General features: G+C 62.3%; 51 protein-coding genes (2 of these 51 cut by a window edge). 26 read left to right on the forward strand and 25 right to left on the reverse strand.

Going from position 1 to position 57,671, the window contains the following annotated elements:
• Positions 1–219, reverse strand: partial view of an IclR family transcriptional regulator C-terminal domain-containing protein gene (locus PW947_RS09890; protein ID WP_299631278.1) — the 5' end (the start) only. 534 nt of this gene lie to the left of the window's left edge; the window shows 219 of its 753 coding nt (coding positions 1–219); the start codon lies at positions 217–219; the stop codon falls past the left edge of the window.
• 211 nt (positions 220–430) lie between these two features.
• Here PW947_RS09890 and PW947_RS09895 point away from each other — a divergent pair, with 211 nt between their 5' ends.
• Both PW947_RS09895 and PW947_RS09900 read left to right on the forward strand, forming a co-directional pair.
• Complete coding sequence (locus tag PW947_RS09895) at positions 431–1,219, forward strand: 3-ketoacyl-ACP reductase (RefSeq protein ID WP_299631279.1); 789 nt, start codon at positions 431–433, stop codon at positions 1,217–1,219.
• A gap of 140 nt (positions 1,220–1,359) precedes the next feature.
• Positions 1,360–2,760, forward strand: coding sequence for an MFS transporter (locus PW947_RS09900; protein WP_299631281.1), 1,401 nt, complete (start codon positions 1,360–1,362; stop codon positions 2,758–2,760).
• Between the two features lie 91 nt (positions 2,761–2,851).
• Here the strand turns inward: PW947_RS09900 and PW947_RS09905 are convergent, their stop codons facing one another.
• From PW947_RS09905 to PW947_RS09920, 4 genes are all read right to left on the reverse strand, one after another.
• Positions 2,852–3,814, reverse strand: a complete 963-nt coding sequence (locus PW947_RS09905; RefSeq protein ID WP_299631282.1) for an AraC family transcriptional regulator — start codon at positions 3,812–3,814, stop codon at positions 2,852–2,854.
• A 59-nt stretch (positions 3,815–3,873) separates the two neighbouring features.
• Positions 3,874–4,977, reverse strand: a complete 1,104-nt coding sequence (locus tag PW947_RS09910; protein WP_299631284.1) for a porin — start codon at positions 4,975–4,977, stop codon at positions 3,874–3,876.
• Positions 4,978–5,293: 316 nt separating this feature from the next.
• Positions 5,294–6,067, reverse strand: a complete 774-nt coding sequence (locus PW947_RS09915) for an IclR family transcriptional regulator (RefSeq protein WP_299631285.1) — start codon at positions 6,065–6,067, stop codon at positions 5,294–5,296.
• A 36-nt stretch (positions 6,068–6,103) separates the two neighbouring features.
• Positions 6,104–7,222: an FAD-dependent monooxygenase gene (locus PW947_RS09920; protein WP_299631286.1), complete on the reverse strand. Its 1,119-nt coding sequence runs from the start codon at positions 7,220–7,222 to the stop codon at positions 6,104–6,106.
• A 294-nt stretch (positions 7,223–7,516) separates the two neighbouring features.
• Between PW947_RS09920 and PW947_RS09925 the strand changes: the two genes are divergently transcribed.
• From PW947_RS09925 to PW947_RS09960, 8 genes are all read left to right on the forward strand, one after another.
• Complete coding sequence (locus PW947_RS09925; RefSeq protein WP_299631287.1) at positions 7,517–8,875, forward strand: aromatic ring-hydroxylating dioxygenase subunit alpha; 1,359 nt, start codon at positions 7,517–7,519, stop codon at positions 8,873–8,875.
• A 36-nt stretch (positions 8,876–8,911) separates the two neighbouring features.
• Entirely contained in the window at positions 8,912–9,904 is a 993-nt protein-coding gene (locus PW947_RS09930; protein ID WP_299631288.1) for a PDR/VanB family oxidoreductase, read from the forward strand.
• Positions 9,905–9,958: 54 nt separating this feature from the next.
• Positions 9,959–11,383: an MFS transporter gene (locus PW947_RS09935; RefSeq protein ID WP_299631290.1), complete on the forward strand. Its 1,425-nt coding sequence runs from the start codon at positions 9,959–9,961 to the stop codon at positions 11,381–11,383.
• Positions 11,384–11,505: 122 nt separating this feature from the next.
• Positions 11,506–13,149 (forward strand): acyl-CoA synthetase, encoded by a 1,644-nt coding sequence (locus PW947_RS09940; protein WP_299631291.1) that lies wholly within the window; start codon positions 11,506–11,508, stop codon positions 13,147–13,149.
• A 7-nt stretch (positions 13,150–13,156) separates the two neighbouring features.
• A complete protein-coding gene (locus PW947_RS09945; RefSeq protein WP_299631292.1) occupies positions 13,157–13,960 on the forward strand; it encodes an enoyl-CoA hydratase in 804 nt (267 codons plus the stop codon).
• A 355-nt stretch (positions 13,961–14,315) separates the two neighbouring features.
• A complete protein-coding gene (locus PW947_RS09950; RefSeq protein WP_299631293.1) occupies positions 14,316–14,903 on the forward strand; it encodes a hypothetical protein in 588 nt (195 codons plus the stop codon).
• Between the two features lie 52 nt (positions 14,904–14,955).
• Entirely contained in the window at positions 14,956–15,393 is a 438-nt protein-coding gene (locus PW947_RS09955; protein WP_299631294.1) for a M23 family metallopeptidase, read from the forward strand.
• A 51-nt stretch (positions 15,394–15,444) separates the two neighbouring features.
• Positions 15,445–16,356 (forward strand): serine hydrolase, encoded by a 912-nt coding sequence (locus tag PW947_RS09960; protein WP_299631295.1) that lies wholly within the window; start codon positions 15,445–15,447, stop codon positions 16,354–16,356.
• Positions 16,357–16,423: 67 nt separating this feature from the next.
• On the opposite strand, the gene PW947_RS09965 is transcribed toward PW947_RS09960, so the two are convergent.
• From PW947_RS09965 to PW947_RS09990, 6 genes are all read right to left on the reverse strand, one after another.
• On the reverse strand, positions 16,424–17,830 hold the full coding sequence (locus PW947_RS09965; RefSeq protein ID WP_299631297.1) for a sugar porter family MFS transporter: 1,407 nt from the start codon (positions 17,828–17,830) through the stop codon (positions 16,424–16,426).
• A 249-nt stretch (positions 17,831–18,079) separates the two neighbouring features.
• Positions 18,080–20,254, reverse strand: a complete 2,175-nt coding sequence (locus PW947_RS09970; RefSeq protein WP_366146106.1) for a TonB-dependent receptor — start codon at positions 20,252–20,254, stop codon at positions 18,080–18,082.
• Between the two features lie 268 nt (positions 20,255–20,522).
• On the reverse strand, positions 20,523–23,474 hold the full coding sequence (locus PW947_RS09975) for an EAL domain-containing protein (RefSeq protein WP_299631300.1): 2,952 nt from the start codon (positions 23,472–23,474) through the stop codon (positions 20,523–20,525).
• Positions 23,471–24,706 (reverse strand): extracellular solute-binding protein, encoded by a 1,236-nt coding sequence (locus PW947_RS09980; RefSeq protein WP_299631599.1) that lies wholly within the window; start codon positions 24,704–24,706, stop codon positions 23,471–23,473. The genes PW947_RS09975 and PW947_RS09980 overlap by 4 nt, the downstream gene beginning before the upstream one ends.
• Positions 24,707–25,144: 438 nt before the next feature.
• Positions 25,145–25,534 (reverse strand): DUF1801 domain-containing protein, encoded by a 390-nt coding sequence (locus PW947_RS09985; RefSeq protein ID WP_299631302.1) that lies wholly within the window; start codon positions 25,532–25,534, stop codon positions 25,145–25,147.
• 99 nt (positions 25,535–25,633) lie between these two features.
• A complete protein-coding gene (locus PW947_RS09990) occupies positions 25,634–26,668 on the reverse strand; it encodes an SGNH/GDSL hydrolase family protein (protein WP_299631304.1) in 1,035 nt (344 codons plus the stop codon).
• 195 nt (positions 26,669–26,863) lie between these two features.
• On the opposite strand from PW947_RS09990, the gene PW947_RS09995 reads away from it, so the two are divergent.
• Together PW947_RS09995 and PW947_RS10000 are read left to right on the forward strand one after the other, a co-directional pair.
• Positions 26,864–27,574, forward strand: coding sequence for a hypothetical protein (locus PW947_RS09995; protein ID WP_299631305.1), 711 nt, complete (start codon positions 26,864–26,866; stop codon positions 27,572–27,574).
• Between the two features lie 70 nt (positions 27,575–27,644).
• Positions 27,645–28,205: an isochorismatase family protein gene (locus PW947_RS10000; RefSeq protein WP_299631307.1), complete on the forward strand. Its 561-nt coding sequence runs from the start codon at positions 27,645–27,647 to the stop codon at positions 28,203–28,205.
• A gap of 21 nt (positions 28,206–28,226) precedes the next feature.
• Here the strand turns inward: PW947_RS10000 and PW947_RS10005 are convergent, their stop codons facing one another.
• The 3 genes from PW947_RS10005 to nikR form a co-directional block, all read right to left on the reverse strand.
• Positions 28,227–28,706 carry a copper chaperone PCu(A)C gene (locus PW947_RS10005; protein ID WP_299631309.1) on the reverse strand — a complete coding sequence of 160 codons (480 nt, stop codon included), beginning with the start codon at positions 28,704–28,706 and terminating at the stop codon, positions 28,227–28,229.
• Positions 28,707–28,914: 208 nt separating this feature from the next.
• Positions 28,915–29,283 (reverse strand): DUF2946 domain-containing protein, encoded by a 369-nt coding sequence (locus PW947_RS10010; protein ID WP_299631310.1) that lies wholly within the window; start codon positions 29,281–29,283, stop codon positions 28,915–28,917.
• A gap of 64 nt (positions 29,284–29,347) precedes the next feature.
• On the reverse strand, positions 29,348–29,806 hold the full coding sequence (gene nikR, locus PW947_RS10015) for a nickel-responsive transcriptional regulator NikR (RefSeq protein ID WP_299631311.1): 459 nt from the start codon (positions 29,804–29,806) through the stop codon (positions 29,348–29,350).
• Between the two features lie 142 nt (positions 29,807–29,948).
• Here nikR and PW947_RS10020 point away from each other — a divergent pair, with 142 nt between their 5' ends.
• On the forward strand, positions 29,949–31,013 hold the full coding sequence (locus PW947_RS10020) for a HoxN/HupN/NixA family nickel/cobalt transporter (RefSeq protein ID WP_299631313.1): 1,065 nt from the start codon (positions 29,949–29,951) through the stop codon (positions 31,011–31,013).
• A 68-nt stretch (positions 31,014–31,081) separates the two neighbouring features.
• Here PW947_RS10020 and PW947_RS10025 read toward each other — a convergent pair whose 3' ends face one another.
• The gene (locus PW947_RS10025) at positions 31,082–31,990 is read right to left on the reverse strand and encodes a LysR family transcriptional regulator (protein ID WP_299631314.1); all 909 of its coding nucleotides are present in this window, start codon (positions 31,988–31,990) and stop codon (positions 31,082–31,084) included.
• Between the two features lie 109 nt (positions 31,991–32,099).
• Here PW947_RS10025 and metE point away from each other — a divergent pair, with 109 nt between their 5' ends.
• Together metE and PW947_RS10035 are read left to right on the forward strand one after the other, a co-directional pair.
• A complete protein-coding gene (gene metE, locus PW947_RS10030) occupies positions 32,100–34,391 on the forward strand; it encodes a 5-methyltetrahydropteroyltriglutamate--homocysteine S-methyltransferase (protein ID WP_299631315.1) in 2,292 nt (763 codons plus the stop codon).
• A 277-nt stretch (positions 34,392–34,668) separates the two neighbouring features.
• Positions 34,669–35,682, forward strand: a complete 1,014-nt coding sequence (locus PW947_RS10035) for an acyltransferase (RefSeq protein WP_299631316.1) — start codon at positions 34,669–34,671, stop codon at positions 35,680–35,682.
• A gap of 665 nt (positions 35,683–36,347) precedes the next feature.
• Here the strand turns inward: PW947_RS10035 and PW947_RS10040 are convergent.
• Positions 36,348–36,839: an Lrp/AsnC family transcriptional regulator gene (locus PW947_RS10040; protein WP_299631317.1), complete on the reverse strand. Its 492-nt coding sequence runs from the start codon at positions 36,837–36,839 to the stop codon at positions 36,348–36,350.
• A gap of 126 nt (positions 36,840–36,965) precedes the next feature.
• Between PW947_RS10040 and PW947_RS10045 the strand changes: the two genes are divergently transcribed.
• From PW947_RS10045 to PW947_RS10055, 3 genes are read left to right on the forward strand one after another with little or no spacing between them, the layout of a single operon-like run.
• Entirely contained in the window at positions 36,966–38,096 is a 1,131-nt protein-coding gene (locus PW947_RS10045) for a branched-chain amino acid ABC transporter substrate-binding protein (RefSeq protein WP_299631318.1), read from the forward strand.
• Positions 38,093–38,638 carry a peptide deformylase gene (locus PW947_RS10050; RefSeq protein ID WP_299631320.1) on the forward strand — a complete coding sequence of 182 codons (546 nt, stop codon included), beginning with the start codon at positions 38,093–38,095 and terminating at the stop codon, positions 38,636–38,638. Before PW947_RS10045 ends, PW947_RS10050 begins: the two co-directional genes overlap by 4 nt.
• 7 nt (positions 38,639–38,645) lie before the next feature.
• On the forward strand, positions 38,646–39,581 hold the full coding sequence (locus PW947_RS10055; protein WP_299631321.1) for an aminotransferase class IV: 936 nt from the start codon (positions 38,646–38,648) through the stop codon (positions 39,579–39,581).
• A 219-nt stretch (positions 39,582–39,800) separates the two neighbouring features.
• On the opposite strand, the gene PW947_RS10060 is transcribed toward PW947_RS10055, so the two are convergent.
• Both PW947_RS10060 and PW947_RS10065 read right to left on the reverse strand, forming a co-directional pair.
• Positions 39,801–40,793 carry an alpha/beta hydrolase gene (locus PW947_RS10060; protein WP_299631322.1) on the reverse strand — a complete coding sequence of 331 codons (993 nt, stop codon included), beginning with the start codon at positions 40,791–40,793 and terminating at the stop codon, positions 39,801–39,803.
• Between the two features lie 61 nt (positions 40,794–40,854).
• Entirely contained in the window at positions 40,855–41,859 is a 1,005-nt protein-coding gene (locus PW947_RS10065) for an alpha/beta hydrolase (protein ID WP_299631323.1), read from the reverse strand.
• Positions 41,860–42,307: 448 nt separating this feature from the next.
• Between PW947_RS10065 and PW947_RS10070 the strand changes: the two genes are divergently transcribed.
• Complete coding sequence (locus PW947_RS10070; protein ID WP_299631324.1) at positions 42,308–43,039, forward strand: GNAT family N-acetyltransferase; 732 nt, start codon at positions 42,308–42,310, stop codon at positions 43,037–43,039.
• 179 nt (positions 43,040–43,218) lie between these two features.
• Here PW947_RS10070 and PW947_RS10075 read toward each other — a convergent pair whose 3' ends face one another.
• Together PW947_RS10075 and PW947_RS10080 are read right to left on the reverse strand one after the other, a co-directional pair.
• Positions 43,219–43,662, reverse strand: coding sequence for a RidA family protein (locus tag PW947_RS10075; protein WP_299631325.1), 444 nt, complete (start codon positions 43,660–43,662; stop codon positions 43,219–43,221).
• Positions 43,663–43,791: 129 nt separating this feature from the next.
• Positions 43,792–44,013 (reverse strand): hypothetical protein, encoded by a 222-nt coding sequence (locus tag PW947_RS10080; RefSeq protein ID WP_299631327.1) that lies wholly within the window; start codon positions 44,011–44,013, stop codon positions 43,792–43,794.
• Positions 44,014–44,111: 98 nt separating this feature from the next.
• Here PW947_RS10080 and PW947_RS10085 point away from each other — a divergent pair, with 98 nt between their 5' ends.
• The 4 genes from PW947_RS10085 to PW947_RS10100 all read left to right on the forward strand — a co-directional run bounded on the left by PW947_RS10085 (position 44,112) and on the right by PW947_RS10100 (position 48,574).
• Positions 44,112–44,927 (forward strand): LuxR C-terminal-related transcriptional regulator, encoded by an 816-nt coding sequence (locus tag PW947_RS10085; protein WP_299631328.1) that lies wholly within the window; start codon positions 44,112–44,114, stop codon positions 44,925–44,927.
• 230 nt (positions 44,928–45,157) lie between these two features.
• Positions 45,158–46,549: an MFS transporter gene (locus tag PW947_RS10090; protein WP_299631330.1), complete on the forward strand. Its 1,392-nt coding sequence runs from the start codon at positions 45,158–45,160 to the stop codon at positions 46,547–46,549.
• 118 nt (positions 46,550–46,667) lie between these two features.
• Positions 46,668–48,365: an FAD-dependent oxidoreductase gene (locus PW947_RS10095; RefSeq protein WP_299631332.1), complete on the forward strand. Its 1,698-nt coding sequence runs from the start codon at positions 46,668–46,670 to the stop codon at positions 48,363–48,365.
• Between the two features lie 29 nt (positions 48,366–48,394).
• Positions 48,395–48,574 (forward strand): hypothetical protein, encoded by a 180-nt coding sequence (locus tag PW947_RS10100; protein ID WP_299631334.1) that lies wholly within the window; start codon positions 48,395–48,397, stop codon positions 48,572–48,574.
• A gap of 565 nt (positions 48,575–49,139) precedes the next feature.
• On the opposite strand, the gene PW947_RS10105 is transcribed toward PW947_RS10100, so the two are convergent.
• The 4 genes from PW947_RS10105 to PW947_RS10120 form a co-directional block, all read right to left on the reverse strand.
• A complete protein-coding gene (locus PW947_RS10105) occupies positions 49,140–50,387 on the reverse strand; it encodes a porin (protein ID WP_299631336.1) in 1,248 nt (415 codons plus the stop codon).
• A gap of 245 nt (positions 50,388–50,632) precedes the next feature.
• Complete coding sequence (locus PW947_RS10110) at positions 50,633–51,082, reverse strand: hypothetical protein (RefSeq protein WP_299631337.1); 450 nt, start codon at positions 51,080–51,082, stop codon at positions 50,633–50,635.
• Positions 51,083–51,313: 231 nt separating this feature from the next.
• Positions 51,314–53,899 carry a bifunctional aconitate hydratase 2/2-methylisocitrate dehydratase gene (gene acnB / locus PW947_RS10115; protein ID WP_299631338.1) on the reverse strand — a complete coding sequence of 862 codons (2,586 nt, stop codon included), beginning with the start codon at positions 53,897–53,899 and terminating at the stop codon, positions 51,314–51,316.
• Positions 53,900–54,159: 260 nt separating this feature from the next.
• The gene (locus PW947_RS10120; protein WP_299631339.1) at positions 54,160–55,122 is read right to left on the reverse strand and encodes a LysR family transcriptional regulator; all 963 of its coding nucleotides are present in this window, start codon (positions 55,120–55,122) and stop codon (positions 54,160–54,162) included.
• 136 nt (positions 55,123–55,258) lie between these two features.
• On the opposite strand from PW947_RS10120, the gene PW947_RS10125 reads away from it, so the two are divergent.
• The 3 genes from PW947_RS10125 (at position 55,259) to PW947_RS10135 (ending at position 57,278) form a co-directional block, all read left to right on the forward strand.
• Entirely contained in the window at positions 55,259–55,519 is a 261-nt protein-coding gene (locus PW947_RS10125) for a DUF2798 domain-containing protein (protein WP_299631341.1), read from the forward strand.
• Between the two features lie 196 nt (positions 55,520–55,715).
• Complete coding sequence (locus PW947_RS10130) at positions 55,716–56,072, forward strand: hypothetical protein (RefSeq protein WP_299631343.1); 357 nt, start codon at positions 55,716–55,718, stop codon at positions 56,070–56,072.
• Between the two features lie 87 nt (positions 56,073–56,159).
• Positions 56,160–57,278, forward strand: coding sequence for an FUSC family protein (locus PW947_RS10135; RefSeq protein WP_299631345.1), 1,119 nt, complete (start codon positions 56,160–56,162; stop codon positions 57,276–57,278).
• Positions 57,279–57,307: 29 nt separating this feature from the next.
• Here PW947_RS10135 and PW947_RS10140 read toward each other — a convergent pair whose 3' ends face one another.
• A protein-coding gene (locus PW947_RS10140; protein WP_299631347.1) for an aminotransferase class I/II-fold pyridoxal phosphate-dependent enzyme crosses the window boundary here: on the reverse strand, positions 57,308–57,671 show its final stretch. Its footprint extends 674 nt past the window's final position; the window shows 364 of its 1,038 coding nt (coding positions 675–1,038); its start codon lies beyond the right edge, outside the window — the gene reads right to left on this strand; it ends in the stop codon at positions 57,308–57,310.

Below are 57,671 nucleotides of genomic sequence, written 5' to 3' on the forward strand. Positions count from 1 at the left end.
GCCGACCCGCAACACGCGCGGCGCGAGCCAGAAGAGCTTGCCGTCGGTTTCCGCGTAGCCGGCCTCGGCGAGCGTCAGCAGATAGCGCCGCGCGGCGGTCCGCGTCAGCCCGGTCAACGCCGCGACGTTGGCGGGATTCAGGCGGGGATGGTCTTCATCGAACGCTTCAATCACGGCCAATGCCTTGGTCGCGCCTGCAATGCGGTCTTTATCGTTCACCTTACTGCTCCGTAAAAACCCGACTTGAGGGCGAAGTTCGCGCACGGTGCGCGAATAGCGCCCATTTTAGGTGAGCACGGATTGTCCCGCATCAAGTGAACGGGTAATTTCAATGCCACGGAACAACGCTGGGTGGATGCGATCCGGCCGCCAGCGTTAGGGATCCTTCGAATAAGGGAAACCCATTAGTGGGTTCTACTGATAGCAGCTTATGAATACGTCACACACGACTGCCAAAGTTGCGCTGGTTACCGGCGCGCTCGGTGGCATCGGCAAGGGAATCGTGCTCGCGCTGGCTCAGCGTGGCTTCGACGTGGTCGCTTCCGATCGCCGTATCGATGCCGATGCCGCCGCGACCTTGCGCGAAGCGATGCCGTCGTCGTCGCGGCTGGCCTGTGTGGAAGGCGATCTCGCGGCGCTCGACGATCATCCGCGCTTCGTCGCCGATGTGTTTGCCGCGTTCGGACGTATCGATGTGCTGGTGAACAATGCGGGCGTGTCGGTGCTGTCACGCGGCGATCTGCTCGACGTGTCGCCGGAAAGCTACGACCTGAATTTTTCGGTCAACACGCGCGGCGCATTTTTCCTGACACAAGCGGTCAGTCGCAGGATGATTGCGGACCAGCCGTCGGGCATCGAAAGTGCGCGTTCGATCATCTTCGTGTCGTCGTCGAATGCGGCGATTGCCGCGCCGGAACGCGGCGAATACGCGATGTCCAAAGCGGCCGTCGCGATGATGTCGAAACTGTATGCGGTGCGGCTGGCGTCGCACGGCATTGCGGTGTACGAAGTGCGGCCGGGCCTGATCCGCACGCCGATGACGCAGGTGGCGCAGGACCGTTTCGATACCTTGCTCGCGGAGGGTTTTACGCCGATCAACCGATGGGGCACGCCGGACGACGTCGGGCGTGCAGTGGCGACGATGGCATCCGGCGATCTGCCGTTCACCACCGGCGCTGCGATTCAGGTCGACGGCGGGATGCATATTCACTATTACTGATTCGACGCAGCACCGAATGACCACACCACGCGCCGGTTTGAGCGGTGAAACCGGCGCGATACATAGCACAGCACCATGCCTCCGGCGGACGTGCGACGCGCATAAGCACCGCGCTTGATTATCTGGAACTGGAGACTGACATGGCTGCTAGCCCCAACGAACACGAGCCGCACGGCACACATCAGACGAAGAAGGCCACCGCCAGCGGTTGGGTCGGTTCGGCGCTGGAGTACTACGACTTCTTCATCTACGCGACCGCCGCATCGCTGATTTTCCCGCAGCTGTTTTTCCCGTCGGGCAATCCGAAAGCGGCGATCGTCGCGTCGCTGGCAACCTATGGCGTCGGCTATGTCGCGCGTCCGATCGGCGCGTTCTTCCTCGGCCACTGGGGCGATACGAAGGGCCGCAAGACAGTGCTGATCCTGTGCATGTTCCTGATGGGCTTTTCGACGATGGCCGTCGGCCTGCTGCCCACGTATCACCAGGTCGGCATGCTCGCACCGGTGCTGCTGGTGATCCTGCGTCTGATCCAGGGCTTTGCGGTGGCGGGTGAAATCTCTGGCGCCAGTTCGATGATTCTCGAACATGCGCCGTTCGGGCGACGCGGCTATTACGCGAGCTTCACGCTGCAAGGCGTGCAGGCCGGTCAGATTCTCGCCGCGGCCGTTTTCCTGCCGCTCGCGCATTACATGCCGGAAGACGCGTTCAATGCGTGGGGCTGGCGCATTCCGTTCCTGCTGAGCGCGGTCGTGCTGATCGCGGGCTACGTGATCCGCCGCGAAGTGAAGGAAACCCCGGCATTCGCCAACGAAGCCACTGAAGGCGAAGTCGCGCATTCGCCGATCGTCGAGGCGTTCAAGTTCAACGGCAAGGAAATGCTGGTGGTGGTGTGCTGCGCGCTGATGAACGTGATTCCCGTCGTCACGACGATTTTCGGTGCGGCCTACGCGGTGCAGCCGTCGTATGGGATCGGCTTCCACAAGAGCGTGTATCTGTGGATTCCGGTGCTCGGCAACATCGTCGCGGTGCTGGTGATTCCGTTCGTCGGCAACCTGTCCGACAAGATCGGCCGTCGTCCGCTGATTATCGGCGGGGCGCTCGGTTCCGGCGTGCTGTCGTTCGGGTATCTGTACGCGATCAGCATCAGCAACGTGCCGCTCGCGATCGCCATGTCGATCCTGATGTGGGGCGTCGTCTATCAAGGTTACAACGCGATCTTCCCGAGCTTCTACCCGGAACTGTTCCCGACGCGTTCGCGTGTCTCGGCGATGGCGATTTCGCAGAACGTCGGCACGACGATCACCGCACTGCTGCCCGCGCTGTTCGCAAGCGTGGCGCCGCCGGGATCGACCAATGTGCCGTTGACCATCGGCGCGATCACGCTCGGCGTGACGATCGTATCGGCGATCGCTGCATACAGCGTGCGTGAGACGTACCGGATCCGGATGAACGATCTCGGCAAGCCGAGCGCCATACCGGTCGACAAGCAGGACTACAACCGTCTGCGTGAACAGACGCTGGCGGACGCGAAAGCCGCCTGAGCGTCGACACCGCTGATAGGAAAACGGCGCCGCCCGAAAGGGCGGCGCCGTTTTTTATTGAAGAACGGACGAGGCGAAAAAACGCCGTCGCTCATTCGGCTTTGGCGACGTGTTGAAGCTCGTGCGGACTGCGTGCGTAGCGTCGCGGCGCCATTCCCGACCAGCGATGAAACGCGCGCGAAAACGCTTTCTCCGACGAATAGCCGACCCGTTCGGCGATTTCGATCAGCTTGCGCTTGCCGTTGGTCAGCTCGCCGCTGGCGAGATACATCCGGTACGCGGTCAGATGACCGATCGGCGTATCGCCGACCAGTTCGACGAAGCGCGCGCTGAATCGCGAGCGCGACATGCCCGCTGCCGCCGCCAGACCCGCGACGCTCCATTCGCGACGCGGATCGCGATGAATCAGCGCCATCGCGCGACCGATCTGCGGATCGGCGAGACCGCGCAACCAGCCGGTGTGATTCGCGGTCGATTGCAGATGCGCACGCAGCAACTGCACGAACAGCACGTCGGCGAGACGCGCGGCGGCAATCGCCCAGCCGGGCTGACACGTCATCGATTCCTGGATGAAACTCTGCAGCGTGCTCACCAGCCACGGCGCGACGGCGGGATCGTTCGCGCGCACGTGGATCAGCGGCGGCAACACCGAAAACAGCGGGCTGCGCACGATGTCGCGATACACGACGATGCCGGTGTACAGATCGCTGGTGTCGCCGCCGCCGCCCGCCGTGAATTCGAGCGGCGTATCGAAACGCGGACGGATACCCTTGTCGGCCATCAGCGAATCGAACGGCACCGGTTGCTCGTCGAGCGACGACGCCATCACATGTTCGTGACCGTGCGGCAACAGCACGAAGTCGCCCGGTTCGACATACACCGGCGCCTCGCCCGCCACCGACAGGTAAAACGGGCTGCCCGACCCCATCCGGAACGGCGCGCCCGACACCGCGGGTTTGCGGATCGCCCACGGCGCGCTCAGCGTGAAACGGCCCGTGACGACCGCGTCCGCGCGTAAATCGGCGAGGATGTCGCTTAGAAGGTCGGTCGCCATCGTGGTGTCCTTGAGTGTCGGTGAGGTGCGCGGGCGTGGATCGCGCCCGCGCCGCTGCGTCAGAAGCGTTGCTGGATGCCCGCCATCACGCCGAGCTGGCTTTGTCCCGTGCCGACCGATCCGCCGGCCGCCACGGCCGCCGCGCCGCGTCCGCTGTTTTCCATGAACCCGACCGAGGTGTACACGGTCGTGCGCTTCGACAGCAGGTAGTTCACGCGCGCGACGTACAGCGTCGAGTCCGAGGTTTCGCGCAACAGATAGCGCAACACCTGTGCATCGAATGATAGCGCCGGGGTCGCGTGATACGTTGCGCCGAGAAAATAGATGTCCGACTGGCTATGCACGGCCGCCGACGTATTGCGCCGGATCCAGCCGCCGCCAATTTTCGTCGGACCGAAGATCGCGTATGCATCGACGATGGTGCGCGTGTCGGTGTACGCCGGATTCGACAGCGGCGCCGATGCGCCCGTGCCGCCGCGCATCACGTCGTACGAAGCCGCCGCGCCGAATTGCGACGCGTCGTACGCGAGCATCATCGTGTATTGACGGCACGCGACGGGATCGCCCGCGACATTACCGCCGCAATTGGTGGCCGACGGTCCGGCCGGGCCCGCCGCGTCGCGGCCGGTGCTGTACGTGCCGCCGACCGTGACGCCGTGGAACTTGCCCAGATAGCCCGCCGCGTTGTCGCTGCGCGCGTTCGGCAGATAGCTGTCGAAGCTCGCCATCGAATGGATCGACGGGCCGATCACATCGGCGTTCAGCAACACGTACATCGACATGTTCATCTGCCGGCCGAGCGTCAGCGTGCCGTACGGCGAACTCACGCCGACGTTCGCCTGGCGGCCGAACAGCCGTCCACCGTAATTCAGCGCGCCGCTGTTCAACGCGAAGCCGTTCTCCAGCACGAAAAACGTCTTGAATCCGCCGCCGAGATCTTCGGTGCCACGCAGCCCGAAGCGCGACGGCACCTCGCCGGTCAGTGTCGGCATCCCCACCACCGATCCGCCGCCCGACGCGTGGTTGTAATACTGCACGCCGGTATCGACGATGCCGTACAGCGTCACGCTGCTTTGCGCGTGCGCGCTGACGGCGGCGAGCGTGGCGGTGGCGCCGATCAGTCCGAGAAGCGCGGTGGAGACAGCCGTTCGTGTGACCTTCATGTTTCACCAAACCTTAAATTCAGACCTGCTTGTCGTTGTGGGTTCGGAGTCAGTCACCAGACCGGCCTCCCCAGAAGCGGCGTGCGGCAAACGGTTCAGGTGCCGTCTTGCACGGTGCGCATAGCCCGTCCGGATTCGCTGGAGTTCGCTGAATCGTCAGCGGAATAGAGCGGAAACGAGTGGGCGAATGGGGTGATTCTTGGTGACGCAAAAAGCGCCGCCAAGGACCGTGGGTCTCTGAAAAGTAGCCGATCGTCCCGTTGTCACATGGCGATCCGCCCGTGGTGAAGCGACGGCGATTCAGGCGGGGAGGGCGTTACAGGCTGGAACGCGACAGTTCACGGGCGGACGCCCTGACACTGGCTTCGACGGTCGCGCGCAGCGTCTCGTCGGCGGTGAAAGCGGTATTCGGACCGGCGACGCTCAACGCCGCGAGCACGTTGCCGCGACTATCGGTGACGGCGGCGGCGCAGGAATCGATGCCTGCTTCGAGGCCCGAAAAGCTCCACGCGCAACCGTTCGCGCGTACCGCATCGAGCGCGGCGTTCAGCGCGTGCCAGTCCGGCGTGTCGTCGTTGGGATGGGCGGCGTAGAGCGCGTCGAGCGCCGGTGCGTCGAGCGTGGCCAGCATCGCCAGACCGGGCGTCGCGCGATGCGCCGGAATCCGGCTGCCGACGCGTATCCGGCTGACGAGCGGGGTATCGGGCGTCTCGCACAGCAGGTAGATCAGTTCGGTGCCTTCGAGCACCGCCAGATACGCGGACAAACCGGTTTTCTCGACCAGACCGGGCAAGGTCTGCCGCGCCCGCGAGGTCAGATCCGACGAACCGAGCGCGCTGGCCGCCAGCGTCAGAAACGGCATGCCGAGCCGATGCGAGCCGCCGGGCGCGACGGGTTCGATCAACCCGGCGGATTTCAGCGAGTCGAGCAGACGCATCACCGTCACGCGATTCACGTTGATCTGCCGCGCGACATCGCTGAGGTTCGCGGTCGAGCCGCCGTCCGCGATAAAGCGCAGCAGACGGAACGCGCGTTCCACTGGCGATGCGGACGCGTCGGCGGTCTTCGAAAGGTCGGATGTGTCTGTCATCTGTACGGTGTGTCGCTCAAGCCTTGTGAGCCGCGATCAGGCCAGCGGCACGGTCCACGCGTCGTAGCCGTAGACCCAGTCGGCATTGCCGCCGGTCTTCAGCCAGTTGTTGCCGCGCGAGCCGATCTGGATTTTCGCGGTGCGTTCCTGACGCGCGTCGGCATAACGCGTCAGCGCCGCGCCGAGTGCGTCCGCTGCGACGCCGTCCAGCGCGCGCGACAGGACGACCGAATCTTCGATCGCCATGCCCGCGCCTTGCGCCATGAACGGCATCATCGGATGGCATGCGTCGCCGAGCAGCGCCATGCGCTCGCCGGTCCACTTCGGCAACGGATCGCGAATATACAGTGCCGACGCGAGAACGGTGTCGCATGCGTCGAGCAACGCGCGCGCTTCCGGATGAAAGTTCGCGTACGCGCGACGCAGCGCATCGGGATCGCCGGGTGCGGTCCACGATTCGTTGGTCCAGTCGGACTGCGATGTGGTCGCGAAGATAAACACGTCGCGGCCGCGATTCAGCGGGAACGTGACGATCTGCAGATCGTCCGTCGGTCCCCACCATTTGACGAACGCGCCGAGGTCGCCGCCGCTCAGACGTTCGGCCGGCACCACCGCCCGATACGACACGATGCCGGTGAACTGCGGACGCTCGTCGCCGAACAGGAACTTGCGTACGCCCGAGTGAATGCCGTCGGCGCCGAGCAGCAGATCGAAGCCGTGCGTCGAGCCATCGGCGAGCGTGACGGTGGCCTGATCGTCCGTCTGCGCGAATTCGACGGTGCGCTTGCCGAGTTGCAATTCGTCCGGTTCGAGCGCCTGTTCGAGCGCGGCCATCACGTCCGCGCGGTGCATCGTCAATTGCGGTGCGCCGTATTTGCGTTCGGCTTCGTCCGACATCGCGAGCCGCGAGGTTTCTTCGCCGGTGTCCCACATCCGGCTGATGCGCGCGTTCGGACGGGCCGCGGTTTCGCGCAACTGCGCGCCGACGCCGAGACCGTCGAGCGCGCGAACCGCGTTCGGCGTCAGGTTGATGTCCGCGCCGACCCGCCCGAAGCGCTCCGCCTGCTCGAACACGGTGACGCGATGCCCCGTCTTGCGCAGCGCGATTGCTGCCGCCAACCCACCAATCCCGCCGCCGATGATCCCGATCTTCATGCTGTCCTCGCGTTGAATCCGTTGCTGAATCGTCTAGATATGTTCAGAAATGAACACATAGAACATAAATGAACAATCATTCTGAGCGCGATTATTTTTGACAGCAAGCAAAAATCGATCGGGTGAAACCCGTGTATCCGGCCCTTGACGCGCTCGAAGCATCGAGACGAACGGCAACCTTTTTGGATTTTGGAGAGGTTGCCGCGCCACGCCGCGTCGCCAAGAATTCGCTCATCGCTCGCCATGCAGCCAGCTTGCAGCGAGCGGCGTTTTCATCATTCGAGGACACAGAACATGTTGAGTCAGGAAAAGAACGCGCTACTCACCGAGGTGGGTCCGGGCACGCCGATGGGCAACTATCTGCGCCGTTACTGGCATCCGGTGGCGGGCGTCGCCGAATTCGACACGAAGGCGGTGCGTCCGATCCGTCTGTTCGGCGAAGACCTCGTGCTGTTCAAGGATCTGAGCGGCAAATTCGGGCTCGTGCAGCGTCGTTGTCCGCATCGCAATGCCGATCTGGCGTTCGGTTTCGTCGAGCAGTGCGGTTTGCGCTGCGCGTATCACGGCTGGGAGTTCGACGCGGGCGGTCAATGCACGCATCAACCGTACGAGGAGATCGTCGATACCGACGCGCGGTTGCGCCGGAAGACGAAGATCACCGCGTACGAAGTACGCGCGAAAGCCGGCATGGTGTGGGCGTATATGGGACCGTCGCCCGCGCCGGAATTGCCGGACTGGGAGCCGTTCAATTACACGAACGGCTTCGCGCAGGTGGTGATGGCCGAGATTCCGTGCAACTGGTTCCAGTGCCAGGAAAACTCGATCGATCCGATCCATTTCGAATGGACTCACAACAACTGGACCGAGCGTCAACAAGATAGTCGCGCGGAACACGTGCCGACCCATCTGAGCACGAAGTACGAAGAGTTCGATTACGGCTTCGTCTACAAGCGGCTGCGCGCGCACGAAACCGAGCAGAACCCGATGTGGACGACCGGCCGCGTGACGCTGTGGCCGAACGCCTTTTACCTCGGGCATCACTTCGAATGGCGCATTCCGATCGACGATGAAAACACGCTGAGTCTGCTGTGGGTCTTCAACAAGGTGCCGAAGGAACAGGAGCCGTACGTGCAGTCGCAGATTCCGGCCTGGTACGGCCCGTTGCACGACGAAAACGGCGACTGGATCACCAGCCATGTCGCGAATCAGGATTTCGCGGCGTGGGTCGGGCAGGGCACGATCACCGACCGTACGCGTGAGACGCTGGGCGCAAGCGATCGCGGCATCGTGATGCTGCGCCGGCGCTTTTTCGAGGAACTCGAAGCGGTGGCGGCCGGTGCGACGCCGAAAGGCCTGATCACCGACAGCGCCGCCAACCACAACGTGTTTCTGCCGTCGGCGTGTCGCGACGCGATGCTCGACGGCATGACGCTCGCCGAGTTGAACGCGCATCCGTTGCTGGGCGCATATCTGCGCGATTTTATCGGCCAGTACGGACAGCCCGACAGCGTGCGCGACGCGTATGAAGCGGCAATTGGCCAGAAGGTGAATCGCGCGCGCTTCTTCTCCGTGCATGGCGCCCGTCACGCGGCCGCGAATGCCGATGAGCATGCCGACGCAAAGCCCGCCGCGCAGGTGGCCGAGTCGTCCTGACGGCGTGTGCCGTCGATCTATCGAGAGTCTGGAAACATGCACGAGCAAACAGGCGGCGAAGTGGTGAGCCGCGTATCGACACGCATCCGCGCGCGGGTCCGGACGATCCGCCACGAAGCGGAACGGGTGTTGAGCGTCGAACTCGTTCCCGCCGACGGCGACACGTTGCCGCGTTTCACGCCCGGCGCGCATATCGATCTGCATCTTCCGAACGGCATCACCCGCAGTTACTCGCTGGTGAATTCGCCGGATGACGTGGACCGCTATGTGATCGCGATCCTCGCCGACGCGAACAGCCGCGGCGGATCGCGTTACGTGCACGAGCAGCTGCGGTGCGGCGCGATCGTGCCGATCGGCGCGCCGCGCAACAATTTCGCGCTCGACGAAGACGCGGCATCGACCGTGCTGGTGGCGGGCGGTATCGGCATTACGCCGATGCTGTGCATGTTCCGCCGCCTGCGCGAAAAAGGCCGCGACGTGCGCTTGATCTACTGCGCACGCGACCGGTCGCAAGCCGCGTTTCTGGACGAACTCGATACGCGACGCGGCGACGTGCATCTGCATTTCGACGCCGAACACGACGGCCGTCCGTTCGATCTCGCCGCGATGCTCGCGCAGCAAGCGCCCGGCGTTCACGCGTACTGCTGCGGCCCGAACCCGATGCTGACTGCGTTCGAAATCGCGTGCGAAAACGCGGGCGTCGGCAACGTGCATATCGAACGCTTCGCGGCGAGCGCACCGCTCGCCGATGCGCAACAGGGCAGCTACACCGTCGAGCTGGCGAAGAGCGGCCGGCGTCTCGCGGTTCCAGCCGGCGCCGCGTTGCTGGACGTGTTGCTCGAAGCAGGCGTCGAGGTCGATTACAGCTGTCGCGAAGGCTTGTGCGGCGCGTGCGAGACGCGCGTGCTGGGCGGCTGTCCGGATCATCGCGACGCCGTGCTGACGCAATCCGATAAAGCCGCGAACACCGTGATGATGATCTGCGTGTCCGGCGCAAAAAGCGGCACGCTGGTGCTGGATCTTGCGTGACCCCTACTTCCCCGCAGTCACCCCTTTGAGGACATGATGGATCTCTCGAGCACAGTGAAACCCTACGACGCCGACACCGTCGCGCGCGCAGGCGAGCTGCACGACACCGCGACGCTCTCCGCGCGCATCGAACGCCTGCCGTTCACGCGCTGGCACGCGCGCGTGTTGAGCGTGGTCGGCTTCGTCCATATGACCGACGCGTTCGACGCGTTGACGATCGCCTACGTGTTACCCGTACTGATCGGTTTGTGGCATCTGTCGCCGGGCGACGCGGGCCTGCTGGTGTCGGGCGGCTACGTCGGGCAGACGATCGGCGCGCTGCTGTTCAGCGCGGCCGCCGAACGCTTCGGACGGCTGCGCGTGTTGCGCTGGCTGCTGGTGATTCTCGCGTTGGGCAGCCTCGCGTCGGCGTATGCGCCGAGCTACGCGATCTTCATCGCATTGCGGTTCTTCCAGGGCATCGGACTGGGCGGCGAGTCGCCGGTGTCGGCCACCTACATGAACGAACTGTGTCCTGCGAAGATTCGCGGCCGCCTGATCTTCATCCTGCAATCGACCTTCGCGGTCGGCAACCTGATCGCCGCCATCGCTGCGCTATGGCTGATTCCGACGTACGGCTGGCAGGTGATGTTTCTTGTCGGCGCATTGCCTGTCGTGCTGGCCGCGATCCTGCCGCGCACCGCGCCGGAGTCGCCGCGCTGGCTCGCGATCAACGGCCGCGCCGCTGAAGCGAACCGGATCGTCGAACAGATCGAGCAGTCGGTGCCGCGCGATCAATACGCGAACCTGCCGCCCGCGCGCATCGTCGAAACGCCGGTGGATCATCGCAAGGAATCGTTCCGGGCACTCTTTCAGCGCGGTTTCGTGACGCGCACGCTGGTGGTCTGGTTGATGGCGTGCTGTGGAAGCCTGACGACTTACGGCATTCTCGTGTGGTTGCCGTCGCTGTACCGGACGGTCTATCACCTGCCGCTCAACGTCGCGCTGCGCTACGGCATGCTGAGCATGATCGCGACGCTGATCGGCACGCTCGTCGGTATCTTCGTGATCGACTGGCTGGGCCGCAGGAAGACCTTCGCGCTGGCGTTTCTCGGCGCGGCGCTGCCGATGCTGTATCTGGCGTTCAGCGGCACGCGCGTACCGGCCGAACAGGTGTCGGTGCTGGCGTCGATCAGCGTGGCGCTGATCGCGATCGTCCAGTGCGGCATCTACGTGTATGCGCCCGAGGTGTATCCGACCCGGATCCGCGCACGCGGGGCCGGTGCGGCGTCGGCGGTGACGCGGGTGTCGTCGGTGATCGGGCCGGTGATCATCGGCGCGTTGCTGACGTATCTGAACGTCGAGGCGGTGTTCGGCTACTTCGCGTTCGTGTCGCTGGCGGGCGCGATCGTGATCGGCGCATTCGCGATGGAAACGCGCGGCCGGACGCTCGACGAGCTTGCGACCGGCACGACCGGCGCGACGGGCGCGCACCGCTGATCGAAGGCTCGCAAGATTCGAGGCGTCGTCTTCCCTGTCACGTGCGTGGGCACGAAAGCCTGGCGTAATATAAGTCTCCACGCATGATCAGCGCCATTCGAAAACGCAGACAGGGGAGACAGATGAGCACACGCTTGTATGACGAAGGACTCGGCAAGACCGCCGCGAATTTTGCGGCGCTGACGCCGCTCATGTTCATCGAACGCACCGCGTCGGTTTATCCGACGCGGCCCGCGATCGTCCACGGCACGCTGCGTCGCAACTGGGCGCAAACCTACGAGCGCGCACGGCGGCTCGCATCGGCGTTGCAGGCGCGCGGCATCGGCGTGGGCGATACGGTGGCGGTGATGCTGCCCAATATTCCCGAAATGGTCGAAGCGCACTTCGGCATTCCGATGCTCGGCGCGGTGCTCAATACGCTCAATACGCGACTCGACGCCAACACGCTGGCGTTCATGCTGAATCACGGCGAAGCGAAAGCGGTGCTGGTGGACCGCGAATTCTCGGCGGTCATGCGCGATGCGCTGAGTAAAGTGGACCACGCGCCGCTCGTGATCGACGTCGATGACAGCCAGTACAACGGACCGGGCGAGCGCATCGGCGAGACCGACTACGAAACGCTGCTCGACGGCGGCGATCCGTCGTTCGCGTGGTCGCCGCCGTCGGACGAATGGAATGCGATCTGCCTGAACTACACGTCGGGCACGACCGGCAATCCGAAAGGCGTCGTCTATCACCATCGCGGCGCGTACACGAATGCGCTCAGCAATATCCTCGAATGGGACATGCCGAAGCACGCGGTGTATCTGTGGACGCTGCCGATGTTCCATTGCAACGGCTGGTGTTTTCCGTGGACGGTGGCGGCGCGCGCGGGCGTCAACGTCTGTCTGCGCAAGGTCGATGCGAAGGCGATTTTCGATCTGATCCGCGATGAGCGCGTCACGCATTATTGCGGCGCGCCGATCGTGCAGAACCTGCTGGTCAACGCCCCGGACGACATCAAGACCGGCATCGCGCATCGTGTGCATGCGATGGTGGCGGGCGCGGCGCCGCCCGCCACGATGATCGAAGGGATGGAGCGGCTGGGCTTCGAGTTGACGCATGTGTACGGGCTCACCGAAGTGTACGGGCCCGCCACCGTCTGCGCGCAGCAGGCCGAGTGGCAGTCGCTCGATATCGGCGAGCGCGCGCGGCTCAATGCGCGTCAGGGCGTGCGCTATCACTTGCAGGACGCGGTGTCGGTGCGCGATCCGCTGACGATGGAACGCGTGCCCGACGACGGCGAGACCATCGGCGAGATCATGTTTCGCGGCAACATCGCGATGAAGGGCTATCTGAAGAACGCCGCGGCGACCGAGGACGCGTTTCGCGGCGGCTGGTTCCATACCGGCGATCTCGCGGTGTCGTATCCGGACGGTTACGTGCGCATCAAGGACCGCAGCAAGGACATCATCATCTCGGGCGGCGAAAACATTTCGAGCATCGAAGTGGAAGACGTGCTGTACCGTCATCCGGCGGTGCTCGCGGTGGCCGTGGTCGCGAAACCGGACGCGCGCTGGGGCGAAACGCCATGCGCGTTCGTCGAGCTGAAAGCGGGCGCGGCCGTCACCGCCGCCGATCTGATCGCGCATTGCAAGACGCATCTGGCGGGCTTCAAGGTGCCGCGCGCGATCGAATTCTGCGAGTTGCCGAAAACATCGACGGGCAAGATCCAGAAGTTCGAGCTGCGCAAACGCGCGGGTTCCGTCAACGCGATCGACGGGTGAGGCTAGTATGAGCGATGCACTGCTAATCGAGGAACACGACGCGGATGGGCTCGAAGGCGTCGTCCGGATCACGCTGAACCGGCCCGAAGCGTTCAACGCGCTATCGGAGGCGATGCTCGACGCGTTGCAGCGCTGCCTCGACGGCATCGCGGCGACGGATGCGCGGGTCGTGGTGATCGGCGGCGCGGGCCGCGCGTTTTGCGCGGGTCACGATCTCAAGGAAATGCGCGCGCAGCCGTCGCTTGCGTACTACCAGCGGTTGTTCGCGCGCTGCTCGCAGATGATGTTGACGCTTCAGCGGATGCCGCAGCCGGTGATTGCGCGGGTGCATGGCATCGCGACGGCGGCGGGGTGTCAGCTGGTGGCGATGTGCGATCTCGCGGTCGCGGCCAGCGACGCGCGGTTTGCGGTTTCAGGCGTGAATTACGGGCTGTTCTGCGCAACGCCGAGCGTGCCGCTGACGCGCAACCTGTCGCGCAAGGCGGCGTTCGAAATGCTCGTGACCGGCGATTTCATCGACGCGCAGACGGCGCAGGCACGCGGTCTCGTGAATCGCGTCGCCGCGCCCGATCAACTCGACGAAGCGACGCGCGCGCTCGCGGCCAGCATCTGCGACAAGCCGCGCGCGGCGATTGCGGCGGGCAAGGCGCTGTTTTACCGTCAACTGGAAACGGGCATCGAAGCGGCTTATCAGCAAGCCGGTCAGACGATGGCGTGCAACATGATGGACGACGCCGCGCTCGAAGGCACGCAGGCATTTATCGACAAACGCGCGCCGTCGTGGCGCAACGCGCGGGGCGACGTATCGTGACCGCCGAGCGGCGGTCAACGGCTGCCGCCGATGCGCGCTTCGCCGACGAATTCGCCGCTGTCGTTTAATATGACCGAAGTTTTAAGATTCGCTTAAGAAACGCTCACTAAGGTGAGCCCACTCCGATTTACAGATCCAACGGCCACGCTCGTTGCTTTTCTATGCCGTCGAATCCATCCAGTCAGTCCGCCGTGATCTTTTCGAGCCTGTGTTTGCAGCTTGAATAGCGGTTGTCGTCATCCGTTTTGCGTCTTCCGGACGGTTTGCCGTCTGTCACTCTCCGATCATCCACGTGCGTCTGCATGACACGCCCAGGATGTCGTCGTTTCACCCGCCGCTCCGTTTTTTCACATTCATGGCCTTCTCCGCATTCGTCGCGTCATCGACGCGCACCGGCAAAATCGTCATGCTTTGCGCGCTGAGTTCCGCGTGCGCCGCGTTGCTGTTTTCCGCGCACCACTCGACCCGCACCGCCAGTTCCGACACCGCCGCCGATGCCGTCGATGCGCCGTCCGCGCCGCTCAGCCGTGACGCCGACGCCGCGCGCGCCGCGCATCCGGTGTCATCGGTCGCGACGGCCGGTTCGGCGCCCGCAAGCGTCGCTGCGTCCGCATCGACAGCGCAACCGACCGCTCCGACCGCTCCGACCGTCAAATCGATCGACGTCAGGAGCAGCTTCAGCGAAGCCGTTCAGCGTCTCGGACTCGACGCGCAAACCACTGCCATGCTGACGCATGCGTTCTCCGGCGAGATCGATTTCCGCCACGATCTGCGGCCGGGCAGTCAGGTCAGCCTCGTCATCGATCCCGCCGGTCCCGCGAGCGCGGGATCGACGGGCGAAGCCGTCGCGCCGCTGGCGGCGCGCCGTCACCACCGGTTCGACGTCGCACGATCTGTTTCTGTACCGCAATCTGCAGGGCAAAGCGTTCTACTACACGCGTGAGGGCACCAGCACGACGCCGTCGTTTTCGCGCTATCCGCTCGCGTTTCGCCGCGTGTCGTCGAATTTCGCGCTGCGTCGGCTGGACCCGGTGACGCATCGGTGGCAGAGCCACGACGGCGTCGATCTGGCCGCGCCGACCGGCACGCCGGTGCATGCGACCGCGCGCGGCACGGTCGCGTTTATCGGTCGTCAGACGGGGTATGGACGCGTGATCGTGCTGCACAATCCGGCGCCGTATCAGACCGTGTTCGCGCATCTGTCGCGATTCGCGAAAGGACTGCATCGTGGCAGCCGCGTCAAGCGCGGTCAGGTGATCGGTTACGTGGGCTCGTCCGGTTGGGCGACTGGACCGCATCTGCATTACGAGGTGCGCGTCAATCAGGTGCCGCAAAATCCGCTGACGGTGGCACTGCCCGGCAAGTCGCCGCTCGACGGCGCGGAGCGCAAGCGTTTCGCGAAAGAAGCCGACCGGCTGACCGCGTTGCTATGAGCCTCGTGGCCGCCTTTTCCTGCGACCTGACTCGCGTCATGCCCGACTGCCGTGCTTAAATTCCAGTTCCTGTTCTGTTGCATGCTGCTGATGATGATCGTGCCCGCGATGGCGCATGCGAAGCGCGCTGCGCACAAGCCTGCGGCCACACATAAGCATGCGTCCACGCATGCGAAGCGTGTCGCCTTCAGGCCTGCGGTGCGTGCGCGGGCTGCAACGGTGATCGACATGAACACCGGCAAGACGGTATATGCGAAAAATCCCGATGCACCGATGCCGCTTGCATCGCTGACGAAGTTGCTGACCGCGATCGTCGTGCTCGATTCGAAACGCTCGTTGCACACGCCGCAGCGCGTCACCGACGCCGACGTCGATCGCCTGAAGTGGTCGCGCTCTCGCTTGCCGGTGCGCTCGCTGCTACTACGCAGCACCTTGCTGCATATCGCGTTGATGTCGTCGGAGAATCGCGCGGCGTTTGCGCTGAGCCGCGATTATTCCGGTGGCCGCGCGGGTTTCGTCGCAGCGATGAATCGCACCGCGCATCGCCTGCATATGTCGCGCAGTCACTTCGTCGATCCGACCGGACTGTCGCCGCACAATGTCTCGACCGCGCGCGATCTGACGCGCCTCGCGCGCGCCGCGTATCGCTATCCGCAGATTCGTCAGTATTCGACCGGGCATCAGAAACTGGTGCTCGGCGGCGGCGGGCCGCTGATCTATCGCAACACCGATCCGCTGGTGTATCGCGCGTCGTGGCAGGTGGGCTTGCAAAAAACCGGCTTCACCAACGAAGCCGGTCATTGCCTGATCGTGGTGACGCCGGTTCACGGGCATCGTATGTTGATCGTGCTGCTCGGCGATCCGGACGCGCAGTCGCACGTTCAGGATGCAGTCGATTTGCGGCGCTGGCTGATGGTCGCGCTGCACCATCCGGCGGCGCGCGCCCATCGCGCCGCGCATTGATCGCGGCGGCTGGACAAACATGGCGGCTGGACCACCGGCGTCGCCGATGGCCCGGCCGCGTCGGCGCTTACTGGCCGAGTTGACGCAGCGGCTTGCCCGCCATCAGGTTCCGCTCGATCTGTTCGAGCGACACGTCCTTCGTTTCCGGCACGATCCAGAACGTCATCAGCAGGAACGCGGCGTTAAGCACCGCATAGAGCCAGAAAGTCTGCGCATGGCCCAACGTGTTGAGCAGCGTCAGGAAGGTTGCGCCTGCAATCGTATTGGCCACCCAGTTCACGAAGGTCGATACCGCGATACCGAAATCGCGGCCTTTGATGGGTTGAATCTCCGCGCAGAGAATCCAGATCATCGGACCGGCTGACATCGCGAAACCGGCGATAAAGATCATCAGTGCGGCGACCGCCGCATATTGATGCGCAGGCGTCGTAATGCCGATGTGCATCAGCATCCCGAGCGACGCGAGCGCGGCCGCCATCACGGTAAAGCCGGTATAGAGAATCGGCTTGCGGCCCCAACGGTCCACGAGGCCGATCGCGATAAAGGTCGCCGCCACGTTGACGATGCCGACGATCACCGTGCCCCACAACTGGTCGTGTGCGCTGCCGTAACCCGCAAGACCGAAAATGCGCGGCGCGTAGTACATCACCACGTTGATGCCGGTCAGTTGCTGCGCGATTTGCAGCAGCACGCCGAGCAGCACCGAGCGCCGGAAATTCCGGTTGCTGCGGAACAGTCCCCAGCCTTCGAATTCGACCTTCAACTGATCGTCGATTTCGCGCATCTCGGTCTGGATCGCCTTTTCGTCGCCGCGCAAACGGTTCAGCACCGCTTGCGCTTCATCGCGACGTCCGACGCTCATCAGCCAACGCGGGCTGCGCGGCAGGAACACGAGGCCGATCAGCATCGCGATCGCCGGGAACGCGATCACGCCGAGCATCCAGCGCCAGTCGCCCTTGCCGCTGAACGCCGTGTTCGACAGAAACGCCGCGAGAATCCCGACCGTCACCATCAGTTGATGCAGCGAGATCAACGCGCCGCGCATCTTGCGCGGTGCGATTTCCGACAGATACAGCGGCGCGGTGAACGACGCGATACCGACCGCGAGACCGAGCAGCACGCGACCGCCGATCAGCATGGCCGGGTCGATCGCGAACGCGCAGACCGCGGATGCGCACGCGAACAACGCAGCGCCGATCATCAGCGAAAGCTTGCGGCCGATGGCGCGTGCCATCCAGCCCGAACCGAGCGCGCCGATCGCGGCGCCGACCATCATCGAGCTGACGATCCACTCCTGCATCTGGTCGCCAACCTGAAAATGCCGGGCGATAAACGGCAATGCGCCGGAGATCACGCCGATGTCGAGGCCGAACAGCAAGCCGGCCAATGCGGCAATCGCGCTGGTCAGCACGATATGAAACGGACGATGCGCGGGAGCACCGCCGTGCGCGATGGGGTGATGTGTCGTTGACATGTTTTCCTTCTGTCTTCCTTCCTGTTAGACCGGTGAAATGGCGGTTTTTTTACGTTTTCATTTCGGTCCGTGGCCGCCTGATGCGCAGGCGGGGAAGCAGTTGGCGTGCCTGAGCCGATCACACGCGCCACATCACGCATAACAGGCAACGTGCCGCGCGCGTCCGGGACGATCGCCGCGCCAAACGAAAACAGGGGAGCCGTTGCAAACGGCTCCCCTGTCGGGCGTCGCGATCGTCGCGACGGCGGCTTAGAACTGCAACGTCGCGCTGGCCACGGCGGTGCGGGTCGGTGACGGGCTCACGAACGAGCCCCACGCGGTGGTCCAGTAGCGGCGGTTCAACAGGTTGTTGATGCCGGCGCGCAAGGTCACGTCCTTACCGCCGATACGCGTTTCGTATTTGCCGCTCAGGTCGTAGGTCACATACGACGGCACGAATAGCGTGTTGGCGGCATTGACGGCCATGTCGCTGACATAGCGGCCGCCGAAGGCCAGCGTCAGGCGACGCATGAACGAGGGGTTGTATTCGACGCGGCCCGTGACAGTCCAGCGCGGCGCACCGTAGATGCGCTTGCCTTCGATCGACGCGTCGTCGATATCGACGGCCTTGGTGTCGAGCCACATCACGCCGCCCATCACGCGCCAGTCGCTTGCCAGTTGCAGCCAGCCGCTCGCATCGACGCCGGTGTAGCGCTTGGTGCCGTCCTGCACGAAGACCCGGTTCGAGTTCGTGTAGTAGTAGCCCTGATCGACGCGGAACAGCGCGACATTGGCGCCCCACTTGCGGTGATCCGTCTTGAAGCCGATCTCATACTGCTTGCTGCGCAGCGGACCGAACGTGGCCGGATAGTTGACGTCCGTGTTCGATGCCGAACCGCCTTGCTCCAGCGATTGCACGTAGCTCGCGTACAGCGTCGAGTTCGCGTCGGTCTTGTACATCAACGCGATGGTCGGCGTGACCGGGCTCGCGCTGTACTGCTGCATCGTGCCGCCGGTCGTGTCGTATTGCCACTGACGGAATTGCGTATAGCGCAGGCCCAGCAGCGCCGAAATGCGCGGGGTGAACTGCACGGTGTCGCTTGCATAGACGGATGCCTGGGTCGTGCGCGATTCACGGTACAGGTTCTCGCCGATATACACGTCGCCGTTGCTCAGCAAGGTGCTGCTGTAGATGTTGCCGGTGCCCAGCGCGTAGCCGTCGTTCCAGCCGGTGCTGTTGTCGTAATCGACGGATTGCGACTGGTAACCCACGCCGAACACGAGGTCGTGCTTGATGCTGCCCGTGTTGAACTTGCCTTCCACCATTGCATCGACGTTCTGGTAGAAGTAGCGCGTCAACGCCGCGTACAGCGTGTTCGAATAGTCGCCAGCGTCGTTGTTGACGTAGACCAGGCTATCCGAGTTGGTTCGGTTTTCCTTCGCGAAACGGTACTTCAGGCTGGCATGCCAGTTCTCCGACAACCGGTAGTCCAGACCGGTGCCGAACGACGCCATTTCCACCTGATAGTAGTTCTGCGGCTGCGCGAGGTCATGCGTGACGCGGCTCACGTCCGGAAGACTGTCGGTGCCGAACATCAGGCCGAACAGCGTGCCGGTCTGCTTGCGCTTCGTATAGAACGCGTCCATCGTCCACGTCAGATCCGGCGTGATGCGGAAGTCGAGTGCCGCCGACGCCACCTTGCGGCGCAGATAGCTGTTCGCTTCGGCCGTGTTGCCTTGTTCGTTGACGAGGTTGAAGCGATATCCGAAGCGGTCGTCGTTGCCGAAACGGCCGCCGACGTCGAGTTTCTCGCTGAACACGCCGGCCGACTGATAGCCCACGGAAATGCTCCGATACGGCGTATCGGTCGGGCGCTTGAGCACGTAGTTGACGATCCCGCCCGGCGCGCCGAAGCCGTACATGAAGCCCGACAGACCCTTCAGGAGTTCGACCTGTTCGAACGGTTCGAGCGCGAGGTCGGTGTCCCACGACGGGAAGCTCTGACCGTCCACCTTGATGCTGTTCAGCGTATCGATCGGCATGCCGCGCACGTTGAACGCCGAGTTTTCGGCGACGGCGTTATTGCTGGTGATCGACACGGCCGGATCGTACTGGAACAGATCGTTGGCGGTGTTCGCCATCAGATCCTGCGCTTCGTCGCTCGACACGACATGCGTCGAGAATGGCGTATCGACCTGCTTGTGCGTGCCGAGTGCGCCTGCTGTGATCTTGTCGGCTTGCGGCACGGCGGCGTCGCCGCTCGCCTTCACGGTGACGGTCGGCAGGACGGGCGCGTCGGTGGTCGTTTCCTGCGCGCAGACGTGCGACGACAACGTCGACAGCGAAAGGCCGGCGCTCGCCAGCAGTGCAGCACTCAGAAGGGATCGGCGGTGACCGACACGGCGGGAAAGGGATGCACGTCGAACAGGCGTTGATGTCTTCATCGTTGTTATGAGTTGGCTCGGACGCACGCCGTGACAGGCTTACGTCGAATTTCGATAAATTTCGCCGTGTATCGTATTGCAAATGATTCGCAACTGCAATCGTAAGAGGTGCGATCGATGCAGTAATCTGCGTAAATATCAGGTATGTGTGGTTTTTAGATGCACAGTTGCGGCATTACGCCAACGATGCGCTTGCCGGGACCGGCAGAACCATGCAAAGGGGTAGAAGCCGGACGCGTCGATGCGCGCGGACCGAAGCGGCCCGCGGCTACGAGAGGATGCAGGTGTCGTTGTCGATGTCCGCTTCGAGCGTGGGCCACACCACGTCTTCGAACGCTTCGGGCGGCACCGGTTCGGAATACAGAAAGCCTTGCGCAAAATCGCAACCCACGCCGATCAGAAAATCGCGTTGTTCGATTGTTTCGACGCCTTCGGCGATCACCCTCAAGCCGAGTTTGTGCGCAAGCACGACCATCGCTTCGCACAGCGCCTGATTGTTTTCATCGAAGGCGAGGTTCTGAACGAACGAGCGATCGATCTTCAGATAATCGATATCGAAGCGTTTCAGATACGCGAGCGACGAATAGCCGGTGCCGAAGTCGTCGATGGAAATACGGATTCCCGCGTCGCGGAACGTCAGCAACTGGCCCGTCACTTTCGACTCGGCATGCAGCAGCAAGCCTTCGGTGATCTCGACCGCCACGCTTTGTCCCGGCAAGCCCTGCTGCGCCAGATAGTCGGGCCACTGCACGCACACGAGATTGTCCTGGCGGATCTGCACCGGCGACACGTTGACGCTGATCTGGAACGACGGATGGAACCGGCTGCGCCATCGCCGCGCCTGCTGCACGGCCTGTCTGAACACCCAGTCGCCGATCGGCACGATCAGACCGGTGTCTTCGGCCAGCGGAATAAAGTCGAGCGGACTGATCGTGCCGCGCTCCGGATGCAGCCAGCGGATCAACGCCTCGGCCTTGTAAATCTCGCCGCTCTTCAGATCGACGATCGGCTGGTAATAGACCTGAAACTGGTTGCCGGGCAGTGCGGCGCGCAGATCGCTGGTCAGGCGCAGACGCCTTTCGGCGGCGACCTGAAGATCGGGCGTGAAGTAGCTGAAGCGGTTGCGTCCGGCGTTTTTCGCCGCGTACATCGCCTGGTCCGCGTTCTTGAACAGCACGTCGAGTTCGCGTGCATCGTCCGGATACAGCGTCACGCCGACGCTCGCCGAAATGAACGCTTCGTCCGCGCCGAACTGGAACGGCTCGGCCAGCGTCTCGATGATCTGCTTCGCGATCCGCTCGATACTGTCGGCGTCGTCGAGATTGGGCAGGATCACGGTGAATTCGTCGCCGCCGAGCCGCGCGACCGTGTCCGATTCCCGCACGCACGACGTGATGCGCCGGGCCGCCTCGATCAGCAGCACGTCGCCGGTATCGTGGCCGAGCGAGTCGTTGACTTCCTTGAAGCGGTCCAGGTCGATCAGCATCAGCGCCATCCGTCGTCCGGAACGCCGCGAAATCCGCGCTTCCTGATCCAGACGGTCATGGAACATCTGCCGGTTCGGCAAGTGGGTCAGCGCATCGAAATTGGCCTGCTTCCAGATGGTCGCCTCGAAGGCCATCCGCTCGGAGATATCGCGACCCACCGCCAGCACCGATTTCACCGTACCCGACGGATCGATCTCCGGCGTCAGGCGAATATGCGTGCACTGCTCCTTGCCATCGTGACCGAACGATTTCAGCTCGAATTGCGCGCTCTTTCCGCTCGTCATCGTTTCGCTGATCTTGCTTTCGTAGATCAGCGCATTCGGGCCGCCGGGAATCTCCGACGGCCGCTTGCCGAGCGAGTCGCCGAGGCTGCGCCCGACCGCGACGCAGAACGCCGGATTCGCATAGATGCGCTGCGCGTTGCGGTCGTAGCGGGTAATCGTGTCCGGCGAATTGTCGATCAACGTGCGCGATTCCTGCTCGCGCGTGACCAGTTCCGCCGTCCGCTTGACGATGGTCTGTTCGAGCGACGCGTTGATCTCGTTGATCTTCTGGATCTTCTGCTGGATCGCGCCGCGCATGCGTTCGAAATGCAGCGCGAGACGGCCGAGTTCATCCAGGCCGTCGGGTGCGGCGAGCGTCTGATGGTCGGGGTCGGTGTCGTCCTGCGCGCCCGCATCGTTGCCGGTGTCGTGCATCTTGCGCACCAGTTCCTTGAGCGGCGCGGAAATGCTGTGCGCGATGAAATACGCGAGGAAAATCGACAGCAGAAACACCGAAATGCCGACCAGCACGATCTGGTCGCGCACCGACTGCGCCTCCGCCGTCAGCTTCTTTTCAGGAATCGTGCTGACGACGCACCACGTCGTGCCGGGAATCCGCGTATAGGCCGCGAAGAAACGTTCGCCGCGCCGGTTGTCGAACGCGACGAAGCCGTTCTGGCGACCGGGCTGCCGGTCGCGCGCGATGCTGGCGCTCAGGCCGGGTTCGGCGGTGTTGGCGGCGCCGTCGTCGGCGCGCACGATCAGCTTGTCGTTGCTGGCGTCGAGCACGTAGATTTCGGTGCCGCTGCCGAGCGCGACATCGTTGAAGATCGACGAGAAATGTTCGGGGCGAATCACCAGCACCAGACTGCCGATCTGCTGGTTGCTGCTCTTGCCGATGATCGCCCGCACCATCCCGAGGTCTTCCTCGCCGACACCGTTGTCGTAGCTGCCCCAGTACGGACGTCCATTGCGATCGGGCGCCTGCCGGATCAGCAGCGTCACGCCTTGCGTCAGTTGCGCGAACGACTGCGTATCCATGATCCGGTTGTTCTTGTCGAGCAGGTATTTCTGATTGACGAAGTCGATCGATCCGTAGTGTTCGAGCAGCAGCCGCGTCATATCGAGGCGCGCTTCGCTCTGCTCGCTCGCATTGCCGCTGACGACCCGCGTCAACGCGCCCTGCACGCGATCGGACAGCACCAGCCGGTTGCTTTCCGTCTCGATCTCTTCCATCCGCAGCAACACGTTGCGCGACACCTGCTTGACCACTTCCTTCGAGAAGATCTCCGCCTTCTCCTTGATCGCCGCCGTGGATTCGACATAGGAGATATAGCCCGACAGCAGGATCGGGAGCAGCGACAGCAGGATGAACGCGGTAATCAGCCGGTAACGGATCTCCACCCGACGCAACAGATCCAGCGACAGGAATTCGAACGCGCGTTGCAACGAACCGATGATTGAGCTCATTTGTAGTGCATCTTCGCTTCGTTCTTGACCGATGCATCGAGCAGCGCGGCGGCCCGCTTCGGCGTGATCTTTCTGTGCAGCACGTCCAGCATCAGACGATGCAGCTGCTCGATCGAATTCGACGGCAACACCGAGTAATACGGACTCGACGTGAGCGGATAGGTGCTGACCATCGCGGTGTAATCGGCGATCTTCGCGTTGCCGACCATGTTCGGCGCGACATGCGTGAACGGCGGAATGTTCTGGCGTTTTCGCTGGAGAATCGCAAAGCCGTCGCCCGCGATAAATTCGAGGAAGCGCATCGCGGCGGCCTTGTTGGGCGTCTCGCCGACCGCGAAGCCGGTTTCGCTGCCGAGCACCGGCACCACGCGTTTGCCGGGCGCGTTCCACGGCGGAATGAACACGCCGACGTCGAACGGATTGTCGTGCAGCAGCAGACCGGCGGCCCAGCTGCCGTGGAAGGCCATCGCCACGCGGCCTTCCTTGAACAGCCGGATGCCCTGGTCGTAGTCGGTGGCCATGAAGCCGTCCTGCACGTAGCCGCGATCGGCGATCAGCGCGATTCTCGCGAAGATGTCGGCGACTTGCGGCGTGTTCAGGTCGAGCGTGCCGTCGGCCATCTTCCGCTTCCAGTCCGGATCGCGCGCGACCACGTTGTTCGCGAATCCGAAGCTGAACGGGCCGTTGCCGAGCATGTTCGGAAAGCCGCCGTTCCACATGATCGGCGTGAAGCCCGCGCGCTTGAGGCGCTCGCAGACCGCGAGAAATTCGTCGAAGTTAGTGGGCAGCGACGTGATGCCCGCCTTCGCGAACATGTTCTCGTTGTAGTAGATCAGCGTCGTGGCGACGCCGCCGGAAATGCCGAAGTGCTTCGCACGACGGCTGGTCCAGTCGTCCTTCAGCGGATCGAGCATGGCGTTCCACGCAGCCGTGTCGCCGACATTCGCGAGCAAGCCCTGATCGGCCAGTTCGGCCGAATACGCGTTCGGATTCACGCTCATCAGATCGGGCAGATTGCCGGACGCGACGCGCGGCTTGATATTTTCCTCGACCGAATTGCCGATCATGAACTGCACGTTCACGCGGATATCCGGATTGCGGCGGGTGAATTCGGCGGCGATCTGAAGCATCTGCTCGGGCCAGTCCGGCGCCCAGATCAACGCGGTGATGGTGGTTTTGGACGGCGCGGCAACGCGCGGCGTTTCGTGCCGGCCGCACCCGGCCAGCGACATCAGAACGAGGCCGATCAAACCGTACAGCAGGGAAGCAAACTCGAATCGTCGCACTTGCGGTTCACTTTGTGTTTCGGGATGGATCGGCCTGAACGACAGGCGTGATGCAACGAATCTCGATCGTGCCAGGGGTCCGCTGCGCCGCTCCGGGAGAAAGCCGGGCGCCCCGCACAGACGCCGCGCTCATCAGCGGCGTTCTCGCACATCCGTATGAAATCGTTTTCCTGGCGATTGCAGCCGCCCCAGCGATGGATTCCTGACGAAATCCGATCGGGATACTGACGGTAGAGGCGCAGCAAACAGGCGTCGAATGGGGCATGACGTCGGAAAAGGCGAATCGAACGGGGCAGCGATTAGACAGCATATCGGCAGCCGGCGTCAAACCTTTAGCGGGGACAGAAGGCGGGGATGAAAGCGGTGACGGTCGCGGCGCATCGTTTATTTTTTTGCGGGCGCTTTTTTCTTCGATTTTCCCTGATTGAACGCGATCGCGGCGCGGATCAGCGTCTTGAGCGCGGGCGCGTCGATGGTGTCGCCCTCGAAAAAATCGATGGCGCGTCTGGCGTTGCCTTCGAGGCCCGCGTTGAACAGCGTGTCGGGATCGGGCAGGCTCGCGCCGTACATGAAGGTCAGCTTGACCTTGCCTTTATGGGCATTGGCGACCGCGATGATGCCGTCGCGCGACCACACCGGGCTGCCCATCCATTTCCACTCCTCGACGATCTCCGGGTCGGCCGCGAGGACGACCTTGCGGAGTTCGGCGAAGGTGTCGCCACGCCAGTCGGCGATGCCGGCGATCAGTGCGTCGATCTGTTCCGATGCATTCATAAGGTCTCCGTGCTTCGCGTGGCGGCGCGGCTGTCTACCCGCGCCGTAGCGATAACGTAGCGAAACGCCGGAAGCCTGTCCACGACGCGCGCGTCGGGTTCACCGCCCGAGACCGCTGGCCGCGATCTGCTGCTCCACGTACTGCGCGAACAGGGTGTGCAGATGCGTGGTCGGATGAAGTTCGTCGGCGAACATATAGGTCTGATCCGCGTTGGCCGTCACATACGTGGCGGGCGAGCACAGCAACGCGGTCTGCTTGGGCGTCTTGTTCGGATCGCACGCGATAGCGGTATTCGACACGCTGAAACCGTTGGTCTGATAGTTCGCGATGATCTGGGTCAGCCACGTGTAGGCGTCGATCTGGATGACTTTGCCCTGCACGCCGACGGTCTGTAACGCCGTGTTCAGGTCGTCGTTGAAAAGCTGCGACAGCTGGGTCAGATTGGCGCCGCCATCGGACGCGGCGAGGCCGGTCGGCGACAGCCCGATATTCGGCAGGTTGACGACTACGACATGCGTCGCGCCGTTCGTCACGATCTGCGCGACGATCTGCGCGAGCGTACTGGCAGCGGACTGCACCGTGGATGCCGCGGCCGGCAGCGCGCCCGCACGCAGCACGTCGTTCGCGCCCGCCCAGACCAGCACCAGTTGACCCGCGTTGAAACTGCCGTGCGTGTTCAGATAGCTCGTCACCTGCTGATTGACCGGCATTTCGATATCGCCGATTACATCGGTCAGGAAATCGTTCAGGTCCGCCGCGGTCGCCACGGTGGCACCGCCTTCCGCGTAGCCGAACCCGCTTTGCGCGGTGAGTTTCTGATTGATGTCGATGGTGTATGCGGCCGTGAGCGTGTCGCCGTAATACTGCGCGACGTCCTGCGTCCACACCTGGCCGGGATTGGTCGTAAAGCGTCCGCCGCCCACCGCGCTGGCAATCGGCGCGTAGGTGCCGACGTCGGACAGGCTGTCGCCGAACGACACGACTTGCAACTGGACGCCGCCCGCTGGTGTCGTCGCGCTGCTGCTTCCGCTGCCCGTGCTGCTGTCGTTCGAGCCGCCGCCGCCGCACGCGCCCAGCAATGAAATCAAAGTGGCAAAAATTGCAGTGCGTACCGTATCGTGGATTGCTCGCATCGCTCCTCCTCGCTAACCGGGTGGGCCGCCGCTACGCGGGTGTTGCGGGCATTGCGCGATTCGCTCGCCCGTTCGACATCTCGATGTAGCAAAAATTGTGCTTCGGGCCGGGAGGGTTGTCGTGACCGGTAAAACGCGCGGAATCGCTACAATTGTGCAGATGATTCCTTTCTTCGACGCCACCTTGTGCAAGACATGCTGACTTCCTGGTTCTGGAGCGGCGAGACGATCCGCAGCCGACGCGTCGGTGACGTCGTGTTGTCCGGCACGGTGGATATTCCTGCGCCGCCCGCACGGCTGCTCGCCGACTGGCAACGCGAGATCGCGTCGAACATCGTGCTCGAACCCGGCGACGTCGAGCAGATGCCGCTGGCGCGTGCGCGAATGCGCTGGCCCGACTACCCGCGCTGCGTGCAGGCCGTGTCCGGCTGGACGGCCGCGCTCGGTTTGCCCGACGTGCTCGCCCGCAGCGACGTCGCGCTGATGGCGTGCCGTGGCGCGCGGTATCACCACGACGGCGCACAATATGGCGGCGCGGCGTTCTGCAATCTGTTTGTCAGCGAAGACGTCGGGCTCGACGTGCATTTCGCCGCCACCGGCCATCGCATTCCGTTGACGCGCGGCACGGTGATGATCTTCGATACCGGCCAGCCTCATGGCGTGATCCGGCGCGGCAGCAGCGGTTTCGACGCGTCCCACTTCGTGACCGGGCAGGACTGGAGCCAGATTTTCCTGACTTGGGAATTACCCATCGAAGCTCCGTCGATTGCGCGCGCGCTCGGCGTCGCATTCGACGTCGCCGCTTCGACTGCGACTGCTGCGCGGCCGGACGACGAACAGGTGTGGCTCGACGGCGTCGAGGTGAGCGTCTGTCCGCAATCGGGACGATGGCTGCCGGCCGCATGAGCGGCGGCCGCGCGCCTGCGCGCGCTCAGTGACGATTAAGATGTGAGTTCGCCCTTGACCCTATCCGCATATGACTACGCTGACCAATCGCCCCTATACCGCGCTCCTCGTCATCGACCTTCAGAACGCCGTCGTCGCGAATGCGTATCGCCGTGACGCGGTGCTCGATACCGTCGGTGTGCTGGTCGGGAAGGCGCGCGATGCGCAGGTGCCGGTCATCTGGATTCGCCATTCCGACGAAGAACTGCAAGCGGGTAGCGACGCGTGGCAGATCGTCGATGCGCTGTCGCCAGCGCCGGGCGAACCGATCGTCGAAAAGCATTATCGCGATGCATTCGAAGCGACCGATCTCGAACAGGTGTTATCGACGCTCGGTGTCGGCAAACTGATCGTGACCGGCGCGCAAACGGACATGTGCATTCGCTCGACCTTGCACGGCGCGCTCGTGCGTGGCTACGACGCGCTGCTGGTCGGCGACGCGCACACCACCGAAGACATGACGCCGTGGGGAGCGCCGCCGCCTGACGGCGTGATCGCCCACACCAATCTCTACTGGCGCAATCAGCGCGCGCCGGGCCGCGTCGGTGGCGTCGCCGCCAGCGCGGAGATCGTTTTCACGCGCGACGCGTAACGGCGGCGCGCGTCCGTCCGGTCAGTTCGACATGCCGGACATCCCTTGCATGCTGGCCATGCCCGATGCATTTCTCACCGCGCAGGTCGCATCGACGCGCGCGCCGTCGCTGAATTCGAAGGTCATCGGGATGCTCGATCCGACCTTCAGCGGTTTCACCGGTTGCTCCAGCATCAGGTGATAGCCGCCCGGCGCAAACGCGAGCGGCGCGTGGGCCGGCACCGTGACCTTGTCGAGCATCACCATCTTCGACGTGCTGCCGTTGCTCTGCGTCTGGTGCAGCATCGCCATGCCGAAGGCTTTCGTCGATACGCCGTCGAGATCGACGGGTTTGTCACCCGTGTTCATCAGCTTGAAGTAGCCGCCCGACGGGACATCGCCGGGCATCGAGCGGATCCAGCAGTCGGAGACTTTGACGGTGGCGGCCGGAGCCGCGAACGCGACGAGCGACGCGGCACACAGCGGAAGCGCGACGGCGAGGTTTCGGATGATGCGAGTCATGGTTTTCCTTTGCAATGCTGACGCAGGGTGTTCCCTGCGGATGCGGTCGGCAAGCCGCCGCGTGGATCATCGAATCGGGCAATGCCGTTGTCGGCATGACGGTCGGACACGGCCGGATCGTGGAGAACGTGAATCGGCAATGCGCATCGCGTAAGCGCGACGGCGCACGAAACGCCGGTGCGGCGTCACGATGCGATTGCGGACGGGATCAGGACACGCGCGGCGGCGCTCGTGGACGACCGGAAGGAAAGGTGGCGGACGGCACGTGACGCGTCGAAAGCGCGGCCACGCCGACGAGCGACGCGAGCAGCAGCGCCGGCAATAGCGTAGTCGGCAACGTTGGGACCACGCCGTGATCGGCGAGCAGGCCGCAATACGCGCATGCCGCGAGGCGTTCGGCGTGCGAGTGATCGATGCCGCCGGACGGCGATTGCGCCGTCGAACAGAGCGCGGATTCGGTGTCGCCGACGCGATGCGCCGCGACGACCAGCTGGCTCACGACAGGCGCGAGCACGATCAGCCCCATGGCGACGAGGCCAAGCCATGCGATCAGATACTTGCGCGCGCCGATGGACATGAGGTTCGATGGAAAGTGCGGCGTCAGTCTATCACCCGACGCGTCGCGGCTTCATCGTGGCCGGCTAGACGTGCACGTGATCGTGCTGCTCGGCACCGTCGCCATGATGATGCCGTGCGCGTTCGATCGACACCGGGATCGTGTGGAGATGCGCGAAGCGCACGCCACGCTGGCTCGCGACGCTGTCGGCGAAGGCGGTGACATCGGCGGCGCGTCCGCGCAACACCGACGATTCGAGCAGGCTGTCGTGATCGAGATGCACGCGCATGCTGGCCACCGCCAGATCGTGGCGGTCGTGATGCGCCTGCGTGATCCGCCGCGCAAGTTCGCGCGTTGCGTGATCGTAGACATAGGTGAGTGTCGCCACGCACTGCTCGCCGGCATCGCCCGCCGGTTCGCGCGCCTGGCTTTCGCGAACCAGGTCCCGGAACGCTTCCGAACGGCTCGAATAGCCGCGCGCCTCGACCATCGCGTCCACGGTGGCAAGCAGGTCTTCGTCTATCGTGATGGTGATGCGCTGCATGATCTCTCCGACGGTGTGCGATCCGATGTTAGCGCATCAAATTCCAGTGTGACGATTTTTGAAAACAGTATGATTATGGTCACCCATGAATCCGGCGATGCTTCCGTCGCCGGCGTGCGTCTTCATCTACGACGGAGCATCGATGGCCAATCTTGTGAAAGCATTGTTCGGTGACGAACAGGGCAATCTCCGTCAGAAAATCGGCGGCCTTTACCTGCTGTTGATCGCCTTCAATGTCGGCGCATGGATCTGGGCATTCGTCGCGTTTCATCATTATCCGCTGCTGATGGGAACGAGCCTGCTGGCGTACTCGTTCGGTTTGCGGCATGCGGTGGACGCCGACCATATCGCCGCGATCGACAACGCCACGCGCAAGCTGATGCAGGAAGGCAAACGGCCGATCACCGTCGGTCTGATGTTCTCGCTCGGACACTCGACGATCGTCGTGCTCGCGTCGGTGGGCATCGCCGCGACGGCGATGGCGCTGCAAACGAAAATGGCGGGCTTCCGTGAGATCGGCGGCCTGATCGGCACGCTGGTTTCTACCTTCTTCCTGTTCGCGATCGCGCTGTTGAACCTCGTGATCCTGCGCTCGGTGATCCGCGCGTTCCGGCGGGTGCGCCGCGGCGAACCGTATATCGAGGAAGATTTCGACATGTTGCTCGCCGATCGCGGTTTTCTGGCACGTATTTTCCGTCCGCTGTTCGGCCTGATCACGAAAAGCTGGCACATGTACCTGCTGGGTTTCCTGTTCGGACTGGGTTTCGATACCGCGACGGAGGTCGGCTTGCTCGGAATCTCGGCGGCGGGCGCGGCGCAAGGCATGCCGATCTGGTCGATCCTCGTGTTTCCGGTGCTGTTCACCGCAGGCATGACGCTGATCGACACGACCGACAGCATCCTGATGCTCGGCGCCTACGGCTGGGCGTTCGTGAAACCGATCCGCAAGCTCTACTACAACATCACGATCACGACGATCTCGGTCGTGGTGGCGTTGCTGGTCGGGAGTATCGAAGGGCTGGGTTTGCTGGTCGACAAACTGCAACTGAGCGGCGGCGTCTGGGATGCGATCGGTCGCCTGAACGACAACTTCGGCATGATCGGTTATGTGATCGTCGGTGTGTTCGTGGTCAGCTGGCTGGTGTCGGCCGCCGTCTACCGGTGGCAACGCTTCGACGAACTCGAGGTGGGTTCGAGCCAGGTCTGACCGACTCCCGGCGGGTGTAGCTTCCCGGTTTCGATCCCGGTTCGATCCGCCACCCTGCGTGCCGCGCGTCAGCGTCGCGGCTTCGCCGTACTCCAGTCCGATTCCCGCGCCAGTTCGACGAACGCGGTGAGATAGTCGATCGTCGCGTCGGTCTCGCGCGTGCCGAGAAAAATCTGCTTGGCCACCCCTTTCCTGCCGAGCTTCAACGGCGTCAACGGCATCACGCCCGCATACTCTTCGGCCAGCCAGCGCGGCAACGCCGCGACACCTCTGCCGCTCGCCACCATCTGCAACATGATGTCGGTCGTCTCGATGACCTTGTGCCGTCGTGGCACGACGTTGGCCGGCGTCAGGAACTGGTTGTAGATGTCGAGCCGGTCGGTTTCGACCGGATAGGTGATCAATACCTCGGACGACAACTGCTCCGGCACGACGTACGCGAGCCCCGCGAGCGGATGGTCGTCGGCGACGACGAGCACCTGCTCGTAGTCGAATACCGGCTCGAAGCACAGGCCCGGTTTCTTCAGCGGGTCCGGCGTGACCAGCACGTCGATGTCGTAGCCGAACAGCGCGCCGATCCCGCCGAACTGAAACTTCTGTTTGACGTCCACATCGACGTCCGGCCATGCTTTCAGATAAGGCGCGACCACCTTCAGCAACCACTGGTAGCACGGATGGCATTCCATGCCGATCCGCAACGTGCCGCGCTGCCCTTGCGCATACTGCTTCATGCGCTCTTCGGCGTGTTCGAATTGCGGCAGCATCCGGTTCGCGAGCCTCAGCAGATACTGGCCCGCCTGCGTGAGCCGCATCGACCGGCCTTCGCGATCCCAGACCGGCGTGCCCAACTGCTGCTCCAGCTTTTTCACGGTATGGCTCAACGCCGATTGCGTGAGATTCAGTACGTTCGCCGCACCCGTGAGCGACCCTTGCCGCTCCACTTCCCTGATGACGATCAGATGCATCCGTTCAAGCACGCGTCACTCCATGAAAGAAACTAATCGATATATGAAATAAAGCCATTTTATTTCATGATCAGAAAATTCTATCATCGCGTCCAGTTATTTACTGAACGACGGAAACGACATGGTCACGACGCACAATCTGGGTTTTCCGCGCATCGGCGCACGACGCGAGTTGAAGTTCGCACTTGAAACCTACTGGAAGGGCCAGTCGTCGCGCGACGAACTGAAGACGCTCGGCGCACAGCTGCGCGCGCGCCATTGGGACGACCAGCAAGCGCTCGATCACGTGCCGGTCGGCGATTTCGCGTTTTACGACCAGGTGCTCGACATGAGCTTCACGCTGGGCAATCTGCCGGAGCGTGTGCGCGGCTTTCACGGTGACGCGCTGGACAACTATTTCCGCGTGGCGCGGGGCCGCTCGGCCCAGGGTGCGGACGATCACGGTCAGTGCTGCGGCGGCGTGGCAGCGGGCGAGATGACCAAGTGGTTCGATACCAACTATCACTACATCGTCCCGGAGTTCGACGCGAAGACGCGGTTCTCGCTCGATCCGTCGCGTCTGGTCGAGCAGATTCGCGAAGCGCAAGCGCGCGGCGTCAAGGCAAAGCCGGTGATCATCGGTCCGGTTACGTATTTGTGGCTCGGCAAGGCGAAGGACGATTCGGACCGGCTCGCGCTGTTGCCGCGTCTGTTGCCCGTGTATGCCGCGCTGCTCGACTACTTCACCGCGCAAGGCATCGAGTGGGTGCAGATCGATGAACCCGCGCTCGTGACCGAACTCGATCCGGCATGGCGCGAAGCCTTCGTCACCGCGTACGATGCGCTCGCCACGCGCCGCGTCAAGGTGTTGCTCGCGACGTATTTCGGCCCGTTGCGCGAGAACCTCGACCTCGCGTGCAAACTGCCGGTGGACGGCCTGCATATCGATGCGATCAACGCCCGCGACGAAGTCGCTCAGGTCGCAGCCAGACTGCCGGAAACCGCCGTGGTGTCGGTCGGCGTCATCAATGGCCGCAATATCTGGAGGACCGATCTGAACGCTGCGCTCGAATGGCTGGAGCCGCTGCACCGGACGCTCGGCGACCGGCTATGGATCGCGCCGTCGTGCTCGTTGCTGCACTCGCCGGTCGATCTGGACAGCGAGCCGACGCTCGACGCCGAGATCAAATCGTGGCTCGCCTTCGCGCTGCAAAAGCTCGACGAACTGAAGGTGCTGGCGCAGGCGCTGAACACCGGCCGTCAATCCGTCGAAGCTGCGCTGAACGCAAATCAGACTGCTATCGAGAGCCGTCGGACGTCGCCGCGCGTGCATAACCCGGCGGTCAAGGCGGCCGTGTCGAAAATCGACGCCGCGCTCGGCCGACGCGTCAGCGCGTATCCGCAACGTGCGACGAAGCAATCGGCGTTGTTCAACTTGCCCGCTTATCCGACGACAACGATTGGCTCGTTCCCGCAGACAGCGGAAATCCGCCAGGCGCGCAGTCAGTTCAAGCGCGGCGAACTCGACGCAGCCGCGTATCGAACCGCGATGCACAGCGAGATTGCGCGCAGCGTGAAAGAGCAGGAAGCGTTGGGCCTCGACGTGCTCGTTCACGGTGAAGCAGAGCGTAACGACATGGTCGAATACTTTGGCGAGCAACTGGACGGTTACGCGTTCAGCCAGTTCGGCTGGGTGCAGTCGTATGGCTCGCGTTGCGTGAAGCCGCCGATTCTGTTCGGCGATATCAGCCGTCCGAAGGCGATGACGGTCGAGTGGACCCGTTACGCGCAATCGCTGACGAGCAAGCCGATGAAGGGGATGCTGACCGGTCCGGTCACGATCCTGAACTGGTCGTTCGTTCGCGACGACCAGCCGCGTTCGGTGTCGTGCTATCAGCTCGCGCTGGCGATCCGCGAAGAAGTGCTGGACCTGGAAAAGGCCGGCGTGCGCGTGATCCAGATCGACGAAGCGGCGTTGCGTGAAGGTCTGCCGCTGCGCAAGTCGCAGTGGAACGCGTATCTGCAGTGGGCGGTCGAGTCGTTCCGCGTTACCGCGAACGGCGTGCAGGACGAAACGCAGATTCACACGCACATGTGCTATTCGGAGTTCAACGACATCATCGCGTCGATCGCCGATATGGATGCGGACGTGATCACGATCGAGACGTCGCGCTCGGACATGGAATTGCTCGATGCATTCGACGACTTCAACTATCCGAACGAGATTGGCCCGGGCGTGTACGACATTCACTCGCCGAATATTCCGAGCGAGGCGCATATCGTTCAACTGATGCGCAAGGCAGCGGAACGGATTCCGGCAGAGCGTCTGTGGGTGAATCCGGATTGCGGGTTGAAGACGCGTCAGTGGGCGGAGGTGATTCCGGCGTTGACGAACATGGTGGCGGCGGCGAGGAGCTTGCGCGCGTTGTCGTAATTCGTATGGGCGGTTGGATTGGGCTGGATACGTGCCGCGCTGTGCCGGTTGAGGCGGACTTGCGTGGCGTGGCATCTGTTCGTTTATGCCGGAGCTCGGCGCGGGATTTTCATGGTTGCGTTCTCATCATGTTTGAACGTAACAATCACATCCTGTCTATCGGGATTGTGTCGATGTCGTGCGCGACTTTGATCGATTCGGACATATTTTGTCATTACGAAAAAGCAAAAACATGACACCCTGATATCGACAATATAGACAAAGACGGGGAAACGAAGTGCTAAGGAATATTCAAGCTGCCCGAGCCATTGCGGCTCTCTGCGTCGTTGCTTACCACCTCGAATTGCTCCGTTTCGGCCAGTGCGGCGTAGACGTGTTCTTCGTCATCAGCGGGTTCATCATGTCCTACGTCGCACCGCTCGAGGGTCGTGCGTTCTTCATCAAACGAGTCATTCGAATTGTGCCGCTGTATTGGATACTCACGGTGGGTGTATATGCGATCGCGTTAGTTAAGCCTCAATGGCTCAATACAACCACGGATGGCATGGCTTTTCTTTTGAAGTCTCTGTTTTTTCTCCCGTATATCAAAGATAACGGGAATTGGGGCCCGCTGCTCCGGAACGGTTGGACGTTAAACTTCGAGATGTTTTTTTATGTGCTGATCGCTGTGTCGCTGCTGTGCGTGAGAGCGCGCTACGCAACCCTTGCAGGAAGCGCGCTTCTTGTCGGGATATGTTCCTTCGTCGCTTTGCACGGTACGGGAAATGCGATTGCAGACTACATGGGACAACCTCTGGCACTTGAGTTTTGCCTGGGCGTAGCCTGCTACTGGATATCGAGGTCCAACATTTTTGCTCGAGTGAACCCCGGCGTCTGGGCAGCGTTGGGAATCGCGGGCGTCGCCGCAATCGTTTTGCTATATGCGATGTCAGGCAACCCGGTGGGATTTGTGCGTCTGACGCACTATGGCTTGCCGGCCTTTGCGATCATCCTGTCGCTGCTCGGTCTTGAGAAGACCGGGTTCAGTGTTCGCGGCAATCTGCTTGTCGATCTTGGCGCGGCAAGCTATTCGATCTATCTGTTGCACCCGTACGTGATAGGTGCCGTCGAAAAGCTCCTTCACATCAGGACCGGTTCTGCGACCGCCGTAAGCATGGCCGCTTCGGCTTTGTCTATTGTCGTAGTTTGCGTAACGGGATGGTGGTGCTATCGGTACATTGAAAGCCCGATTCAAGCCGCGATAAAGCGGGCCCGGTTCCGTGCTCGGGGGCCCGTGTCATCTGCCATGTGATTCGCCGCGTTGGTCAACATGGTGGCCACTGGCTCGTATCGACCCCACAAGAGTCAGTCGAAGTGCTCGATAACAGTCATTCATGCAGGTTACGAAGAAGCGTTGAGATAGTCCGGTGCTTGCAGGAAGAGCGCATCGGAAACCAAACTGGCCGCGGGCAATTGAGCGCGCTAGTCCCGCGTGACGCAACCAGTCAGTCATGGCGTTAACGTCCGGCCGGTCGTGCGCCAAGCCAACTACGCCGTCGGGACGCACCGCGAACAGCGCGCCCGCGCCCGATTCCCATGCGGCGCTTGCACGGCCGAGACCACCTCAACCTGCTCGGCGCCGCTGGCGCGCCGGCGTGTGGCGCGCACACCGTCAGAGTCAGCGTGCGCACCGACCAATGTCATACCGTATTCCACGTCGGTAGCGAGTGCCTTGAGGCGGTCACGGAGCACCGCCTCGGTACGCCACTACGGAATCAGAAGCGACGCTGGCCAGGGCACGTCACGAAATCCGCCGTCGCCGGTATATTGACGGAAAGGCAGGTCGGCCTGGCCTGCGTTCACCCGGTTGGTCCGGCACCGACGATCAGAATGTCCGACATCGCTGGAATTTCCCGAGGAAATCGTGGGGCGTGATCAATGCCCTGTTTGTCCCCAAACCGACACATAAGACCTTCGCTAACTGTTTCCGGCAGTCGAAATCGGCAACGCCAACCCTACCTTCACCTTCGACATGACGACCATCGTTTCGAAGTGGCGGATATTCTGGTTCTGCCTAAATACGCGCGTCGCAAATTCGTCGTAGTGATCGATATCGCGCATCGAGATCAGCAGCACGAAATCCGCCTTTCCCGTCACCACGTAACACTGCATCACCTCGGGCAGTCCGCTCAAAAACCGCTTGAATTCATCGAGCAGATCGACCCGTTCTCTCTCGACCTGCACCATCACCAGCATCATCAGCGGCAAACCGACCTTGTTCGGGTCCACGACCGATATGTCCTTGACGATGTACTTCTCGTCACGCAGACGCTTCACGCGACGCATGCAAGCCGGTGGACTCAAACCGATTTCAGCCGCCAGCGCCTGATTGCTGATCTGGTTGTCGTGCTGAAGAATCGCGAGGATGCGTAGATCGAAATCGTCTAGCGCGGCGGCGGTGCCGGTCATATTTCGTTTAGCCCCAACAAAAAGAAATCCGCTTAAGCAAAGCGGCAGCGCCGTGTTTTTGGATTTCGCGGAGCCTGCATAGAATCGTAGCATCGATTAACAGCCCGATGCACACCGGAGAACACCATGCACAAGCGGCCCTTATTCCTTGCCTGTCTATTGTCATTCTGCAGCGCCACCGCATTCGCGGACACTGTCGTCACGATTGGCTATGCAGGCGCGCTAACCGGCGCGCAAGCGCATTTTGGCAAGGACAGCCAACGCGGAATCGAACTCGCACTGAGCGAAATCAATGCAACGCATCCGGAGATCGGCGGAGTGCCAGTCAAGCTCGTACTCGATGCGCAAGACGATGCCGCCGATCCTAAAACGGCCACGACGGTTGCGCAGCGCTTCGTCGACAATCACGTCAGCGCCGTGATCGGTCATCAGAATTCGGGGACATCGATTGCGGTGGCAAGGCTCTATTCGGCCGCGCAGATCGCCGAAGTCACGCCCTCGGCAACCAATCCGCAATTCACGCATCTCGGATATCGCACGACCTTCCGGCTGCTGGCGAACGACACCTTTCTCGGCGAGGCCGTATCGAAGTACGCCGCGAACCAGTTGCATGTGCATCGCGTTGCGGTGATCGACGACCGCACCGCGTATGGTCAAGGTATCGCCGATGTCTTCGTCGACGATATCGGCAAGGCCAATATTCCCGTCGCCGCCCGCGAATACACGACGGACAAGGCATTCGATTTCGGCGCATCGCTCACGCTGATCAAAGGCAAGAGGCCCGACGCGATTTTCTTTGGCGGCATGGATACGCAAGGGGGTCCGATGCTCAAACAGATGGTCAAGTATCAGATGGACATACCGTTGATGGGCGGCGACGGACTCTGTACCCAAGAGATCCAGAAGCTGGCGGGCGATGCGCTAAACGGTAATCTGTTTTGCGCGGACGGCGGCCGCGTGCTGGCAAAAATGCCTGGCGGTCCCGCGTTTTCCAGCCGTTTCGAAGCCGCGTATCACGAGCCGATCCAGCTTTACGCGCCGTATGCTTACGACGCGATGATGGCGGTCTATCACGCGATGGTGCTGGCACAATCCACCGATTCAGCAAAAGTCGTCGACGCCCTGCATAACGTGTCGTTCCAAGGTGTCACCGGCCAGATCGCATTCGACGGCAACGGCGATCTGCGCTCACCAGCGGCTACCATTTCCACGTTCAGGAAGGGCAGCAAGGTCGCGCTTTCCGAGGTCACGCAATGACGTCTCAGATTCTTCCTGTCGGCTCGCCTTCGCTGCGCGAGGTCGCGCTTGCGATCACCGATACGCACGATCCCGACGTGCTGCGCGACGCCGAAGCCCTCGGCGAAGCAATCCGCGCGTTTCGCGCCGAACACGGCTTCGGCCGCGCGATTGCCGCGCCGCAGATTGGTATCGGCAAGCGGATGATCGGTCTCGCGCTGCCCGACTGGCCCACTGTCGTACTCAATCCCGAAGTGGTCTGGAAAAGCGAAACGCGCATGACGCTGTGGGACGACTGCATGTGCTTTCCCGACATGCTGGTGCGTGTGGAGCGCTATGCGTCGGTGTCGATCGAGTATCTCGGACTCGACGGTGAGACGTATCGCAAGGAGCGCCTCAGCCCCGCCGAATCCGAACTGATACAGCATGAAATCGATCATCTGAACGGCGTGCTGTCGTTCGATCGAGCCATCGGCGAGAACCCGTTCGTGCATCGCAGTGTGTTCGAAACAGGACGCGCGGCGTTTACGGAACAGGTCGATTACGTCCCGCAACCCCTGTGAGCTCACGATGACGACTGCCGATATCGGCCGCCTCGACGGCCTTACCTATCCAACCGGCATGGCCTTTATGGCCGGCCAGTACATGCCCATGTCCGAAGCGCGTATCTCCGTGCTCGACTGGGGCCTCTTGCACTCGGACGTGACCTACGACACCGTGCATGTCTGGAACGGCAAGTTTTTCAGACTCGATCTGCACCTCGCGCGGTTCCGCCGCTCGCTTGCGAAACTGCGTCTTCATGTCAGTCTCAGCGACGACGAAATCCGCGACGTGCTGGTGCAATGCGTCAAGCGTTCGGGGCTGCGCAATGCCTATGTCGAGATGCTCTGTACACGCGGTATTTCGCCCACTTTCAGTCGCGATCCGCGCGAGGCGATCAACCAGTTCGTCGCGTTTGCGGTGCCGTATGGATCGGTAGCGAATGCGCGGCAACTGAAGGAGGGCTTGCATCTGCATGTGATCGATACGGTGCGGCGCATTCCACCGGAATCCGTCGATCCGCAGATCAAGAATTACCATTGGCTCGATCTCGTGACTGCGCTTTTCGAGGGCTACGAAGCGGGCGCGGAAACGGTCGTGATCAAGGATACCGGCGGCAATATCGCCGAGGGGCCTGGCTTCAATATCTTCATCGTCCGGCAAGGCGAACTCTTTACGCCCGAGCACGGTGTACTGCATGGCATTACGCGGCGCACGGTGTTCGATCTGGCGGCGACGCTAAGCATCCCCGCACATGCATGCGACATGAGCGAAACCGAATTGCGCGGCGCCGACGAGATCTTCATCACGTCGACGGCGGGCGGCATCATGCCGGTGACGAAGCTGAATGGCACCAGCATTGGCGACGGCAAACCGGGGCCGTTGACGCGTGCATTGTTCGACGCTTACTGGGCCAAACACGACGATCCGGCGTGGTCGCTGACGGTGGATTACGACGCGCCTTAGCAGCGGCGGTAAAACGCTAGCTCCTGCTATCGATCCACCGCTTCTGGTCGCATCCGGAAGAGCGAGCCGTGCTTCGTCGGCTCACGCGACGCTGCGATTTTCGCGGGAGGCCAACTACCGAGGTTCGAGTCGTCCGAGACGGGCGTCATTCTGCAGCAGCACATATGAACGGCGCGAAGCGGAGCCTGGGGCCGGCAAGCCGGGCAGCGTACGTAGCGATCATGCGAGATCAACGGTGCGGACAAACTTCAGCAGTTGGTCGCTGACCTCGGCGGCGGCCTCATGTTGAACCCAGTGCCCCACGTTATCGAGTTCGAGTGCCCCCGCAAGGCCCGGCAAGCCGGCACGAAGGTGCTCCAGGCCAAGCGGATAGAGCTCCTTCAGACCGTCTGCGTTGCCCCAGATAAAAAATGACGGCTGAACGATCTTCGCGCCCTTCCACGGAGCGGACAAGTTGAAATACAGCTCGGCCGCGCGGTAGTAATTCAACCCTCCGTGGAAACCGGTACGGTGAAATTCCGCGATGTTATGCGCGACGTAGTCCGCTGGCGCCCACGCAGGCAACGGTCCCGGGGCAGCACGATGAAGGCTTCGAGCCGGATCCATTGGGCTCCACTGGAGGCCGGCCGGCGCAGTACCCGATGCCCAATACAGAATGCCGGGAATGGTCACCGCGGCGTTGGCCCAGATCTCGTCCGCGTCGGCCCGAATCTGCTCGAACATATAGAACTTGTTTTGATGCCCCGCTTTTCGCATTGTGTCGAAAACACTGACGTCTCCGCGCGGCACGAAAGGCACACTGAGGCCGAATACCGCCGCGAATCTGTCCGGGCGCATCAGCGCCGCGTTCCACGCGTGCGTCGCCCCCCAGTCATGACCGACGAGGACGGCACGGGAAATCTCTAGCGCATCGAGCAGACCCACCAGGTCGCCTGTCGTGTGCAAAGGGGTGTACAGGCTTGCGTCGGCAGGAGCCGAGCTGAGCCCATAACCCCGCATATCCGGAGCAATTGCTCGATATCCCGCCGACGCGATCGCTTTCATCTGCCGGCGCCACGTATAGGAGGTGTCCGGAAAGCCGTGGCAGAACAGCACGACTGGCCCGTCCCCCTGCTCCGTCACATGCAAGGTAATGCCGTTGGTCTCGATGTCATAGTGTTTTATGCCTTCGCTGGAATATGCTGCCATCTCATCGCTGTTCGAGGCACTCATTTCATTCACTCCTTTATTCGACACGCAGGACCCGACGCGACTCAGGATGCCTTAGTGATGGTTACGACAGTCCCTTCGCGTTGAGCCAGGAGCTGATTACCTGGATGAGTTCGGCCTTGTGTTCGAGCGGAAGCCAGTGGCCTGCGCGCAGCGTCGCCACCGACAGATCCGTGCAGGCATTTCGCATGGGCTCGCCGAGAGCGCTGCGGGTGATGTCGCAGATACCATCGAATTCGCCATTCACGAACAGCACCGGCTGGCTGAGGCGGCCGCTGTCAGGCGCAGTTCGAGCGTAGACGAGGTTGGCGTCATCGTTCAGATACCAGGCGTTCCCCGGACGAAAACCGGTCACACGGAACGCATCGACCAGCGCGTTGAAGTCAGCAGATGGCCAGAGCGCAGCGTCCGGAGCCACCGACGGCGCGCGACGTGCAGAACCGAACCAGCCGCCATTGCGCGAGACCAGCGCAGACCGTGAGATGTGACCCACGGAACCCGGATCTCCAGACCGATAGATCGCCGCCAGTGTCGCCGCTATGTCAGCATTGAAGTCGGCAACGGTATGATCGAAATGCGTCGTATAGAAGCGGTAATAGTCCCATTGCCCGTCGGGATAGCAGTCGGCGGGATAGAGCGTGCGATCGACCAGAGGCAGCAGGCTGCGCAACCCGAAGCTTTCAGGCATATACGGAACGGAGACGAAAACCACTGCGCGGCTGCGCTTCGCGTGATGCGCAGCGAGCGCCCCGGCCACCGGGCTTCCGAGATCGTGGCCGACCCATATTGCCGGACTCGCGCCCAGATGGTCATGAAGCGCGATCAGGTCGTCAACCACCTCTTTGAGCGCATAGGCATCGGGCGCGCCGGGTGTCGACGACCCGCCGTACCCGCGCATGTCCGGCGCAATGCAGCGCCAGCCCTCCGACGCGAAAGCCTCGATCTGCGCGCGCCACATCAGACCGACCCCAGGCCAGCCGTGAAGGAAAATCATCAATGGCCCCTCGGCAGGACCTGCCTCCCAATAGTGCGTGGAATGACGGGGCGAGGCGAAGGTGTGGGCGATCATGGCAGGTACTTTCTCGGGTGTGGTCGTCCGGGAAGGACGCGGTCTTCTCATTCCGTTTCGCAGCGTGGGTTCGCGAATGCAACCCAACGCGCTCCGGCTACGTCGAGAGCGGGATTCTGCAAACATGAGTACGAAATAATCATCAACCACCGATCAGGAGTATTACGATACTTCAGTTCAGATCTGGTGACTGAAACGTTCGTCGCCTTCCCAATTAATGAACTGAGCGGCGCTTTCAAATGTCTCTCGTAAGTTTTTTATCGCTGGCGCAACTGGCGTACACGTACGGTGAATCACCATGAGTTTGCGGCGGAGATGAGCCACGTGTTGGTCGAGGAATTGACCGGCACTGCGGCAATGACGGTGGAGGCACTATCAAAAAGCACGCGGCGCTGTTCGACTGACCGCGGTCCCGCAGCAAAGAAGTTGAACAAAACAGGAGCGCGTCATGCAGTCTTCCAGCATTGAACCAGTTAGCGAAATCGCAACGGAAGAATATCTTGCCAATCCCGTCTGGGCCGCTCTGGCTGAGGCTCCCCCCGCCTTCGTGGAGCGCCACGAAGGCGGAGCCCGGTATCGGCCGGAATTTGCACCGTTCGGGGCTGCGCAAAATTACACCGCGCAAAGCGTGTCACACGTTGTGGCGATGCTCCAGCCAGGACAGCGCCTTTCATTCTTCACGGCGGGCAAGCCTGATTTGCCGCCCGGCTTCGACGTGGTGCGCGAGGCTGTGGCAAATCAGATGGTTGCTGCCACTACGTCCACCGTATCGTCCGACGAGCGGATCGTGCGACTAGGCATCGACGACACACCGGATATGCTCCGGCTCGCCGAAATGACGGAGCCCGGACCGTTCAATCTCCGGACCAACGAACTGGGTCACTTCTTTGGCATCAGGAAGGGTGGCCAATTGGTGGCGATGGCAGGCGAACGAATGACGGCCGGGAAGTACGTCGAAATCAGCGCCGTATGCACGCACCCGGAATGGCGCGGGCGAGGGTTCGGTCGACAGTTGATGGAGCATCTGGCGGCAACAATCCAGGAACGCAACAGAGTACCGTTCCTTCATGTGTTCACCAATAATGTTTCCGCCGTTCGTCTGTATCGGGAGCTTGGCTATCGCGTTGCCAGGACCCTGCAACTGACGGCAATCATGAGGTCGTCGGCTGATGGAGGGTAATTGCTACGGCGCAAGGGCGGGGCGAGCGGCGCTGGCGTTGGCCTCACAGGACGATGCATCCTGGACATTGAAGAGATGGGGCACTCATAGGCAGAAACTGGCCACGCATCAGCGTATTGTGCAGGTCGCCGTTGCAAGAGACTACCCCATCCCGACCCATTGCTGTCAGTCGATACCCCTCAACCAACGTTCGATTTCAAGCCGTCAGCAGACACACTCCTCGCGACCGAATCCCGCTGCACAGCGACGCACTTGATCTCGACCAGCAAGCCTGGATGTGCGAGTTCGGCCACACCGATAGAAGTCCATGCGCAAGTACCGCGCGGAAAAATCCGATTTTTTACCTCGCGAAATATGGGCATATGCGCATGCATTTGCACGTGGTAAGTCGTCATATCGACGACATCTTCGAAAGTACACCCGGCCGCCTCAAGCACCACCCGGAGGTTCTCCCAGCACGCGACAAACTGTGTCTCCGGATCCGCGATCACTTCGAGGTCGGCGGTACGTCCGACCTGTCCAGCGCAGAACACCGTAGCACCCACCTTGACGGCCGGTACATAACCCGCGCGTTCAACAATACGCTGCATCGTCGGCGGCACGATCAATTCTCGGTCTGCCATGTGTTTGTCCGTTAGAGTCAGGAAAGCGGTCATCGACCGTCGGCTAGAGCATGACTGTACACGGCCGTTTTTCCCTCTAAGCGACTCCGGGAAAAACATTAAACCGGTATCCGTTTGCACGATGGTGCGTTACGAGGACCACGCCGCGTTCTGCAGAACGACTCGATACTCATCCCGGTCCGGGACGTAAAACACCAGTAAGTCCTCATGCGTCGGCGACGGCGCAACCGGGTGTGTGCGGCATTGGGTGAACTCGAAGTGATGGTCCATTCCGGATCGTCCGAGCATCACGCCGTCGAATCCATGGTGATCCTGGAATCGAGCGAGCACGACCAGGTTGAGGGCAATCACGTCGAAATTCCTGTCTGATGAAGACGGAAGCACCGGGACGAGCGGCGGGCGCGGCCGGCGCTTAAAATAAGGTTAACCTAAACTTTCTGAATCCAATCATGCGCTCATGGCGGCTCGATCGCCCCAGCCCGTCAGGACACCTGGATCTTTCGCGGGCGACCAGCCTGGTTTCATCCATCGGGAGTGACGATTCCAATGCATTTGCAGCGGAAGTCCTGAAACTGGTGGGGGAAGCGGCAGGCATCTCCCAGTGCACCGTATTTGCCTACGAATTTGGTACGCGCCCGAGGACGATCTCCGTCGCAGATCACCGTGGCGGCCGCTTTTTGCGTGACGTAGCGGATGCCTACGCCAAACGCTTCTACGCTCTCGACGGTAATCAAACGATCGTCTCGGCAAGCAGTTCCCACACCAGCTCAACCGTCCTGCTGCACCAGCAAACCAGCGAAGACGTGTTGCATGAGGACTATCGGGCTGCCTGCTATCACAAGCCCGATGTGTCAGGCCGACTGTCCCTTCTGCTGCAGCCGTCGCAGGGCATCTGGCTCTCGGTCAACCTCTATCGCGACCGTAGGCACGGACATTTTCACCAGAACGAAATCGCAATAATCGAGGCCTATGCACCGCTGATCGCGCAAGCGGCCAGGCATCATTACACGCTCTGTGGCCAGATTCAGACCGGTATTCCGCAGTTGATGTTGACCCGGGTTCGCGGACTCTGCCCTGATTTGTCCAGGCGCGAACTGGATGTACTCTGCGGCGTTCTGGAGGGCCTTACCGCGCAAGAGATCGGCGAGTCGATGGGTGTGAATGCCTCAAGCGTCGTAACCTACCAGAAGCGCGCATTTCGTCGCCTTGGTATTTCGAGCCAGCGTCAGTTGTTCGCCTTGTGCCTGGCGTCCGCCAAAAGCTAACGCTCGATTTCCCCGTCGATCCCACGGCTGCCGCGCCTCCCCGGCACGTGGCACCTGGGGTTTCTCCTGGTCTATCGCGCCCTTCGGCATGTACCCGATTTGGGGACAGCGCTGACGGGCGGCACGCCATACTTCGGTCATCGCCACACCTCGCCCCCCGGACGAACCTGACGCGATTGCATCGAGTGCTCCGGCGTTCGAGATAGCTTTAGATCGTGGAGACAACACACATGGAAACGACCCCATCGGCCGAGCGCGGACAGTTGCGCGGCGGGCCTTCGAACGACGCCGCGCAGCACGCCACCAGGCTCGAGCAGCATGTGATGGCAAAAGTCTCGCGGCATTTGCTGTGGTTTCTCTTCGTTCTGTTCTTTTTCTCTTTCCTGGATCGGATCAATATCGGATTCGCCGGACTGACCATGATGAAGGATCTGGGGCTTTCGGGGACCCAGTTTGGTCTGGCCACGACGCTGTTTTACATCGCCTACATCGCGTTCGGCATTCCCAGCAACATCGTTCTCGCGCGCATTGGCGCGAGGAAATGGATCGGGACCATCATGATCGCGTGGGGGCTGGCATCCACGGCGACGATGTTCGCGAGCAGCCCGGGCACCTTATACCTGTTGCGCGTGTTGGTCGGCGTGACCGAAGCCGGCTTTCTGCCGGGCATTCTGCTCTATATGACCTACTGGTTTCCCAGTACGTATCGCGCCAGAGCCAACGCGTTATTCATGATCGCGATGCCGGTGACGGCCGCCGTCGGCTCCGCGTTATCGGGATACGTGCTGGCACTGGACGGGACGCTCGGACTTAAAGGGTGGCAATGGCTATTTTTTCTGGAAGGCTTGCCGTCGGCGATCCTGGGACTGGTCGCGTTCGCTTATCTTCACGACTCGCCGGAAAAGGCAAGCTGGCTCAGTTCCGATGAAAAGCTCACGCTGTCCCGGACACTCGCTGCGGAGCACCGGACCGATCCGGTTCCGCGCACATCGACTATGAAAGAGAAGAGCCTTGTCAGCGAACTCGTGTCGCCGACGGTGATCAAGTTTGCGCTCGCGTACTTCTGTCTGGTCAACACGCTCGCGATGGTCGCGGTCTGGACGCCGCTGATCGTGAAGAGCTTCAGCGCTGACGCGAGCAACCGCACGATCGGTCTGCTGGCTGCCATCCCGCAAATTTGCACCATCGTGGCGATGATCTGGTGGGGGAAGCGTTCCGATCGCAAGCAGGAGCGCAAGTGGCACCTGATGCTGCCCATGCTGTTCTCGGCTGCGGGCTGGCTCTGTACGGCCTACTCGGCAAACCCCGTCGTGCAGATGCTGGGGATCTGCCTGGCGTCGGCAGGCTCATACACCGCGATGTCGATCTTCTGGACGACACCCGATCACGCGCTGAGCTTCCGGGCTCGCGCGGTCGGCATCGCGGTGATCAATGCCACGGGAAATATCGGCTCAGCGTTGAATCCGTTAGTGGTGGGCTGGCTCAAAGACCTGACCCATAGTTTCTCGGCCGGGTTGCTGTACGCAGCGGCACTGCTCGTGATCGGCGCCGTCGTCGTGGCAGTGCTGCCGATCGAGTCGACGCGCGAACGCCGCACCCAACTTACAGGACGCGTTAGTTAGCCGGTGCTCGCTGCGCTGGTTGAGCGCGTCAGACTGTGGCGAAGTCGCCTGGCTACGACGACGGGCGATGCCCGATCCCGAGCCACACTTCGCTCAAGGATTCGTTAAGGAGCAAACGATGGAATTCAAAACCTATCCCTTTTCTGCAAAAAAATATCCAGCCAAGGTGCCGCAACTGGACAATGGCATCGAGGTTAGGCGACATGCGGTTACGATCGTCGGCGGCGGCCCGGTCGGCTTGACGGTCGCCCTCGGCCTGGCGAACCACGGCGTACCTTCCGTGTTGATCGAAGCCGACGATTCAGTGTGCTATGGCAGTCGTGCAATCTGTATCTCGCGCCGGAGCCTGGAGATCATTGAGCGCCTGGGTGCTGCGGACGGATTTTTGAAAACCGGCTTGCCGTGGGCTGGCGGGCGTAGTTTCTACCGCGACACCGAAGTGCTGCACTTCAAGATGCCGCAGGACGAGAACCAGAAGCTGCCGCCCATGGTGAACCTCGCCCAATACCATATCGAGCAATTCCTGCTGGACGCCGCAGAAAAGAAATCGGATCTGATAGACATCCGCTGGCAGACACGGGTTACCGCGATCGATTCGCGGGCAGACGGCGCGACACTTGAACTCAGTACCCCCGAAGGTGACTATTCGCACAACACGGACTGGGTCGTCGCCTGTGACGGCGGGCGCAGCACGATTCGCGAGTCTCTCGGTCTGCAACTCAAGGGCACGAGCTACGAGGGCCGTTATGTGATCGTCGATATCGAGCTTGAGAGCGACCGGCCGACCGAACGCCTGGCCTACTTCGACCCTTCGTCCAACCCCGGTTCCACCGTCCTGGTCCACAAGCAACCTGACAACGTCTGGCGCATCGACTATCAACTGCGTGACGGCGAAGACGCCGAGCAGGCCGTGAAGCCGGAGAACGTGATGCCGCGCGTGCAGAGCTTGCTGGACATGATGGGCGAGCGCGGCGCCTGGGCGCCGATCTGGATTACGATTTACAAAGCCAACGCGCTGACCCTGGAAAGCTATCGCCACGGTCGCGTGCTGTTTGGTGGCGATGCGGCTCACCTGGTTCCGATTTTTGGTGTGCGCGGCGCAAACTCAGGCATTGACGACGCGGACAATCTGGCGTGGAAACTGGCCTTCGTGGTCCGCGGCCTCGCCTCCGACGGATTGCTCGACAGCTATTCGGCCGAGCGCGTCGCTGCGGCGCACGAGAACCTCAGGCACGGCACCAAGAGTACCGAATTCATGGCGCCGCCGTCGTTCGCCTTCGATCTGATGCGCAAAGCCGTGTTGAGTCTGGCGAGCAGGCATGAACGCGTGCGTTCGTTGATCAACCCGCGACAGACCTCGGCCATTACCTATAGCGCATCGCCGCTAAACGCTGCGGAACTTGATCCAAGCGCGTTTGCTGCTGGTCCGGTGCCGGGCGGCGTGCTTCCCGAGTGTCCGTTGACGATCGTCGAGGATGGCAACGCGCGGGAAGCTCATCTGACAGACCTTGTCGCCCCCTGCTTTACGGCCTTGTATTTCAGCGAGGACGGTAGGGTGCCCCCGGAATTCTCTGCGCTCGAGGAAACGCTTGGAAGGGGCAAGCTGCCTTTCAAGCTGGTCCCCGTGAGCTCGCATCTAGACCCTGAGAATAAACGCGAACACAACTGGGACCACACGGGACGACTGTTCGCCATGTACGACGCAACACCCGGCACCGTGTATCTGGTTCGTCCGGACGGTCATGTACTGGGGCGCTGGCGCGCAGCAGGCGCGGCGGAGATTGCAACCTCCATTCACCACGCGCTTCACACGTGATCACAACCACCCTCACAAAGGAGAACGCGATGACCGATAGCGACCTCGATACCGTCTATACCCGACTGTGCAAGACCATGACGCAACTGGGCGAGGCGAACACGTCCTTGTTCCTCGCGCGGTTTGCGATGCTCGCGATCGATACGATCGACGACCCGTCCGTCGCGCTGCACCTGATCGACGACGCAAGCGAGGGCTTGCCTGAGTAAGAGCGGGTTGCGGGCTTCGCAGGCAAGTGAGGCCTACGACATCCCCTACATCAGGTTGAAATACTCCCGCTGCTCCCACTCCGACACTTCGGACTCGTAGCGCGCGATTTCCGCGCGTTTGATCCTGACGAAATAGTCGATAAACCCGCGCCGAACGCTTCGCGCAGGATCGCGCGTTGCGATTCGACTGCCCACTGGTCGTGAACGTTGATGTCGTGACCCATGCCGGTGTACGTCTCGGTCAATTGCTCGCCGCGACGGCCGATATCGACGGTGCGTACGAAGTCGAACTGGCGAGAACGGGGCGATGAATCACGGTCATACGAGCGGCAAGTCTGCTCGAGAGCCTGCTTCAACAGTGGGTGGATGTGGACTATAGCTGCGGAGAAGGGATATGCGGCGCGCGCTGGCGGCAAGGTGATGTTGGTGCGTGTGTCGCATGCCGCAGGGGAGAGGCTGACCTTGGACCTTTGAGCGTTAAATCACGACCATAGTGACGAAACCCCGTGCGCGCAGATCGATCTCAACCGCCGCAGCGGATGAGATCGATGACTGTGCGGGTCGATCAGAAACGATGGCGCAGCGAGATGTGCACGCCGAGCTGGTGGTTGCTGGCCGACGGCGTTTGTCCGGTCAACGCGGCAACGGCAGGTTGACCGAGGGAATCGGTGCCGGCAGCGTGTTCGTAGACGAGCACACCGTAGATATCGGTCAGACGCGACAACGTGTAATCGGCGCCCGTCGCGAGAAGATGATAGGTCGCGCTTCCACGATTGCTTGCGCCGGAATTGTGCGTGTAGTCATACGACGCGCCTGCCGACCATGCCGGAGAAAAGCGGTACGACATGCTCGCTTCGGCGCTGTTGAAGGTCGCGTTACCCGAGTAGTTGAACGGATTCGGACCGTCGGCGAGATTGCCCAGATGCTTGAACTGCGTATTCGTATAGACCACGTTGAAGGTGGCCGCGCCGACCTTGTACGATGCGCCGGTGGCGATGATCTGCAAGGTCTTCGCGGACGCGTATCCGGCAATCGTCGGAACCGACTGGGCGGTGGTCGCCGAACCGACGCCGCCCAGGTTGTTGCTGGCCGCGGTGGTGCCGGCGTTCGCCTGGCTGCCGTAGAACGAGAAGTTCGGGTCGCGGGCGTTCAGGTAAGCCACTGCGACGGACAGCGGGCCCTGCGCATACGCGGCGCCGAGCGAATAGATCTGCTTTTGCGTCACGCTGCCGGCGACACCGCCGACGCTATACACACCGCCAAACGACAAGCCGTTGTACGACGGGCTCAGGTAGCGGATCGAGTTGTTGCTGCGGCGCGTGTTGGCGAGGTTATCGACGTCGCCCGGGTGCGAGACCATGTATCCGCCCCACGTTGCGACGGCGGCGAACGGTTGCACGAACATATCGACCGCGTCGTATTGCCGGCCGGCCGTGATCGTTCCGAGCGTATTCGATTTCAGGCCGACGAAAGCCTGCCGCGCGAATTCCGCACCGCCGAGGGCGATCGTGCCGTTGCCGCCGCTAAAGCCGTTTTCCAGCGTGAAGATCGCCGCGTTGCCGCCGCCCAGATCCTCGGACCCGCGAATGCCCCAGCGCGAACCCGTCACGCCCGACGTCGCCGCGTCCTGAAACGAGTATTGCGATGCGCCGGTCAATGCGCCGTTGGTGCGGCCCGTTTGCGCGTTGCTGGTGTAGCTGAGACCCACATCGATGAGCCCGTATAGCGTGACGCTGCTCTGTGCAAATGCGGAGGAGGAGAGGCTTGCAGCCGCAACGGTCGCCAGGGCGCCGAACGCTTTCGTCTTCGTCATGATTTTCGATTTAATTTATCACCGTACCCGTCGATGCACGGGAATCGATGCCGCGAGGGGGCGAAGTTTTTATCACGAAAGCATGGCGCTGCGCGTGGAAATGCCGCATTGATGCAAAAAAACGTCATTCACGAGCGGGTGCCGCGCGGTGGTGGACCGCACGGGCGAGGGCGTATCTGTCAGCGCGCGTTCGGGGCCGCGCGCGTAATCAAGGGCGCATATCAGTGGCGCGTCTTCAGTGGCATTCAGTGATACGTCGTCGTGGACGACTGCAGCTTCGTCAGGTCGCCGTGCATGAACCGGAACCAGCCCTGGGCGCTTTGCATCACGACTTCATCGCCTTGCCAGAACACGCGCCTGACGGTCATGCGCCTGCCCGTGCGTTGCACGAGCGGCGGGTGGCGTCGAAAGTCGTATAGCACCGGGCCCGAATCGGTTTGGACGAGTGAGCGAACCACGGCGTCGTTTGCATTGCCGATGTCGTCGAAATGCGTGAGTGCTTTCGCGCTGAACCGGTCGAGAGGGGCGTTGTCGAGCGTGGCGACGAAATCGTGGTTGTCGCGCACGAATTGCAATTCGCCGGACGGCGTGACGAACGGGCCGGGCGCGTTGCTTTGCGCATGCGCGTACGTCGCGAACGAGGCGGCGGCGAGTGCGTTGAGTGCAGTGAATGCAGCGAGGATCAGTCGTTTCATATTGCCTTCGGGATCGGGCGGGCCTTGCTAATTTTAGTAGTCTTTTCGCTCGCTGATCTCACGCCGCCGTTTCACCGTCGATGCGCTCGCCGTCCACGTTATCCAGCGCGTTCAGCAGCCCCGCGAGCCACTTTTCCGAGCCCCAAAAAAAATGGCGCCGCAGACGTTCTGTCTGCGGCGCCATTGCGTGGCGCTACGACGAAAACAACACGCCGTAGCCCAAGCTCACGCTTACATCTTCACGGTGTCTGCCACTTCCTTGAAGTCTTCGATCTGATCGAAGTTCATGTATTGGTAGATCTTGTCGCTGTCGGCGGTCAGCACGCCCATGTCGGCCATGTATTCTTCCTTGCTCGGAATCTTGCCCAGACGCGAGCAGATTGCCGCCAGTTCCGCCGAGCCGAGATACACGTTCGTGTTCTTGCCCAGACGATTCGGGAAGTTACGGGTCGAGGTCGACATGACCGTCGCGCCTTCGCGCACCTGTGCCTGGTTACCCATGCACAGCGAGCAGCCCGGCATTTCGGTGCGGGCACCGGCCGTGCCGAACACGCCGTAGTGGCCTTCTTCAGTCAGCTGCTTCTGGTCCATCTTGGTCGGCGGGGCGACCCACAGCTTGACCGGGATGTCGCGCTTACCTTCGAGCAACTTCGATGCAGCACGGAAGTGACCGATGTTGGTCATGCACGAGCCGATAAAGACTTCGTCGATCTTCGCACCGGCCACGTCCGACAGCGTCTTCACGTCGTCCGGATCGTTCGGGCAGGCCACGATCGGTTCGTGGATGTCGGCCAGGTCGATGTCGATGACGGCAGCGTAGTCGGCGTCAGCATCCGGCGACAGCAGTTGCGGGTCGGTCAGCCATTGTTCCATCGCCGCGATACGGCGCTGCAGGCTGCGCGGGTCCTGATAGCCCTGCGCGATCATCCACTTCAGCAGCGTGATGTTGCTGTTGAGGTACTCGATGATCGGTTCCTTGTTCAGGTGCACCGAGCAACCCGCGGCCGAACGCTCGGCGGACGCGTCCGACAGTTCGAACGCTTGCTCGACCTTCAGTTCGGGCAGACCTTCGATTTCGAGAATGCGGCCGGAGAAGATGTTCTTCTTGCCTTGCTTGGCCACCGTCAGCATGCCTTGCTTGATGGCATACAGCGGAATTGCGTTGACCAGGTCACGCAGGGTCACGCCCGGCTGCATCTTGCCCTTGAAGCGGACCAGCACCGATTCCGGCATGTCCAGCGGCATCGTGCCGGTGGCAGCGGCAAAGGCGACCAGGCCCGAACCGGCCGGGAAGCTGATACCGATCGGGAAACGCGTGTGCGAGTCGCCGCCGGTGCCGACGGTGTCGGGCAGCAGCATGCGGTTCAGCCACGAGTGGATCACGCCGTCGCCCGGACGCAGCGCGATGCCGCCACGGGTGCTGATGAAGTTCGGCAGCGTGTGGTGCGTCTTCACGTCCACCGGCTTCGGATACGCAGCGGTGTGGCAGAACGATTGCATGACGAGGTCGGCCGAGAAGCCGAGGCACGCCAGATCCTTGAGTTCGTCGCGGGTCATCGGGCCCGTGGTGTCCTGCGAGCCGACCGAGGTCATCTTCGGTTCGCAGTACGTGCCCGGGCGCACGCCCTGGCCTTCCGGCAGACCGCACGCGCGGCCGACCATCTTCTGCGCCAGCGAGAAGCCCTTGCCGCTGTCGGCAGGCTGTTGCGGCAGGCGGAACAGCGTGGACGGCGCGAGACCCAGCGCTTCACGTGCCTTGGCGGTCAGGCCACGGCCGATGATCAGCGGAATCCGGCCACCGGCGCGCACTTCGTCGAACAGCACGTCGGACTTGACCTGAAACTCGGCGATCACTTCGCCGTTCTTCAGTGCCTTGCCGTCGTACGGGCGCAGTTCGACCACGTCGCCCATTTCCATGCTCGACACGTCGAGTTCGATCGGCAGGGCGCCGGCGTCTTCCATCGTGTTGTAGAAGATCGGGGCAATCTTGCTGCCCAGGCATACGCCACCGAAACGCTTGTTCGGGATGAACGGGATGTCTTCGCCCGTGAACCACAGCACCGAGTTGGTAGCCGACTTGCGCGAGGAGCCGGTGCCGACCACGTCGCCCACGTAGGCGACCAGGTGACCCTTTTCCTTCAGCGATTCGATGAACTTGATCGGGCCGCGCTTGCCGTCTTCTTCCGGGGTGATGCCGGGACGGGCGTTCTTCAGCATTGCCAGCGCGTGCAGCGGGATGTCCGGGCGGGTGGTGGCGTCCGGTGCCGGCGACAGGTCGTCGGTATTGGTTTCGCCCGTGACCTTGAAGACGGTAACGGTCAGGCTTTGCGGCACTTCCGGACGGCTCGTGAACCATTCGGCGTCGGCCCAGCTTTGCAGCACGGCCTGAGCGTGGGCGTTGCCTTTGTCGGCCAGGTCCTTGACGTCATGGAACTGGTCGAACATCAGAAGGGTTTTCTTCAGCGCGTCGGCGGCCACCGTAGCGACTTCGGCGTCGGTCAGCAGTTCGATCAGCGGCTGGATGTTGTAGCCGCCCAGCATCGTGCCGAGCAATTCGGTGGCGCGGGCGCGCGAAATCAACGAGCAGGCGGTCTGGCCTTTAGCCACGGCGGCCAGGAAGCCGGCCTTCACGCGAGCGGCTTCGTCCACGCCGGCGGGCACGCGATACGTGATCAGTTCGAGCAGGGTCTGCTCTTCGCCAGCAGGCGGATTCGTCAGCAGTTCGACCAGTTCGGCGGTCTGCTGAGCCGTCAGCGGCAGGGGGGGAATACCGAGCGCGGCGCGAGCGGCCACGTGAGCACGAAAGTTTTCAAGCATTGGGGACCTGCTGGTATTGCGTTTCTGGGGGGAGGCTTTTCAGGCCTCCGAGACTGTTCAGGGCACTGCTTTAATCGGGATTCTATTCGCGATATTCCGCAACGTCAAATGTCTTATGTCTTATATAAGAGTTGAAAGTAAAGCGTTGGGAATCAGGGTCGCAAGGGCACGCCGGGCATTGAGTTCGATATCTGGCGACTATGTGGGATCGTTGTCGCAGGCGGTTTTCCGGGCGATTCCGACGCTGTCGAGCGCGGTTGCTAGTTCGATTGCCGGACGGCGCGGCGCGTCTTTGCTTCCGGGCGAGCAGCCGTTTCGCTGTGCAATGCCTGTTCGACGAACGCGATGAAAACGCGCGCTTTCCCATTCAGTGCCGAGCGCTCGGCGACGCACGCGTAGAGGTCCATTGGTTCTGGCTCGGCGTAGGCAGTGTTGCTGCTACCAGGTTGGAACAACGGCAGCAAACGTCCGCTGTCGATCAGCGGTTGAGCAACGAAACTGGCGAGCCGCGCGATACCGCCGCCGTTCGCAGCGATCTGCGCGAGCATATCGATGTCGTCGCAGACGAAGGCCGGTTTGACTTGCGCGTCGAAACGCCGGCCGTCCCGCACGAAACCCCACGGGAGGAAACGTCCATCGGTCGGATATCGAAAGACCACGCACGCGTGATGTTTCAGGTCCTCGGGCGTATCGGGCACGCCCGCGTGGTCGAGATACGCGCGCGACGCGCAGAACACGAACGGTCGCGACGCAATCTTCCGGGCGACCAGCCGATCGTCGAGTTGCGCGGCGATACGAATGCTCACGTCGATACCTTCCAGCCGATGATCGACGGGCCGGTCGGTGCCGATGAGTTCGAGGTCGATACGCGGATAGGCAGCCTTGAACGCGGGCATTAGCGGCGCGAGCACATGACGACCGAACGCCGCCGTCGTCGCCACGCGGAGCGGCCCTTGCGGCGCGGTCCCGGAGGTCGCGGCCTGCGACGCGAGATCGATATCGCCGGGAATGTGCCGCACCTTCTCGTAATAGCGCGCGCCGCTTTCGGTGAGCGCCATGCTGCGTGTCGTGCGCGAAAGCAGGCGCACGCCCAGATGAGATTCGAGTCGCGTGATGCCCTGACTGACGGCGGCGGCGCTCACGCCTTGCGCGCGCGACGCCGCCGCGATACTGCCGGTCTCCACGACGCGGATGAAGCTGTTGATCAACCCGAGAATGTCCATTGCCCGTCGTCGCCTTGTCGTCTGTTTCGTAAATTTTACTTAAGAATGAATCAAGTAACGCGCGACTACCGACGGGTTCAGCTGCTTGCTACGCTGGCGATCCTCCCAACCAGCCAACCCCAACGAGGTTTTATCGATGACTTCAGATAGCTCGCAACGTCGGCGGTTTCGCTTCCCGACGGCCGCCACGCCTTACGTCTTTGCGCTGTATATGGCCACCATCATGGCGTTCCTCATGTGTCTCGTGATTACCTTCGCTGAATTCGGCCTCGACGGGCACTATGTGGACAATGTGATGAATGCGTATCGGGTTGCCATGCCCGCGGCGTTCGTCTGTGTGCTGATCGTGCGCCCGATCGTCGCTCGGCTCGTTGCGTGGTCGGTGCACGCGCGCTGAAAGATGCCAGCACGTTCACAGCCGGGTTTTACGACGCGGGTTCGCGCTTGCCGCGTGACGGGTGCGCCGGGAAACTCGCTAAAATTGACGGAGTAGCGCCGGTTGCGTCGATGTTCCAACGTGAGCGACCGGACGCATTCGTGGCAGGAACGTTCGAGAAACCGGCGGACGTCCGTATCAGAGCTCAGGAATAATCGTGGCGATAGCTAACGCTTGGATCGAGGTGGAGGCGCGCAGCGCCGATGCCAATACAGTGCCCGGCGAGGATTCAGAAACGCCGCTCCCCACCTATCGGCAGCTGACGCTACTGCCTGACAGGACCAGACTGAAACACGGCTGGGTGTACGGCTTGCAGGGATGGGCGCGGGGGCGGGGAATGGCCGTGGAGTTCATTTCCGACGTGCTCGACGTCGCCGTCACGACCGACATGGCCGGCGTGCTCGACTTCGTCAGGGTGGCGTGCGAGAAGGACGTGGTCGACTCGCTGGCCATCGAACTCGCCGGCGAAGACGAAGAGCGTCAGTGTTTCCGGATTCGGGCAGAAGCGATCTGAGCTGCGCTGTCGTGAAGGCGCGGCAAAGGTTCACAGGTTCGACTAACGTTGTTCTTGATTGCCCCGGAAGAGATGACGGCCCCGCCGATGAACGACCGCCCGCGACGCTGGCCTGATCGAGCCAGACACTCTCTGCAGGTTTTGCGGCAACCCGTCGCCGCACTCGGTCGTTGGCTGGACCAGGTCGATCCCGGTACGCATCGCCGGATCAAAGGTCTGCGGCTCGTCACCGCGTACGGAATCGCGGCTGCGCTGGGGACCTTGCAGGATATCGCCCGGAGCGTGCCCAGCAGCGTGTCGCTCGGTTATCTCGCCGGAAGCTTCGCACTCTGGGCGAGTGTCTCCGAAGCCAGAACGACGCGCGCCGAATCGGCTCGCGATCTCATCCTGCTGAGCGTTGCAGCCGCGTTCGGTACGGTCGTGTTCATCGTTTTGTCCGGACCGCTACGCACCACAGGTCGGGCCGGGCCGGAGCTGGTTCTCGTGACGGGCGCGTTTCTGGTTGGATATCTGAAGCGATTCGGCGTGCTGGGTGCGGGCATCGGATCGCAAATCTATATCGGCGAATTACTCGCCTACGGCGCCCGTCTAACGACGGACGATCTGACCGCGATCGGGATTGCCGCGCTGATCGCGGTGCTGGCGTCGGTCGTGCCGCGGATGCTTAGCGGTCCGGCAGAGCGGCCCGCCATCACCGCGATACTCGCGGCCGGGCCGGGACCGCTGCCCGGGCGGTGCTCGCTGGAGTTCTCGATGGGATTGCAGGCGGCGATCGGCGCGTTGCTCATCTGCTGCCTGAACGGTCTTATCGGTCTCGAGGAGTCGGCCTGGGCGATCACCGCGTGCACGTACGTCGTCGCCGGTTCGGCATCGGGCACGATACAGCGGGTGCGTCGCCGGATTCTCGGTACGTTGATTGGCGTCCCGCTAGGGCTTGCCTGCCTGCCGGTTGCCGAGCATGCGCCCTTGCTTATATGGGCCGCCGCCGCGCTTGCGATGATCGTCTATGCAATGGCGTTGCCCGAGCGCTACGACATCGCGTCGGGGGCATTCGCCTTCACGCTGATCGTCACGCTCGCAGCAAGCGGTGTGCATTCGATCCCGCTGCTTGCCGCCCGCGCGTGGGAGACGCTGCTCGGCGGATCACTGGGCATGGCGGCCGCGATGCTTCTTTCGCCGCACCGAAGCTCGAGGCCGACGGAATAGGCGACAACGCTTGATGTCGACCCGTCGTGTCAAAGCTGAGCGATCCGCTCCAGAAACGCATCGACCTGCCGTTCATCCGTGGACCAGGACGTCACGAGACGAATCACCGACTGATCGTCGTCCGCTTTCGCCCACACGTAGAAACTGAAGCGCGCCTTCAGCGACGCAATGACGGCGTCGGGCAAGATCGGAAACACCTGATTCGTCGCCGTCTCGGCATCGAGTGCGTAGCCAAGAGACACGATACCGGCGGCGAGCTTTGCGGCCATCGCATTCGCATGGCGGGCATTCTCGAAGAACAGATTCTTGACGCCGAATAGCGCCTGAAACTGGATACCCAGCACGCGACCTTTTGCCAGCATGCCACCTCGCTGTTTGAGATGAAATGCAAAG

This window comes from Paraburkholderia sp. (assembly GCF_028283785.1).
Taxonomy (GTDB): domain Bacteria; phylum Pseudomonadota; class Gammaproteobacteria; order Burkholderiales; family Burkholderiaceae; genus Paraburkholderia.

Coding starts and splice junctions, on each gene's coding strand:
- PW947_RS10085 (WP_299631328.1), top strand. CDS start 44,112: ATGCGCTCATGGCGGCTCGATCGCCCCAGCCCGTCAGGACACCTGGAT.
- PW947_RS09980 (WP_299631599.1), bottom strand. CDS start 24,706: ATGTCGCTGGCCGGGTGCGGCCGGCACGAAACGCCGCGCGTTGCCGCG.
- PW947_RS10000 (WP_299631307.1), top strand. CDS start 27,645: ATGACTACGCTGACCAATCGCCCCTATACCGCGCTCCTCGTCATCGAC.
- PW947_RS09925 (WP_299631287.1), top strand. CDS start 7,517: ATGTTGAGTCAGGAAAAGAACGCGCTACTCACCGAGGTGGGTCCGGGC.
- nikR (WP_299631311.1), bottom strand. CDS start 29,806: ATGCAGCGCATCACCATCACGATAGACGAAGACCTGCTTGCCACCGTG.
- PW947_RS09950 (WP_299631293.1), top strand. CDS start 14,316: ATGGCCTTCTCCGCATTCGTCGCGTCATCGACGCGCACCGGCAAAATC.
- PW947_RS09945 (WP_299631292.1), top strand. CDS start 13,157: ATGAGCGATGCACTGCTAATCGAGGAACACGACGCGGATGGGCTCGAA.
- PW947_RS09900 (WP_299631281.1), top strand. CDS start 1,360: ATGGCTGCTAGCCCCAACGAACACGAGCCGCACGGCACACATCAGACG.
- PW947_RS09915 (WP_299631285.1), bottom strand. CDS start 6,067: ATGACAGACACATCCGACCTTTCGAAGACCGCCGACGCGTCCGCATCG.
- PW947_RS09940 (WP_299631291.1), top strand. CDS start 11,506: ATGAGCACACGCTTGTATGACGAAGGACTCGGCAAGACCGCCGCGAAT.
- PW947_RS10060 (WP_299631322.1), bottom strand. CDS start 40,793: ATGAGTGCCTCGAACAGCGATGAGATGGCAGCATATTCCAGCGAAGGC.
- PW947_RS10065 (WP_299631323.1), bottom strand. CDS start 41,859: ATGATCGCCCACACCTTCGCCTCGCCCCGTCATTCCACGCACTATTGG.
- PW947_RS09895 (WP_299631279.1), top strand. CDS start 431: ATGAATACGTCACACACGACTGCCAAAGTTGCGCTGGTTACCGGCGCG.
- PW947_RS10010 (WP_299631310.1), bottom strand. CDS start 29,283: ATGTCCATCGGCGCGCGCAAGTATCTGATCGCATGGCTTGGCCTCGTC.
- PW947_RS09920 (WP_299631286.1), bottom strand. CDS start 7,222: ATGAAGATCGGGATCATCGGCGGCGGGATTGGTGGGTTGGCGGCAGCA.
- PW947_RS10050 (WP_299631320.1), top strand. CDS start 38,093: ATGACGTCTCAGATTCTTCCTGTCGGCTCGCCTTCGCTGCGCGAGGTC.
- PW947_RS09995 (WP_299631305.1), top strand. CDS start 26,864: ATGCTGACTTCCTGGTTCTGGAGCGGCGAGACGATCCGCAGCCGACGC.
- PW947_RS10005 (WP_299631309.1), bottom strand. CDS start 28,706: ATGACTCGCATCATCCGAAACCTCGCCGTCGCGCTTCCGCTGTGTGCC.
- PW947_RS10105 (WP_299631336.1), bottom strand. CDS start 50,387: ATGACGAAGACGAAAGCGTTCGGCGCCCTGGCGACCGTTGCGGCTGCA.
- PW947_RS09985 (WP_299631302.1), bottom strand. CDS start 25,534: ATGAATGCATCGGAACAGATCGACGCACTGATCGCCGGCATCGCCGAC.
- PW947_RS10040 (WP_299631317.1), bottom strand. CDS start 36,839: ATGACCGGCACCGCCGCCGCGCTAGACGATTTCGATCTACGCATCCTC.
- PW947_RS10120 (WP_299631339.1), bottom strand. CDS start 55,122: ATGGACATTCTCGGGTTGATCAACAGCTTCATCCGCGTCGTGGAGACC.
- PW947_RS09990 (WP_299631304.1), bottom strand. CDS start 26,668: ATGCGAGCAATCCACGATACGGTACGCACTGCAATTTTTGCCACTTTG.
- acnB (WP_299631338.1), bottom strand. CDS start 53,899: ATGCTTGAAAACTTTCGTGCTCACGTGGCCGCTCGCGCCGCGCTCGGT.
- PW947_RS10125 (WP_299631341.1), top strand. CDS start 55,259: ATGACTTCAGATAGCTCGCAACGTCGGCGGTTTCGCTTCCCGACGGCC.
- PW947_RS10100 (WP_299631334.1), top strand. CDS start 48,395: ATGACCGATAGCGACCTCGATACCGTCTATACCCGACTGTGCAAGACC.
- PW947_RS09970 (WP_366146106.1), bottom strand. CDS start 20,254: ATGAAGACATCAACGCCTGTTCGACGTGCATCCCTTTCCCGCCGTGTC.
- metE (WP_299631315.1), top strand. CDS start 32,100: ATGGTCACGACGCACAATCTGGGTTTTCCGCGCATCGGCGCACGACGC.
- PW947_RS10070 (WP_299631324.1), top strand. CDS start 42,308: ATGCAGTCTTCCAGCATTGAACCAGTTAGCGAAATCGCAACGGAAGAA.
- PW947_RS10095 (WP_299631332.1), top strand. CDS start 46,668: ATGGAATTCAAAACCTATCCCTTTTCTGCAAAAAAATATCCAGCCAAG.
- PW947_RS10090 (WP_299631330.1), top strand. CDS start 45,158: ATGGAAACGACCCCATCGGCCGAGCGCGGACAGTTGCGCGGCGGGCCT.
- PW947_RS09910 (WP_299631284.1), bottom strand. CDS start 4,977: ATGAAGGTCACACGAACGGCTGTCTCCACCGCGCTTCTCGGACTGATC.
- PW947_RS10135 (WP_299631345.1), top strand. CDS start 56,160: ATGAACGACCGCCCGCGACGCTGGCCTGATCGAGCCAGACACTCTCTG.
- PW947_RS10110 (WP_299631337.1), bottom strand. CDS start 51,082: ATGAAACGACTGATCCTCGCTGCATTCACTGCACTCAACGCACTCGCC.
- PW947_RS10055 (WP_299631321.1), top strand. CDS start 38,646: ATGACGACTGCCGATATCGGCCGCCTCGACGGCCTTACCTATCCAACC.
- PW947_RS09930 (WP_299631288.1), top strand. CDS start 8,912: ATGCACGAGCAAACAGGCGGCGAAGTGGTGAGCCGCGTATCGACACGC.
- PW947_RS09975 (WP_299631300.1), bottom strand. CDS start 23,474: ATGAGCTCAATCATCGGTTCGTTGCAACGCGCGTTCGAATTCCTGTCG.
- PW947_RS09905 (WP_299631282.1), bottom strand. CDS start 3,814: ATGGCGACCGACCTTCTAAGCGACATCCTCGCCGATTTACGCGCGGAC.
- PW947_RS10075 (WP_299631325.1), bottom strand. CDS start 43,662: ATGGCAGACCGAGAATTGATCGTGCCGCCGACGATGCAGCGTATTGTT.
- PW947_RS09965 (WP_299631297.1), bottom strand. CDS start 17,830: ATGTCAACGACACATCACCCCATCGCGCACGGCGGTGCTCCCGCGCAT.
- PW947_RS10020 (WP_299631313.1), top strand. CDS start 29,949: ATGGCCAATCTTGTGAAAGCATTGTTCGGTGACGAACAGGGCAATCTC.
- PW947_RS10045 (WP_299631318.1), top strand. CDS start 36,966: ATGCACAAGCGGCCCTTATTCCTTGCCTGTCTATTGTCATTCTGCAGC.